Consider the following 57671-nt stretch of genomic DNA (forward strand, 5'->3'; position numbering starts at 1 on the left):
ACGACGACGGTGCAGAACAGGCTCGGTGTAGCCGTTCGGCTGTTTGGTGCCTTCGATCACCAGCTCGACGGCTGCCTGGAAGGCGATGTTGCTGTCGAAGTCCGGTGCCAGCGGGCGATACAGCGGGTCATTGGCGTTCTGACGGTCAACCACCGGCGCCATGCGCTTGAGGCTTTCCATCACCTGTTCTTCGGTGACGATGCCGTGGCGCAGCCAGTTGGCGATGTGCTGGCTGGAAATACGCAGCGTGGCACGGTCTTCCATCAGGCCGACGTCATTGATGTCCGGCACTTTTGAACAGCCGACGCCCTGGTCGATCCAGCGCACGACATAACCGAGGATGCCCTGGGCATTGTTGTCCAGTTCATTCTTGATCTGTTCGGCGGTCCACTGCGGATTGACTGCCAGCGGGATGGTCAGGATGTCGTCCACCGATGCTCGGGCACGTTTGGCCAGTTCGGCCTGACGGGCGAACACGTCGACCTTGTGGTAGTGCAGTGCGTGCAGCGCGGCGGCGGTCGGCGAAGGCACCCAGGCGGTGTTGGCACCGGCCAGGGGGTGAGCGATTTTCTGTTCCAGCATCGCCGCCATCAGGTCAGGCATGGCCCACATGCCCTTGCCGATCTGCGCACGACCTTGCAGGCCGGTACTCAAACCGATATCGACGTTGGAGTTCTCGTAGGCGCCGATCCATTTTTCCGCCTTCATGTCCGCCTTGCGCACCATCGGGCCGGCTTCCATGGAGGTATGGATTTCATCGCCGGTGCGGTCGAGGAAACCGGTGTTGATGAACACCACACGCTCACTCGCCGCCTTGATGCAGGCCTTGAGGTTGACCGTGGTACGGCGCTCCTCGTCCATGATCCCGACTTTGAGGGTGTTGCGCGGCAGACCCAGCACGTCTTCGATGCGCCCGAACAGCTCGTTGGTGAACGCGGCTTCTTCAGGGCCGTGCATTTTCGGTTTAACGATGTAGACCGAGCCGGTGCGGGTGTTTTTGCGTGAGGTGTTGCCGTTCAGGTTGTGCATCGCCGCCAGAACAGTCACCAGACCGTCGAGGATGCCTTCCGGCACTTCGTTGCCATCTTTGTCGAGGATCGCGTCGATGGTCATCAGGTGACCGACGTTGCGCACAAACAACAGCGAGCGACCGTGCAGGCTCAATTGGCTGCCGTCGACCGAGGTGTAGGTGCGGTCGGCGTTCATGGTACGGGTAAAGGTCTTGCCGCCCTTGGCGACTTCTTCCGACAGGTCGCCCTTCATCAGACCGAGCCAGTTGCGGTAGATCACCACCTTGTCATCGGCATCGACGGCGGCGACGGAGTCTTCGCAGTCCATGATGGTGGTCAGCGCGGCTTCCATCAGGACGTCTTTGACGCCGGCAGCGTCGGTCTGGCCGACCGGGGTGCTGGCATCGACCTGGATTTCGAAGTGCAGGCCGTTGTTCTTCAGCAGGATCGCGGTCGGTGCCGAAGCGTCGCCCTGGAAGCCGATCAATTGAGCGTCATTGCGCAGGCCGGTGTTGCTGCCGCCGGCAAGGGCGACAACCAGTTTGCCGTCAACGATGGTGTAACGGGTGGAGTCGACGTGGGAACCGGCGGCCAATGGCGCCGCTTCGTCGAGGAAGGCGCGGGCGAAGGCGATGACCTTGTCGCCGCGAACCTTGTTGTAGCCTTTGCCTTTTTCCGCGCCATCGGCTTCGCTGATGGCGTCGGTGCCGTACAGCGCGTCATACAGCGAACCCCAGCGGGCGTTCGAAGCATTGAGTGCGAAACGGGCGTTCATCACCGGCACCACGAGTTGTGGGCCGGCCATGCGGGCGATTTCTTCATCGACGTTTTGCGTCGTCGCCTGGAAATCGGCCGCTTCTGGCAGCAGATAACCGATGTCTTGCAGGAAGGCTTTGTAGGCCTTCGGGTCGTGCACCTGAGCTGTCCCAAGAGCTTTGCGTTCCTGGTGCCAGGAATCGATACGAGCCTGGAAATCATCGCGTTTGGCGAGTAGGGCTTTGTTCTTCGGCGCCAGGTCATGAATGACCTTGTCGGCACCGGCCCAGAACTGATCGGCGGTGAGGCCGGTTCCGGGAATGGCTTCGTTGTTCACGAAGTCGAACAGGACTTTGGCGACCTGCAGGCCACCGACTTGAACGTGTTCAGTCATTGCTTGCCTCACTCTGCTCAGCTATTTCGCTTTTCAGCTCTTCAATTTAACAATGAAGCCTCTGGCATTTAAACCACAAACCCTGCGACCAGTGCATGCCATTTCTGACGGCTGGGTTGGGACCAATCAACGGCGTTGAGGCCTTGCTGACGGGGCTTTCAGGGATGCGACTGCGCCTGTGGCAGACATCGATCCAACGTTATGTAGTGCGCGCTGCGGCATACTACATGATGAATTGCGCTTGTGAAAATTAGACTAATTACGTCGTTCTGCGACCCCGTGACGCATTGCAGTCACGTCGGGGATCGGGATGTTCTCAAAAAAGTATGAGATTGTTCCAGTTAAATATAAAAAGTTGTACACGATTTATGGTTGGCAGGTGCATCAGCGGGATCCATTCGCGAGCAGGCGTCAGACCTGCCAGCGCAGGTTTAACCCTTGCCTATACTTGGATTTCTAAAACAAAAATCATGACCAGAGGGCTGCGCCATGGACCACCTCGTACTCACAGTTTTCGCTCCGGACAAGCCTGGGCAGGTCGAGCGCATTGCCCAATGCATTGCCGAGCATGGCGGTAACTGGCTGGAAAGCCGCATGTCGCGCATGGCCGGGCAATTTGCCGGGATTCTTCGGGTGGGGGTACCGGCCGAAGGCTACGATGAGCTGGTGAATGCACTGCTAGCGTTGTCTGCCCAAGGCATTCGCGTGATGATTGCCGAAAGCGGTATCGAACAATCCTGCACCTGGAAACCCATCGCCATGGAGCTGGTGGGCAATGACCGGCCGGGGATCGTGCGCGATATCACGCGGTTGCTGAGTGAACAGGGCGTTAACCTGGAACGGCTGGTGACTGAAGTGCGCCCGGCACCGATGAGCAGCGAGCCGCTGTTTCACGCCGAAGCGATCCTTGCGGTGCCATTGACGCTGTCCCTCGATGTCCTGCAATCACGCCTGGAAACCCTGGCCGATGATCTGATGGTGGAGTTGGTGCTGCGCAGTGAACCCTGATGGGTTATCCAAGTTAAACGTGCACCTGCCTGTGGATAACCTGTAGAGACAGCCCGCCAGGCCACATCCGCCGTGGCTTGGCAGGGTTTGATCAAAAAATCGCCAGCATTCAGTAACTTGCGCACAAACGCCGGGGATCACGCTGTGGATAACCTTGGGAAGGAACCTTGCAGGCCACGTCAAACGTGGCCTGCAAAGGGTTGTACGTTTTTTGATCAGTTTCGGCGGCGCAGACTTATCCACGCATCAACGCTGTAAACCGCCAGACCGGCCCAGATAAAGATGAACGCCAGCAGCGTGCTCGACGACAAATGCTCGCCAAACAGCAACACGGCCTGCAGCAATACCAGGGTCGGCGCCAGGTATTGGAGAAAACCGAGGGTTGTGTAGGGCAAATGCCGGGCAGCGGCGTTGAAACATACTAGCGGCACCAGCGTCACCGGCCCGGCCGCCACCAGCCACCAGGCTTCGGATGTGGTCCAGAACTCTGCCTGGGCGCTGCTGGCGGCCGGGTTGAATAGCAACCAGGCGACGGCAATCGGTACCAGCATCCAGGTTTCGACCACCAGCCCTGGTAGCGCCTTGACCGGTGCCTGTTTGCGGATAAGTCCGTAGAAACCGAAAGTCAGGGCCAGCACCAACGACACCCATGGCAGGCTGCCGACCTGCCACACCTGTTGTGCCACACCGATCGTCGCCAGGCCCACGGCAATCCACTGCATGCGCCGCAACCGTTCGCCTAGGATCAGCATGCCCAGCAGCACGTTCACCAGCGGATTGATGTAGTAGCCGAGACTGGCCTCGAGCATGCGTCCGTTATTGACCGACCACACATAAGTCAACCAGTTGGCCGCGATCAGCGTGCCGCTCAACGCCAGGATCGCCAGCCGTCGCGGATTTTCCCGCAATTCGCGCCACCAGCCCGGGTGCTTCCAGACCAACAGCAACAAGGCGCCGAACAGTGCCGACCACAGCACCCGATGGATGATGATCTCCACGGCGGGAACGCTGGCGATGGCTTTGAAGTAGAGCGGGAAAAGTCCCCAGATGATGTAGGCACTCAGACCCAGAATGTACCCGCGACGCGGGTTGGCAGCTTGCATGCAGAATCCTTGCTTAGGCAGCTAACAAAGAAGGGATTGTAAGGAGGTTTGGTTGCTAATGTCCTGCTGGAATGGTGAGCACTGACAACCTGTGGGAGCGAGCCTGCTCGCGAAAGCGGTGTGCCAGCCACAGATGTGCTGGATGTGCCACCGTATTCGCGAGCAGGCTCGCTCCCACATTGAATCTGGGTGAATCAGAAAAGTTTGAGTGGTTCTTCGTTGAGTGCGGCCAATTGCTCACGCAACGCCAACACCTGATCACCCCAATACCGCTCGGTGCCGAACCACGGAAAGCTGCGCGGGAAGGCCGGGTCGTCCCAGCGCCGGGCGAGCCAAGCGCTGTAGTGCATCAGGCGCAGGGCGCGCAACGGTTCGATCAGCGCCAGTTCCCGCGGGTCGAAATCGTGGAATTCGTTGTAGCCGTCCATCAATTCCGACAACTGTCCCAGACATTCCTGACGGTTGCCGGCCAACATCATCCAGATGTCCTGTACCGCCGGACCCATGCGACAGTCGTCGAGGTCGACGATGTGGAACATCTCGTCGCGGCACATCATGTTGCCCGGGTGGCAATCGCCGTGCATGCGGATGTTCTGGTGCGGTGTGTTGCTGTAGGCATCTTCCACACGTTTGAGCAGGTCGCGGGCTACGGACTCGTAGGCCGGCAGCAAACTGCGCGGTATGAAATTGCCTTCGAGCAAGGTCGCCAGCGAGTCATGGCCGAAGTTTTTGACTGCCAGTGCTTCGCGGTGCTCGAACGGTTTGGTCGCACCGACCGCGTGCAGGCGACCGAGCAGTTGCCCCAGGCGATACAGCTGATCAAGGTTGCCAGGCTCCGGCGCGCGGCCGCCACGGCGGGGGAACAGGGTGAAACGGAAGCCGTTGTGTTCGTGCAGGGTTTCACCCTTGTGGATCAACGGCGCAACCACCGGCACCTCGACTTCGGTGAGTTCGAAGGTGAACTGGTGTTCTTCCAGAATCGCTTCGTTGGTCCAGCGCTGCGGGCGGTAAAACTTGGCGATCAGCGGCTCGGAGTCTTCGATGCCGACCTGATAGACACGGTTTTCGTAGCTGTTGAGCGCCAGAATGCGCGCATCGCTCAAAAAACCGATGCTTTCTACGGCATCGAGTACGAGGTCTGGGGTGAGGGTTTCAAACGGGTGGGCCATGCTGACTCCTGCGCGCAGCAGGCTGCTGCGTCCGGCCAGGCATGGTAGCGCAGACGAGCCGACTTTAGTGTTCAGGCTTGAGATGTGGGGCGTCTGGACTGACGTCATCGCGGGCGAGCCTCGCTCCTACAGGTCATACATCAATACTGTAGGAGCGAGGCTTGCCCGCGATGGGGGCTTATCAGGCGCCGATGATCCCGCCATCTTCACGGGTAATGGCAATGACCGAAGAGCGCGGCTTGCCGTTGGGCAAGTGCTCGGGGAAGGTCGAACCGCCGAATTCGCCCGGATGCTGAATCCCGACAAACAGCGTCTTCTGGTCCGGCGAGAAACTGATGCCCGTCACTTCGCAACCAATCGGTCCAACCATGAAACGGCGAATTTCGCCGGTCACAGGGTCGGCGCAGAGCATCTGGTTGTTGCCCATGCCGGCGAAATCACCGGTATTGCTGACATCGCCGTCGGTTTGAATCCACAACCGCCCGGCTTCATCGAACGCCAGACCATCCGGGCTGGTGAACATGTTCTGCGGCGTGATGTTCGAAGAGCCAGCCTTCGGCGTGCCGACATGCACTTGCGGGTTGCCGGCGACCACGAACAGGTCCCAGGAAAAGGTTTTCGAACCGTGATCGTCGCGGTCGGTGCGCCAGCGCAGGATTTGCCCGTAGACGTTTTTTTCCCGCGGATTAGGCCCGCCGACCGGTTGTCCGTCTTCACCGCGCTTGGTGTTGTTGGTCAGCGTGCAGTAGACCTGACCGTCCTTGGGACTCACCACGATCCATTCCGGGCGATCCATGCGCGTGGCCTTCACCACGCTAGCCGCCAGGCGCGCGTTAATCAGCACTTGCGCCTGATCGGCGAAACCGCTGTCGGCATCGATGCCGTTTTTGCCGTGGGTCAGTTCGATCCATTCACCCTGGCCTTTCGGGTGATCGGCATTGCTGTCGCCGGCGTCGAAACGCGCCACGTACAAGGTGCCGTGGTCGAGCAAGTCGCGGTTGGCCTTGGGGGTTTTGTGATTGATTTTGTCGCGGCTGACGAACTTGTAGATGAATTCGCCGCGCTCATCGTCGCCCATGTACACCACGGCATGGCCGTCATTGGTTTCGGCCAGGGCGGCGTTTTCATGTTTGAAGCGACCCAGTGCGGTGCGCTTGACCGGGGTCGATTGCGGATCGAACGGATCGATCTCCACAATCCAGCCGTGGCGGTTGAGTTCGTTGGGGTTCTTCGATAAATCGAAGCGCGGATCGTGTGGGTGCCAGTTGATCTCTTTGCTGGCCGCCAGCGCGCCATAGCGTTTCTGTGCGGCGTCGAACTTCTGCTCGGCCTGGGTGCTGCCGAAACAATCGGTGAAGTTCTCTTCGCACGTCAGATAAGTGCCCCAGGGTGTCTTGCCGTTGGCGCAATTCTGGAAGGTGCCGAGAACGGTCTTGCCGTGCGGATCGGCGCTGGTTTTCAGCAGCTCGTGGCCAGCGGCCGGACCGCTCAGGCTGATCGGGGAGTTGCCGTGGATGCGGCGGTTGTAGCGCGAATCCTGGACGAATTGCCAGTGACCGTTTTTGCGCTGCACTTCGATGACCGCCACGCCTTCGGCGGCCAATGCCTTGTGCACCTCTTCGGCCGATTGCGGCATGCCGCCGTGGGGGTAGAGGTAGCGGTAGTTGGTGTACTCGTTGTTGATCGCCATCAGCGCCCGGTTGGGGTCGTCGGGAAAGGCGAACAGGCTCATGCCGTCGTTGTGATCACCGAACTGCACTTCCTGCTGCTCGGCGCTGCCATGGCCGCTCGGGTCGAAGGCCGGGCCGTTCTTGTGCAAGGGTTGACCCCAACTGATCAGCACCGAGGATTTGTAGCCTGGCGGCAGGCTGATGCTGTCGGCGGTGGCCGCGGGAATGCTGTCGAAACCCAGCAATTGGCTGGTGCCGGCACTGACACTGGCGGCCAACACGCTGCGACTCAACAAGTTGCCGCCCAGAAACATCGCGGCGCCGCACAGGGCTCCTGCGCTGATGAATCCACGGCGGCTGAGGCCGACCATTTGTTCGAGGTCGGTGGTTTGGTGTTCTTCCAATAGGCTCACATCAGGCTCCCTGCGGTTTTTGCAGTCACCTTAATGATGGGTGATGAAGGTTTTGTTGCAGCGCGTTTACAACGGCGTACCCAGTAGCACGTTGGACGGCGAAAACTGCACGCTCACCGGTTTTCCCGTGGCCAAGCGCCGCGATTGCAGATGTTCGGGATCGGCCAGTGCGCAGAGTGTCTGGCCGTTGGGCAGGGCGATGCGAACTTCACTGGGGCCGTCTTCGGCGTCGAGAATTTCCATGATCGTGCCTTTGAGGCAATTGTGTCCGGGCGTTGCGACGTCTTCGGCGCCGAGCAATTCAAGCCAGCCGGCCTTGATCAGCGCCACCACTTCGGTGCCGGGTTGCAGCTCCAGGCGCAGGGTGCTGTCGTGGGTGATTTGTGCGTCGATGCTCAAGCCTTCGGCCAGTTCAAGGCGAACCCTGTCGTTGTGGCCTTGGGTTTCGATGGCGGCAACCTTGCCGTGCAATTGATTACGCGCGCTGGTGCGCAGCATCAAGCGGCCGAGCAGGTCGAGGTCGCTGGCTTCTTCGGCGGCTTCCAGCACCTGGGCCTGCAAGGCTTGCAGCTTTTGATACAGGCGCAAAACCCGCTCGCCTTCGCTGGACAGTTTGGCGCCGCCACCACCCTTGCCGCCGACGCTGCGCTCCACCAATGGCTTCTGCGCCAGGTTGTTGAGTTCATCGATGGCATCCCAGGCGGCCTTGTAGCTCAGGCCCGCGCTTTTCGCCGCGCGGGTGATCGAGCCCTGTTCGGCAATGTGTTGCAGCAGGGCGATGCGTTGCGGGCGACGGACAATGTGCTGGGACAACAATGTGGGCAGGGACATGGCAGAGCGCTTCGGACTGTGGTGGTGAGGACGTTGGCTTCTGCAAGCCCGGGAGTCAAGTCGAGCGCAGTCTATGTGGGAGCGAGCAGGCTCGCTCCCACAGGTTTTTTGTGTTTTCAGTGGTCAAATCGTGTCGCCGGGTTTCGGTGTACGGGCCAGGCAATACACATCAACCCGTGCGGCACCTGCGTCCATCAGCAGGCGGGCCAATGCCTGCGCCGTGGCACCGGTGGTCAGCACATCGTCCACCAACGCCAGGTGACGTCCTTTGAACGATGCGCCGGGTGCCAGCGCGAACGCATGGCGCAGGTTTTTTCGCCGCTCGTTGGCGTTCAGCACCTGTTGTGCGCTGGTGTCCTGGGGCCTCAGTAGCAGTCTTTCATCCCATGGCAAGTGCAATCGGATGCTCAGCCAGCGCGCCAGCATCGCGGCCTGATTGAACCCCCGTTGGCGCAGCCGTCGGGTGGCCAGCGGCACCGGCACCAGTAAATCGGGACGCGGCAAATCATCTTGGAAGCGATGTTGCAGGGCTTGTGCGAGCAGCTCGGCCAGCAGGTGGCCAAAGGGCCATTTCGCGCTGTGTTTGAAGCGGGTGATCAGGCTGTCTATCGGAAAACTGTAGGTCCAGGGTGCAATGACGTGTTCGAAGGCCGGCGGCTGCTTCAGGCACTGGCCACAGGTCAGGCCAGCCGCGGGCAACGGCAGGGCGCAGGTCTGACACTGATCGCCGAGCCAGGGAAGCTCCGTTTCGCAGGCCATGCAGAGGGGCGTATCGCCATCGGCGGCTTCGTTGCAAAGCAAACATGACTGTTTATTTTTTAACCAGATGTAAACCTGTCCATTGTGTCGTGGTTGACAGCGCATCGCTCTTCCTTAAATATGCCGAACATCCGTGTTGCGCCTGTGGGTATTCCATCCCGCAGTCGCTTGCCCAGCATAAAACCTTGTACTGCTTAAAATAAAGGTATCGCCCATGAGCGCCAGCACCTCTGCAACCCTGCGTCATGACTGGTCTTTGGCCGAAGTCAAAGCACTCTTCGTTCAACCATTCAATGACTTGCTGTTCCAGGCGCAGACCGTGCACCGCGCGCATTTCGACGCCAACCGTGTCCAGGTGTCGACCCTGTTGTCGATCAAAACCGGTGCCTGCCCGGAAGATTGCAAATATTGTCCGCAGTCCGGCCACTACAACACCGGCCTGGAAAAAGAAAAGCTGATGGAGGTGCAGAAGGTCCTCGAAGAGGCCGCTCGCGCCAAGGCCATCGGTTCAACCCGTTTCTGCATGGGCGCGGCGTGGAAGCACCCGTCGGCCAAGGACATGCCGTATGTGCTGAAGATGGTCGAAGGCGTGAAGGCTCTGGGTCTGGAAACCTGCATGACCCTCGGTCGCCTGGATCAGGAGCAGACCGAAGCGCTGGCCAAGGCTGGCCTCGACTACTACAACCACAACCTCGACACATCGCCGGAGTTCTACGGCAGCATCATCACCACCCGCACCTACAGCGAGCGCCTGCAAACTTTGGCCTACGTGCGTGATTCGGGGATGAAGATCTGTTCCGGCGGCATCCTCGGCATGGGCGAGTCCCTCGATGACCGCGCCAACCTGCTGATCCAGCTGGCCAACCTGCCGGAGCATCCGGAGTCGGTGCCGATCAACATGCTGGTGAAAGTGGCCGGCACGCCGTTGGAGAACGCCGACGACGTTGACCCGTTCGACTTCATCCGCATGCTCGCCGTCGCCCGGATCCTGATGCCCAAATCCCATGTGCGTCTGTCCGCCGGCCGCGAAGCCATGAACGAGCAGATGCAGGCCCTGGCGTTCTTCGCCGGCGCCAACTCGATTTTCTACGGCGAGAAACTGCTGACCACCGCCAACCCGCAGGCCGACAAGGACATGCAACTGTTCGGGCGCTTAGGGATCCTGCCGGAAGCCCGCGAAGAGCACGCCGATGAAGTGCATCAGGCGGCCATTGAACAGGCGCTGGTGGAGCAGAAGAGCAGCGAGCAGTTTTATAACGCGGCTGTTTGATTGCTCCCCCCTGATTCCGCTGATTGGAATACTGAACACTGTGGGAGCGGGCTTGCCCGCGATAGCGATTTATCAGTCGACATCTATGTTGAACCTGATGCCGTCATCGCGGGCAAGCCCGCTCCCACAAGGTACTCCGAGCGCTTCTGAACTCTGACCCGCGAGGCCTGCATGTCTTTCGATCTCGCCGCACGCCTGGCTGCCCGTCGTGCCGAAAACCTTTACCGACAACGCCCGCTGCTCGAAAGCCCGCAGGGCCCTGAAGTGGTGGTCGATGGCCAGCCATTGCTGGCGTTCTGCAATAACGACTACCTGGGCCTGGCCAATCACCCGCAAGTGATCGAAGCCTGGCGCGCGGGTGCTTCGAAATGGGGTGTTGGCGGCGGCGCTTCGCATCTGGTGATCGGCCACAGCGGTCCGCATCACGCCTTGGAGGAAGCCCTGGCCGACCTGACCGGTCGTCCGCGCGCCTTGCTGTTCACCACCGGCTATATGGCCAACCTTGGCGCGGTCACGGCGTTGGTGGGGCAGGGCGACACGGTGCTCGAAGACCGGCTCAATCACGCCTCCCTGCTGGATGCGGGACTGTTGTCCGGGGCGCGTTTCAATCGCTACCTGCACAACGATGCGGCGAGCCTGGCCGCACGTCTTGAGAAAGCCACCGGCAATACGCTGGTGGTCACCGATGGTGTGTTCAGCATGGACGGAGACATCGCTGATCTGCCGGCATTGGCCCGGGAAGCCAAGGCCAAGGGCGCATGGCTGATGGTCGACGATGCTCACGGTTTCGGCCCGCTGGGCGCTAATGGCGGCGGCATCGTCGAGCATTTCGGATTGAGCATGGAAGACGTGCCGGTGCTAGTCGGCACTCTCGGCAAGGCGTTCGGCACGGCGGGGGCGTTTGTCGCCGGCAGCGAAGAGCTGATCGAGAGCCTGATCCAGTTCGCCCGGCCTTACATCTACACCACCAGCCAACCGCCCGCCCTCGCCTGCGCCACGTTGAAAAGCCTGGAACTGCTGCGCAGCGAGCATTGGCGTCGTGAGCATCTACAGACGCTGATCCGTCAGTTCCGCCAGGGCGCCGAGCAGATCGGCCTGGAATTGATGGACAGCTTCACGCCGATCCAGCCGATCATGATTGGTGACGCCGGGCGCGCGGTGCGCTTATCGCAGATGTTGCGCGAACGCGGTTTGATGGTGACCGCGATCCGCCCGCCGACCGTGCCTGCCGCAAGTGCCCGTCTGCGCGTGACCCTGACCGCCGCTCACAGCGAAGCGCAGGTGCAGCTATTGTTAGAGGGACTGGCCGATTGTTTTAAACAACTTGGACCGGAGCCAAGCGATGCGTGACCGACTGATTCTGCTGCCCGGCTGGGGCCTCGGAATTTCGCCGCTGGAACCCTTGGCCGCGGCCCTGCAAGGCCTGGACGAACACCTGCGGGTGGAAATCGAGCCATTGCCGGAACTTGAATCGAGCGATCCTGAGGAATGGCTCGATGAACTCGACTCGACGATCCCTCAGGATACCTGGCTCGGCGGTTGGTCGCTGGGCGGCATGCTTGCATCGGCGTTGGCGGCGCGTCGCGGTGAACGATGCTGCGGCTTGTTTACGCTGGCCAGTAACCCTTCTTTTGTCGCCCATGAGCAGTGGCCAAGCGCGATGCCCGGGGAAACCTTCGATGCGTTTCTGGCGGGCTGCATCGCCGACCCGCGCATGACCTTGAAACGCTTTTCTTTGCTCTGCGCACAAGGCGCCGAAGACCCGCGCGGGTTGTCTCGGTTGCTGTTGGGGGGGGCGCCACATAGCGCCGCGCCCATGTTGATGAGTGGCCTGGAAGTCCTCGCGCAACTGGATACCCGGCAAGCCTTGCAGGCTTTTCGCGGTCCGCAGTTGCATCTGTTCGCCGGCCTCGACGGGCTGGTGCCTGCCGAAGCGGCGGGCGACTTGCTGGCGTTGCTGCCCGACGTCGAAATCGGCCTGATCGAACAGGCCAGCCACGCGTTTCTTCTGGAAGATCCCCACGGTGTGGCGGGGGCGATCCAGGCCTTTTTGCATGAGTGCGGCGATGACTGATTTATCCCTTCCCACCCCACCTGGGGGGTTGCCTGACAAACGCCAGGTAGCGGCGTCCTTCTCCCGTGCCGCGGAGAGTTATGACAGCGTGGCCGAATTGCAGCGTGATGTCGGCAGCCAGCTGCTGAGCCGTTTACCGGACGACTTCGTTCCGGGACGCTGGCTCGACCTGGGCTGCGGCACGGGGCATTTCAGTCGCGCACTGGGTGAGCGGTTTCCGACGGGGCACGGAGTGGCGCTGGACATCGCCGAAGGCATGCTCAATCACGCACGGCCATTGGGCGGTGCCACGCACTTCATCGCCGGCGACGCCGAGAATCTTCCGCTGCGCGATTCGACCTGCGACCTGATCTATTCCAGCCTGGCGGTGCAGTGGTGCGCGGACTTCGCTTCGGTACTCAGCGAGGCTCATCGGGTGCTGAAGCCTGGCGGAATTTTCGCGTTTGCTAGTCTGTGCGTGGGCACGTTGTTTGAACTGCGTGACAGTTGGCGGCAGGTGGATGGCATGGTGCACGTCAACCGCTTCCGGGAGTTCGCGGTTTATCAGCAGCTATGCGCGGCCAGCGGTTTGCAGCCGATCAGCCTGCAAACCCGTCCCCACGTGCTGTACTACCCGGATGTGCGCAGCCTGACCCATGAACTCAAGGCGCTGGGCGCGCATAACCTCAACCCTGGCCGACCGGGCGGATTGACCGGTCGGGCGCGGATTCTGGGTTTGATCGAGGCATATGAGCAATTTCGTCAGGCCCAGGGCCTGCCGGCGACTTATCAAGTGGTGTACGCCGTTATGGAGAAACCCTTATGAGCGCAGCCTATTTCATCACCGGCACCGACACCGATGTCGGCAAAACCACGGTGGCCGCCGGTTTGCTCTACGCCGCACGGTCTTCGGGCCTGAGTACGGCGGCGGGTAAACCGGTCGCCTCCGGTTGCGATGTCACGCCCAAGGGCTTGCGCAACGCCGATGCTTTGGCGCTGCTGGCGGAATGCTCGGTGCCACTGACTTATCAACAGGTCAATCCGTTTGCCTTCGAACCGCCCATCGCCCCGCATCTGGCGGCACGCGAGGCAGGAGTCGCGTTGACGGTGCAGGTGCTGCTGGAACCCATGCGGCAGATACTCGACATGCAGGCCGATTTCACCTTGATCGAAGGCGCCGGTGGCTGGCGTGTTCCCTTGGCTGATCAGGACAATCTGTCTGACCTGGCGATGGCGCTGGATCTGCCGGTGATTCTGGTGGTCGGCGTGCGTTTGGGCTGCATCAATCATGCGTTGCTAACGGCCGAGGCCATCGCCCAGGACGGTTTGCAACTGGCGGGGTGGGTGGCCAACATCATCGACGCCAAGACCTCACGGCTGGAAGAAAACCTGGCAACCCTGGCCGAAAGGATCCCGGCGCCGTGTCTTGGGCGGGTACCGAAACTCAAGATGGTCACGGCCGAAGCGGTGGCGGAGCATCTTCAGCTGGATTTGCTGGACTGAAGGTGTGGGCTTTGTCTATGACAAGGCACTGTGCCATTAGTGTTTTTGTCGGGTGTTTTGCTCACGCGTCTGCTTCAATGCCCGCTGTTGATCCTTTGCAAGGACGAGTTCTCCCATGGAAATCTCAGGAAGCACCGCTTTTTACGCCGGTCTGAGCACTATTCAGACAGGGCAGAACCGTGTCGATCAAGCCGCCGGGCAGATCGCCAATAATACGATCGAGCGATCGGTCACCAGCCAGTCATCCGAGGTTCAGATTGATCGCCTGCGTTCGGTCGATCGCAGCCAGCAATCGGACCTGACCAGCAGCATGGTGGAGATGGCCCAGGGCAAATTTCAGGTGGAACTGGGTGTCAAAGTCGCCAAGGCATCCGATGAAATGCTCGGTACGTTGATCGATACCTTCGCCTGACGCTTCTGAACCCGTAACGCCGACGCCGCGATCATTCGCGGCGTTTTTCTGCGTAAGTCCTTCTCTGCAAACTATTCTTTCCTACACTGCGTGTAGCTCATCGAGCGCTGGTGCGTTGCTGTGCGCGTTGGTGTGGCGATGGGGTGATGACGAATGGCAAAAGATCGGCGCTTGACAAGCTTTTGGCGTAAACGTATGTTTCAAACAACTGTTTGACCGCCACAACAAATCCACGCGGTCGTTCATTCCCGGTTACATCAGCAGAGGTTTATCGCTATGCCTGACTACAAGGCCCCCTTGCGTGATATTCGCTTCGTTCGTGACGAACTGCTCGGCTACGAAGCGCACTATCAGAGCCTTCCGGCTTGCGCGGACGCAACTCCGGACATGGTTGACGCCATTCTCGAAGAAGGCGCCAAGTTTTGTGAGCAGGTACTGGCTCCGCTGAACCGCGTGGGCGACCTTGAAGGCTGCACCTGGAGCGAGTCCGGCGTTAAAACCCCGACTGGCTTCAAGGAAGCGTACAAGCAGTTCGTCGAAGGCGGCTGGCCAAGCCTGGCCCACGACGTCGAACACGGCGGTCAAGGCCTGCCGGAATCCCTGGGTCTGGCCATCAGCGAAATGGTGGGCGAATCCAACTGGTCGTGGGGTATGTACCCGGGCCTGTCGCACGGCGCAATGAACACCATCTCCGAGCACGGCACGCCTGAGCAGCAAGAGGCTTACCTGACCAAGCTGGTGTCCGGCGAGTGGACCGGTACCATGTGCCTGACCGAACCTCACTGCGGTACCGACCTGGGCATGCTGCGTACCAAGGCCGAGCCTCAGGCCGATGGTTCCTACAAAGTTTCCGGCACCAAGATCTTCATCTCGGCCGGTGAACACGACATGGCCGACAACATCGTCCACATCGTGTTGGCCCGCCTGCCGGATGCACCGGCGGGTACCAAAGGCATTTCCCTGTTCATCGTGCCGAAGTTCCTGCCGAACGCAGACGGTTCGATCGGCGCACGTAACGCGGTGTCCTGTGGTTCCCTGGAACACAAGATGGGCATCCACGGCAACGCCACCTGCGTGATGAACTTCGACGCGGCCACCGGTTTCCTGATCGGCCCGGCGAACAAGGGCCTTAACTGCATGTTCACTTTCATGAACACCGCACGCCTGGGTACCGCGCTGCAAGGCTTGGCCCACGCTGAAGTCGGCTTTCAGGGCGGCCTGAAATACGCTCGCGATCGGCTGCAAATGCGCTCGCTGACTGGTCCGAAAGCGCCGGACAAAGCTGCTGACCCGATCATCGTGCACCCTGACGTACGCCGCATGCTGTTGACCATGAAGGCGTTCGCCGAAGGCAACCGCGCGATGGTTTACTTCACCGCCAAGCAAGTCGATATCGTCAAGTACGGCGTGGACGAAGAAGAAAAGAAGAAAGCCGACGCACTGCTGGCGTTCATGACCCCAATCGCCAAAGCCTTCATGACCGAAGTCGGTTTCGAATCGGCTAACCACGGCGTGCAGATCTATGGCGGCCACGGTTTCATCGCCGAGTGGGGCATGGAGCAGAACGTCCGCGACAGCCGCATTTCTATGCTGTACGAAGGCACCACCGGCATCCAGGCACTCGACTTGCTGGGTCGTAAAGTACTGATGACTCAAGGCGAAGCCCTCAAAGGTTTCACCAAGATCGTGCACAAGTTCTGCCAGACCAACGAAGGTAACGAAGCGGTCAAAGAGTTCGTTGCACCGTTGGCTGCACTGAACAAGGAATGGGGCGAGCTGACCATGAAGGTCGGTATGGCTGCCATGAAGGATCGCGAAGAAGTCGGCGCGGCCTCGGTGGACTACCTGATGTACTCCGGTTACGCCTGCCTGGCCTACTTCTGGGCCGACATGGCGCGCCTGGCGGCCGAGAAGCTGGCTGCCGGCACTTCCGAGGAGGCGTTCTACACCGCCAAGCTACAGACTGCGCGCTTCTACTTCCAGCGCATCCTGCCGCGTACCCGCACTCACGTTGCAACCATGCTGTCGGGTGCCAACAACCTGATGGACATGAAAGAAGAAGACTTCGCGCTGGGTTACTAAGCCTTAGCGCCGTTCTTCAAAAAACCGCTGGTCCTTCGGGATCAGCGGTTTTTTTTTGCTTGAAGAATGTTCAATGGCCACATGTCGGGCATGGTTTATTACTGAAGTGCAACTAGATGCTCCGGTTACGCATTGCCGAAAAAAACCTCGTCCAATTGTTCAGTAAGTCTGGGCCTCTGCCGTTAACAATGATGGCCATGTGACCTTGGTCAGAATGTGTGTGCTTATTGACCTGCATTACAGGCACAATGCCATCAAATTGCTATGACGGTCGGAGCTTTACCCTTGCCGCGTTCTTCCGCTGTACGTTTCAGTCATTTCCTGCCGTCGTTGCTGCTGTTGCTGGCGGGGCTTGCGGCTGCGTACGTCAAGGATCTGAACGTCTTCTTCACCTCGCTGTTCAACGTACTGCCGACCCTGGTGCTGCTGCTCGGCGGTGCTTATTGCGCGGTTTACCGACGTCAACGTGAACTGTTTCTGATGGTCACGGTGTACATCGCCTACTTCCTGCTCGACACCCAGACGGACTACTACCGCGACAACGGCAAAGTGCGCGAAGACGCCGCGGTGGTCTTTCATTTGTGCTGCCTGTTGTTGCCGTTGCTGTTTGGCGTATTCGCTGCGTGGCAGGAGCGAACGCACCTGTTCCAGGACATGGTGGCGCGTTTCGCTGTGTTGCTGGCGGTGGGCAGCGTGGCGTTGGGGCTGGAGCAGAGCTATCCACAGGCGTTGCTGATGTGGCTGTCGGAGATTCGCTGGCCGGCCTTGCACGGCGCCTGGATGAGCCTGATCCAGCTGTCGTACCCGGTGTTCATCGCGTCGTTCGTGCTGCTGGCCTGGCAATACTGGCGCAACCCGAGACCGCTCCACGCCGCACAACTGGTGGGCTTGCTCGGGCTGTTCTGGATGTTGCCGAAAACTTTTATTCTGCCGTTCACCTTGAACATCATGTGCAGCCAGGTGATGTTGATGATCGCCGCCGCCGTGGCCCATGAGGCTTATCAAATGGCCTTCCGCGACGAGCTGACCGGGCTGCCGGGCCGCCGCGCACTGAACGAACGCATGCAGCGTCTGGGACGCAACTACGTGCTGGCGATGAGCGATGTCGACCACTTCAAGAAATTCAACGACACCCACGGCCATGATGTCGGTGACCAGGTGTTGCGACTGGTGGCCAGCAAACTGTCGAAAATCGGTGGCGGCGGTAAGGCGTATCGCTACGGTGGTGAAGAATTCGCCCTGGTGTTTGCAGGCAAGACTCTCGAAGAATGCATGCCGCATCTGGAAGTGATCCGCGAATCCATCGCCACCTACAACATTCATCTACGCAATCAGGACAACCGTCCGCAGGATGATAATCAGGGGCGCCAGCGTCGCTCCGGTTCCGCCGCTTCGAGCGTGTCGGTCACCGTCAGCATCGGCGTTGCCGAACGGATTGAACAACGCTCCCCTGAGGAAGTGCTTAAGTCCGCCGACCAGGCGCTCTACAGTGCCAAGGGCGCCGGGCGTAACTGCGTGATGGCATTCGGGCAGAACCGCCGTGGCGCCGTGCGCATGGACGCCGCTACGGTTGAGTGATGATGGCGCATTCAGCGTCTGGACTGTGATTGTGAGGCATGGTTGCCAGCAGTAGGTTGAACAAATCTGCCGCCGGAGAAATGACCATGCCCGAGTACAAAGCTCCCCTGCGCGACATGCGCTTTCTGATCGACCACGTCTTCGACTTTCACAGCAACTACGTGGCGCTGGGCGCCAATGACGCCAGCCCGGACATGATCAATGCGATCCTTGAGGAAGGCGCGAAATTCTGTGAGAACGTGCTGTCGCCCCTCAATCGCAGCGGCGACGAAGAGGGCTGCCATTTCGACAATGGCGTGGTGACGACGCCCAAAGGCTTCAAGCAGGCTTTCGCGCAATACGTGGAAGGTGGCTGGCATGGCCTGGCGGCCGATCCGGCATACGGCGGCCAGGGTTTACCCAGCTCTCTGGGGCTGGTCATCAGCGAAATGGTGGCTTCCAGCAATACGTCGTGGGGCATGTACCCCGGCCTGACCCATGGCGCCATGTCGGCGATCCACGCGCACGGCACCGAAGAACAGAAACAGACCTATCTGAGCAAGCTCACCGCCGGCCAGTGGACCGGCACCATGTGCCTGACCGAAGCCCATTGCGGCACCGACCTGGGCATTATCAAGACCCGCGCCGTACCCCAGGCCGACGGCAGCTATGCCATCTCCGGCAGCAAGATTTTCATCTCTGCCGGTGAACATGACATGAGCGACAACATCATTCACCTGGTGCTGGCGAAACTGCCGGATGCACCGGCCGGGACCAAAGGCATTTCGCTGTTTATCGTGCCCAAGTTCCTGCCCGATGCCGCGGGTGAAGCAGGGGCGCGTAATGGTGTGTCTTGCGGCTCCATCGAACACAAAATGGGCATCAAGGCTTCGGCCACTTGCGTACTGAATTTCGACGAGGCCAAGGGCTTTTTGATTGGTGAAGCGAACAAGGGCCTGAACTGCATGTTCACCATGATGAACCACGCGCGGCTGGGCACCGGCATGCAGGGCTTGTGTCTGGGCGAGGCGAGCTTCCAGGGCGCGATCAGGTACGCCTATGAGCGTTTGCAGATGCGTGCGTTGACCGGCCCTAAAGCCCCGGAAAAAACGGCCGACCCGATCATCGTGCATCCCGACGTACGCCGGATGTTGCTGACCATGAAGGCCTTCAACGAAGGCAACCGCGCACTGACCTACTTCACTGCGCAGTTGCTGGACGCCGCGCACCTGGGTGCGGATGAAACGGCGCGTCAGGATGCCGAAGACCTGCTGGCGTTCCTGACGCCGATCTGCAAGGCCTTCATGACCGAAACCGGCCTGGAAGTGACCAACCACGGCATGCAGGTGTTTGGTGGTCATGGCTTTATCCGCGAGTGGGGGATGGAGCAACTGGTGCGCGATTGCCGCATCGCACCGATCTATGAAGGCACCAACGGCATCCAGGCGCTGGACTTGCTTGGGCGCAAAGTCATCGGCAGCCAGGGCAAACTGCTGCGTGGTTTCACCAAAATCGTTCACAAGTTTTGTGCGGCGAATGCCGGGCATCCGCAATTGGCCAGCTATGTGGCTCAACTCAATGAGCTGAATCAGCAATGGGGTGAGTTGACGACCCAGGTGGGCATGGCGGCGATGAAAAATCCCGATGAAGTCGGTGCTGCGTCGGTGGATTACCTGATGTACAGCGGCTACATCGTCCTCGGCTACCTGTGGTTGCGCATGGCGTTGGTGGCGCAGGCACAGCTTGAAACGGGTGAAGGCGATGCCGATTTCTGCCGGGCGAAACTGGCGACCAGCGAGTTTTACTTCAAGCGATTGTTGCCGCGTACCGCCGCTCATCGGGCGGCGATCGAGGCGGGGAGTGACTGCCTGATGCAGCTGCCGGCGGAGTTGTTTGCGCTCTGACGCCAGCCCTTTGTAGGAGCGAGCTCGCTCGCGATGGTCGCGAACGATAATGTGTGAAACCTGACACCCAGTGGCGCCCTCAGGTTTTTCGCGAGCGAGCTCGCTCCTACAGTTTCACCCCCTCACTCCTCGCACATGGCGATGACTAAAAATTACAAAACGGTCACGTGTTGACCCTATGTGTCACAAAAGTTGTTGGGTTACACTCGGACCCATTCAAAACACTATTCCTGTGAATCACCTGTATTAGATCTTGCGAGGTTTGCCATGGCTGACTACAAAGCGCCCCTGCGCGATATGCGCTTCGTCCTCAATGAAGTTTTCGAGGTCGCCAAACTCTGGGCCGAGTTGCCGGCGCTGGCCGATACCGTTGACGCTGAAACGGTCGAAGCCATTCTCGAAGAAGCCGGCAAGGTCACCAGCAAAAGCATCGCACCCCTGAGCCGCGCGGCTGACGAAGAAGGTTGCCACTGGGCGGACGGTGCTGTCACCACCCCGGCCGGTTTCCCACAGGCCTATCAGACTTACGCTGAAGGTGGTTGGGTAGGCGTGGGCGGTGATCCGGCCTACGGCGGCATGGGCATGCCCAAGGCGGTTTCGGCCCAGGTCGAGGAAATGGTCAACTCCGCCAGCCTGTCGTTCGGCCTGTACCCGATGTTGACCGCCGGGGCTTGCCTGTCGATCAATGCCCATGCCAGCGAAGAACTGAAAGCCGCCTATCTGCCGAACATGTACGCCGGGGTCTGGGCAGGCTCCATGTGCCTGACCGAACCGCATGCCGGCACCGACCTGGGGATTATCCGCACCAAGGCCGAACCTCAGGCCGACGGTTCCTACAAGGTCAGCGGCACCAAGATTTTCATCACCGGCGGCGAGCACGACCTCACCGAAAACATCATCCATCTGGTGCTGGCCAAGTTGCCGGACGCCCCGGCGGGGCCGAAAGGCATTTCGCTGTTCCTGGTGCCCAAGTTCCTGGTCAATGCCGACGGCAGCCTGGGCGCGCGCAACCCGGCCAACTGCGGTTCGATCGAACACAAGATGGGCATCCAGGCGTCCGCGACCTGCGTGATGAACTTCGACGAAGCCGTGGGTTATCTGGTCGGTGAGCCGAACAAAGGCCTGGCGGCGATGTTCACCATGATGAACTACGAGCGTCTGGGCGTTGGTATTCAAGGCCTGGCCAGCGGCGAGCGCTCCTACCAGAATGCCGTTGAATACGCCCGCGACCGCCTGCAAAGCCGTTCGCCGACCGGCGCGCAGAACAAGGACAAGGTGGCCGATCCGATCATCGTCCACCCGGACGTGCGTCGCATGTTGCTGACCATGAAAGCTTCGAACGAAGGTGGTCGTGCTTTCTCGACCTACGTGGCGATGCAATTGGACACCGCCAAGTTCAGCGAAGACGCCACCACGCGCAAACGTGCGGAAGATCTGGTGGCACTGCTGACCCCGGTGGCCAAGGCGTTCCTGACCGATCTCGGCCTGGAAACCACCGTGCACGGCCAGCAGGTGTTCGGCGGTCACGGCTACATCCGCGAATGGGGCCAGGAGCAACTGGTGCGCGACGTGCGTATCACCCAGATCTACGAAGGCACCAATGGCATTCAGGCGCTGGATTTGGTGGGACGCAAGATCGTCGGCAGCGGCGGAGCGTTCTACAACCTGTTCGCCGACGAGATTCGCCACTTCACGGCGACTGCCAGCCCTGACCTGGTGGAGTTCACCAAGCCGTTGAACGATGCCGTGACCACCCTCGACGAACTGACGGCCTGGTTGCTGGATCGTGCGAAAGCCAATCCGAACGAAATCGGCGCCGCTTCGGTGGAGTACCTGCAAACCTTCGGTTACGTGGCCTACGCCTACATGTGGGCACTGATGGCCAAGGCAGCTTTCGGCAAGGAAGCGCAGGACGAGTTCTACGCGAGCAAACTGGGTACGGCGCGGTTCTATTTCGCCCGCCTGCTGCCGCGGATTCACTCGTTGAGCGCCTCGGTGAAAGCCGGCAGCGAGTCGCTGTTTCTGCTGGATGCGGCACAGTTCTGACAATGTAACGTCATGTAAGCATTCTCTTACATGACGTGCTGCTTTTCTCCCATAGAAGCAGATTGGATCCACAGCTAATCTACTTCTCATGGACGTCGCGCAGGAAGCGCAAAGCAACAACACGGACACGTAGGATTCTGCCAGGACGGCGGAGTGAAATGGATGTCAGGGAAACAGTCTGCAAAGCCCCGCTTCGGCGGGGTTTTCTTATGCCTGCGAAAAAGTATTCAGCTCAGGCCATCCCGTTCATCCGGTCGACTCATCACCTCTTCAAGCAATGTCCGCAGCAACGCCAGCGAGGCCTGTTGCCGTTGCACATCGCGACACACCAATCCGACTTTCAGTGGCACCCGTGGTTCGCTCAGGGGTTTCCACAGCAAATCCTTATTGCCATGCGCCTTTTGTGAACGCCCCGGCAACACAGTCGCCAACCGCGTGTGCGGCAGGCTGTCGAGAATCCCGGCCATGTTGTTCAGTTCGGCTTGCACCTGTGGCCGACGTCCCAGGTTTGCCAATTGCGCCTGCCAGATTTGCCGCACCTGAAACTCCTCACCCAGGAGCAGCATGGGCAATTCAGCGGCCTGGCTAATGGACACTTTCTTGAATTCCCGCAACGGATGCTCGGCTGGGATCACAAGGGTCAGTTCATCTTCGTACAACATCACGCCATGCAGCCCCGGTTGGCGGGGCGGCAAGTAGCTGATGCCGATATCCAGCGAGCCATTGAGCAGTCGTCGCTCGATCTCCAGACCCGTCAGTTCATAGATCTGCACCACCAGATGCGGTTGCTCCCTGCGTACCCGTTCGAGCATCTGCGGCACCAGGCTGGTATGCACGGTCTGCAAGACACCGATGGCCAGCGTACGCAGCGCCTGCCCCTTGAAATTGCCTAGCGCTTCGCGCGCCCGTTGCAGACCATCGAGCAAGGGCAGGGCGTGGTTGTACAGCGTGTGGGCCGCGAGCGTCGGCAGCAGGCGTTTGCTGCTGCGCTCGAACAGACTCACATCGAGGATCTGTTCGAGGTGGCGGATCTGCTGGGACAGCGCCGGTTGGGAGATGGACAGTCGCTCGGCGGCGCGGCCCACATGGCCTTCTTCATAGACCGCGACGAAATAACGCAGTTGCTTGAAATCCATAAGTAATACTTATCGAAAATGCTCGTAAATCGAAATGGCTCAACGCCTTGGCTGAGCCTAGTCTAACGCTATTCACAAGGCTTACAGGGCCACAGAGCGCGATGAATACCGCTTCCGTCGATGGTGTTTACATAGGTAACTCAAAAAACCTCAAGCGAGGGCTGAACCCATGAATCTGTTCAGCCTGCGCCGTCATTCACCGAGTCTTGATGATCTGGTGACGAACGCTTCTTTTCCTTCCAGGGGCGACAACCTTTCCAGCGAGTGTCTGATGCCCAGTGTCGAGCGGCCGCAGCAGGTTTTTGTGCGTGGCCAGGGTTCATGGTTGTGGGACAGCGATGACCGTGCGTATCTGGATTTTTCCCAGGGCGGCGGGGCCAACAGCCTCGGCCACAGCCCCAAAGCGTTGGTCAATGCGATAACGGCGCAGGCTCAGTCACTGATCAATTCCGGCTTCGGCCTGCACAATCGCGGCATGCTCAACCTCGCCGAGCGCTTGTGTACCAGCACCGCCAGCGACCAAGCGTATTTGCTCAACACCGGCAGCGAAGCCTGTGAAGCGGCGATCAAACTGGCGCGCAAATGGGGCCAACAACATCGCGGCGGTGCCTCGCGAATCATCGTTGCCAGCAAGGGGTGTCATGGCCGTAGTCTGGGGACGATCCCGGCGTCGGGCAGTTCGCCGCTGATCAACCGATTCGAGCCGCAGCTTCCGGGCTTCAGCCATGTATCGTTCAATGATCTTCCGGCACTGCACGCGGCCGTGGATGAGCAGACGGTGGCGATCATGCTCGAGCCGATCCAGAGCGAGGCCGGGGTGATTCCGGCCACGGCGCATTATCTCAAAGGCGTCGAGCGCCTCTGCCGAGAACTCGGCATCCTGTTGATCTTCGACGAAGTGCAAACCGGCATCGGCCGCTGCGGTACCTTGCTCGCCGAACAATCCTATGGCGTCCGGGCCGATATCGTGGTGCTCGGCAAAGGGCTGGGTGGTGGCGTGCCCCTGGCGGCTTTGCTGGCGCGGGGCAGGGCCTGCTGTTTCGACACCGGCGAAATGAGCGGTACCCACCATGGCAATGCGCTGATGACCGCGGCGGGCCTGGCCGTACTCGACAGCGTGCAGGACAAAGGATTTCTCGAGCATGTCGGTGAAACCGCCAAGCACCTGCGTGAAGGTCTGCAGCGTTTGTCCCATCGTTATGGCCACGGCGAATTGCGTGGACAAGGGCTGCTCTGGGGCCTGACCCTTTCCGACGTTTGCGCCGACGCCGTGGTCAAGGCGACGTTGTGCGAAGGCTTGCTAGTCGATGCCCCACAACCGGACTGCCTGCGCTTTACCCCTGCGTTGACTGTCAGCAAAGCCAGCATCGACGAAATGCTGCTGCGCCTGGCCCGCGCCTTCTCCCGGGTACGCACCACACAAGTTCAGTGCCGTAAGGGGATTGCCGTCTGACGCAGACGCATCCCGCACGAATTCCCGAACCGTCTCGCGGTATAACGCGCGCCCCACGCCTGATTTTTTTGGTGTGGGGCGTTTTTTTTGTCTGCTGATTTACCGTGATGCGATGGTGCCCTGAAGTATTGATGTGAACCCTGACCAACGGCACAGGTCGATTGCATGTATGGTTCGCATGAGCCGACTTCAATCAGGAGCTGAACCCATGGATTTTATTCGCATCATCATCGCCATTCTGTTGCCGCCACTGGGTGTGTTTTTGCAAGTAGGATTCGGCGGGGCGTTCTGGCTGAATATTTTGTTGACCCTGTGTGGTTACATCCCGGGGATCGTGCATGCGGTGTATATCATCGCCAAGCGTTGAGTATTGTGTCGCCTGGTAGATAGCTTTCGCGGGCAAGCCCGCTCCCACAGGGTATGTGGTGTACACAAAATCTGTGGGAGCGGGCTTGCCCGCGAATGGGCGCGCCGCAATTTCTGTTCTGAGCACAGACTTCAGTCTTCCTGATCCATCACCCGCCGATAAAACAACCACTCCTGCTCCAGCGCATGGGCCTGGTTGCCGGCCTTGCGGAAGCCATGGCGTTCGTCCGCGTAGTAATGAGCCTCGACCAGAATGCCGTTGTTCTGCAACGCCTCGACCATGTCACGGGTTTGTTGTGGCACGACCACGGCATCCAGTTCCCCCTGAAAGAAGATCATCGGTACGCGGATGTTGCCCGCATGCAACAACGGCGTTCTTGCGGCGTAGCGCTCGGCGTCCTGTACGGGATCGCCGATCAGCCAATCCAGGTAGTCGCCCTCGAACTTGTGTGTTGCCCGACCCAAGGCGACGGGATCGCTGACCCCATAAAGACTGGCGCCGGCCCGGAACACGTCGTGGAAGGCCAGCGCGCAGAGTGTGGTGTAACCACCGGCGCTGCCGCCGCGAATGAACGCCTTGGCACCATCAATCAATCCGCGTTCGGCGAGATGGCTGACCACCGCGCAAGCGTCTTCGACATCGACATCCCCCCAACCCAAATGCAACGCCTGGCGGTAGGCCCGGCCATAGCCACTGCTGCCGCGGTAGTTGAGGTCGGCCACGGCGAAACCGCGCTGGGCCCAGTACTGAATGCGCGGATCGAGCATCGGGTAACACGCGGATGTCGGTCCGCCGTGGATGAACACCACCAGTGGCGGTTTTGCTTTGCCAGTCATCGCCGGGTAAAAAAAACCGTGGGCCTCGCCCGATCCGCTTGGATAGCGCAAGGTTTGCGGGCGGCTGATCTGCTCGGCGGGCAAGGGCGCGATGCCGCCGGCCAGCACTTTGACCTGACGGGTCTGGCGGTCGATGGCGATCACCGCAGAGGAGCTGACCGGCGAGGCCGCGATGCAATAAATGAATTGTTCATCCAGGGCGAGGCTGCGAAAGCGGCTGTAGTCGCCCGTGAACTCTTCACAGCTGACCCCGCAAACGCCCAATCGACCAAAACCGCCGTCGGTCCAACTCGCCAGATAGTGGTCCTCGCCCAGCGGTAGCCAGGTGCAGCCGCCGAGTTGCCAAGGGGCAGGGCCATGATCGGCCGCTACGCTCGGCAATGGGATCAGACCGTTTGCCGACTCGATCCAAGGCTGCCAGTAACCGCCACGATCCGTCAGGCACAGCAATCGGCCGCCGCTATCAAACCGTGGTTGTTGCAGGGATTCTTCAGCGCCATCACCGGCCACGCAGCGGGCCGGTCCAAAGTCACCACCGCCTTGGCGTTCGGCAACCATCAAACGGGTCGCGGTCCAGGGCTGGTCCGGGCGACTCCACTCGATCCACGCCAAACGCCGCGCATCAGGACTGAGGGTCGGGGCGGCGTAGAAGTCGGCGCCTTCGGCCAGCAAATGGCGCTTGCGGTCGGCCAGATCGATCGCCACCAGGCGGTGCCGATCGCGGTTTTCTTCAACCGCCAGCACCTGACCCTTGGCGTACTGCAAGTCGCCGTAGCGGCAGATGCCGGATGTCAGCACCTCGGGTGCCTCGCCCTTTAGCGATTGGTGATACAGCTGCTGGTCGGCCTCGTTGACGAAAACCACCCCATCGTCCGTCAGACAAAACGCGCCACCACCGTATTCGTACACCCGACTGCGCACGCTGAAACCCGGTGGCGTCAGGCAGTTCGCTGCGCCATTGCGCCAATGCCAGATGCGGCAGGCGGCGTCCTCCGGGCGGTATTCGTTCCAGAACAAGCCCTGTTGGCCGACCAGCAGTTCGGCAAAATCGATGCCGGCCGCAACGGCTTTGGCGGCGCTGAAGGGTTCAGCTTTTGGCGATGAGGCGTGAGTTTCGTTCATTGCGAAAGGCCAGTTGTTCGATGGTCTGGGTCGCGTGCTCAGCCTCTTCGCGGGCCTTGAGGATCACGCCGTGATGTTGCGATTTGCTGCACACCGGGTCGGCATTGCTCGCGTCACCCGTGAGCATGAACGCCTGGCAGCGACAACCACCGAAGTCTTTTTCCTTCTCATCGCAGGAGCGGCACGGCTCGGGCATCCATTCGTAACCGCGAAAACGGTTGAAGCCGAACGAGTCGTACCAGATGTGCTGCATGCTGTGGTCGCGCACGTTGGGAAATTGCACCGGCATCTGTCGGGCACCGTGACACGGCAGCGCCGTTCCGTCCGGCGTGACGGTCAGGAAAATACTGCCCCAGCCATTCATGCAGGCTTTGGGGCGTTCTTCATAATAGTCCGGCGTGACAAAAATCAGCTTGCACGGATGCCCTTCGGCTTCCAGTTTGGTGCGGTATTCATTGGTGATGCGTTCGGCACGGACCAGTTGTTCCCGGGTCGGCAACAGCCCCACGCGATTGAGCTGCGCCCAACCGTAGAATTGGCAGGTCGCAAGTTCGACGAAATCCGCCTCCAAGGCAATGCACAGCTCGATGATGCGGTCGATCTTGTCGATGTTGTGCCGATGGGTAACGAAATTCAGCACCATCGGATAGCCGTGGGCCTTCACCGCGCGGGCCATTTCCAGCTTCTGCGCGAAGGCTTTTTTCGAACCGGCGAGCAGGTTGTTCACTTGCTCGTCGCTGGCCTGGAAACTGATCTGGATGTGATCGAGGCCTGCCTTCTTGAAGTCGCTGATTTTCTGCTCGGTCAGGCCGATGCCGGAGGTGATCAGGTTGGTGTAGAAACCCAGCTTGCGCGCCTCGGCGATCAGCTCGGCGAGGTCCTGGCGCACCAGCGGTTCCCCCCCGGAAAAACCCAACTGCGCCGCACCCATCTCCCGCGCTTCGCGGAACACTTTGATCCACTGTTCAGTGGTCAGCTCTTTGCCTTGTTCGGCGAAATCCAGTGGGTTGGAACAGTATGGGCATTGCAGCGGGCAGCGGTAGGTCAGCTCGGCCAGCAGCCATAGCGGCAGGCCGATTTCCGGTTTGGGCGGTAACTTGTCTGACGCGTTATCAGGCAAGTTCGATCCAGTGCTGAGCACGGGCGACCTCCATGAATTGCTCGATATCGTCACCGAGCTCGGGCACGCCGGGGAACTGCTTGTCGAGTTCGGCGATGATCGCTGCAACGTCCCGCTCGCCATCAATCAGGCCGCCGATCAACGCGGCGCTTTCATTGAGTTTAATCATGCCTTCCGGGTACAGCAGCACATGGCCTTTTTGTGCCGGTTCGTACTGGAAGCGATAGCCGGGACGCCAGGTTGGAGTCTTGCTGCGATCGAAACTCATAAGGTGATTCCTTTGTGCCAGACCCGTTGCCCGGTCACGCTGTGATAGGGCGGGCGTTTGAGTTCGTAGGCCATGCTCATGGCATCGAGCATGCTCCAAAGAATGTCCAGTTTGAACTGGAGAATTTCCAGCATGCGCTCCTGGCCTTCCCGCGTTGTGTAGTGCTGCAAAGTGATCGCCAGGCCGTGTTCGACATCACGGCGCGCCTGGCCCAGGCGCGTGCGGAAATACTCGTAGCCGGCCGGGTCGATCCACGGGTAATGCTGCGGCCAGCTGTCCAGGCGCGACTGGTGGATCTGCGGTGCGAACAGTTCGGTCAGCGAGCTGCTAGCGGCTTCCTGCCAACTGGCGCGGCGGGCGAAGTTGACGTAGGCGTCAACAGCGAAACGCACGCCGGGTAGCACCAGTTCCTGGGAGCGCAGCTGATCGGGGTCGAGGCCGACTGCCTGGCCCAGACGCAGCCAGGCTTCGATGCCGCCGTCTTCGCCGGGGGCGCCGTCGTGGTCGAGCAGACGCTGAATCCATTCACGGCGGATCTCGCGGTCCGGGCAGTTGGCCAGGATCGCGGCATCTTTGAGCGGGATGTTCACCTGATAGTAAAAGCGGTTGGCGACCCAGCCCTGGATCTGCTCGCGGGTTGCCCGGCCTTCGTACATCGCCACGTGGTAGGGGTGGTGAATGTGGTAATAGGCGCCTTTGGCGCGCAGGGCGGCTTCGAATTCGGCGGGGGACAATGGGGTGTCGGTCATTGTGGGTCTCCGGGGCATAACCGTTGGATTTGCGGTGTCTGGTCTGGCGTTATCGCGGGCAAGCCACGCTCCCACAATGACCGCGTAAACCTGTGGGAGCGGGCTTGCCCGCAAAGGGGCCATCCGCTACAGCACAATACTCATGCCGTCATACGCCACTTCAACATTGCGTCGATCCAGCTCCGCGCGTTCCGGCGAATCCTCATCAAGAATCGGGTTGGTGTTGTTGATGTGGATGAGTACCTTGCGCTGATCGGGCAGTTGCTCCAGCACTTCGAGCATGCCACCCGGGCCGTTCTGCGCCAGGTGGCCCATCTCCCGGCCGGTGCGGGTGCCGACGCCACGGCGCTGCATTTCGTCGTCGTCCCACAGCGTACCGTCCACCAGTAGGCAATCGCTGCCGGCCATGATCTCCAGCAATGATGCATCGACTTTGCCCAAGCCTGGCGCGTAGAACAGTTTACCGCCGGTGTTCAGGTCTTCGACGATCAGGCCGATGTTGTCGCCCGGATGTGGGTCGAAGCGGTGCGGCGAGTAGGGCGGTGCGGCGCTACGCAGTGGCAGCGGAGTGAAAAGCAGGTTAGGGCAGGCCGGGATATTGAAGCTCTGGTCCAGTTCGATGCGGTTCCAGGTCAGGCCGCCGTTCCAGTGAGTCAGCATGTTGAACAGCGGGAAACCGGTACTCAGGTCTTCGTGGACCATGTCGGTGCACCAGACCTGATGCGGGCAACCTTCACGCAGCATGAGCAGGCCAGTGGTGTGGTCGATCTGGCTGTCCATCAGGATGATCGCCCCGATACCGGTATCGCGCAGCGCGCGGCCCGGTTGCATCGGGGCGAAGCTCTGGAGTTGGGCACGGATGTCCGGTGAGGTATTGCACAGCACCCAATTCACGCCGTCATCGGAGATCGCGATAGACGACTGGGTTCGCGCCTTGGCCCGCAGGCTGCCGTTGCGAAAACCGGCGCAGTTCACGCAGTTGCAGTTCCACTGGGGGAAACCGCCGCCGGCGGCGGAACCTAGAATCTGGACAAGCATGGATGCTCCATCATTGCAACGCGGAAATTAAAAGTAACGCTGAAAATAAAACGCCTCGGCATAACCGAGGCGTCGTACTGCATGTCTGCCAAGGCAGAGATTAGCGGCTGGCGAAGTACATGGTGACTTCAAAGCCGATACGCAGGTCGGTGTAAGCAGGTTTGGTCCAAGACATGGGGGCGTTCCTTCAAGTGATGGGACTGGTGGCATCTATACATATAGTCCACCTCCGGCAAGAGGTGTCAGATAGTTAGGCAGCTATGTTACTTAAAATTTCAAAGGAATTGGCTGCAAATGTTCGAGAAAGTTAATTGCAGCCTCGGTAATGATCATTTTGCCACTTGCCAAGGCGAGCCAGGACACGGCCCGCTGGACAGGCAACGCCAACCGCCTTCGGCTTGAATCAGGCGTCGTGTGGCGGCGATGAGCGCAGGCTGATCCAACAGAAGAATCGCTTCGGACAGTTGCACCAAATATTCCGACGAACGGTTGGCCAGCTTGCCTTGCCAGAGCAGTTCAGCGGCTTGGGTGTTGGGTAATGCTTCAGCGCAGAACTGATCGACCAAGGCTTGGCGCAGAGTGACGAAACTGGCGTCGTCTATGCCGTGGATCATTTCTGGCAACTCATTGAGGAACTGTTCGATGTGTTGCAACAGATCCGACGGTGCGACGTTGGGTGATTGCACGCCAAACAGCAGCCCGGTTTGCCCGTGCATCTGGCGCAGTGCGCTGAACACCGCGTAGCCGAGCTGCAACTCCACGCGCAGGCGCTGGTAGAACGGCGTCTGAGTGAGGTGAGCGAGCAAGCGCCACGCTGCGTCGTCGGCGATGTCCGTGGATGCGGTCGGGCAAAACAGCAATACCGCGTGTTCGCTGGAGCCGGTGTCGACCTGGCTCCAGCGGTGTTGCGAGCGAATCGTTGGCGGTGGTGTCAGCTGGTTGTCCGGTGTGCCGGGTATGCGGCTCAGTGACAGGCCCATTGCCGCTTGGGTCTGGGCGCAGAAGCCCATCGCCAGGCCGTCCCAGCGGGCACTCGACCAGAGTTGCTGCAAGTCATCCGATTCCGCGCTGGGCTCAAGGCAGTGAGCGGGCAATGCGTTGAGCAGTTGCCGAATCGGCATCAACGCAACGGTCGTCGGTTCGTCCTGTGGGAAAACGTCATCAGGGTGTGCCAGCGTTTTCAGCAAATGTTCCAGGACAGTGGGCATCGGCTCCTGGAGTCCGACCATCTTCAGCAGCCATTCATTGCCCGATGCGCTGAAGGAAATATCCACACCCGCCTGCCGGGCTTCCTCGCGCAATGGTTGCAGGTTATTTTCCAGGCGGGACTGGAGACTGCTGCAAGGTGCCGCGTCCAGGCGCCAACGCAGATACAGCGCACCTTCAGCACTGTTATCCGGCAACGCCTGGCTGAATTGCATCGGCGAACGCTCGCGGCGGCTGCGCGATCGATCCTGGGCAAACGTGCGCAGGCCACGGTGGGCGCTGGTCTGGCCGCGAATCAACCCGGCGTTGGGCGTTGGCGTTTCGGAGCGCAAAAACGGGTTGGGCGCCGGCAGTTGCCATTGGCCGGTGAAGTTATCCACAGCACCGATTTGTCGGAGGATTTCCTTGAGCGCTGTCACGCCTTTTTCGGATAGCCCGGCTTCACGCTGTTCGCTGTCCAGTCGCACCAGTTGCAAGGCGCCGCTGACTTGCTGCTGGCGCAGGAGCAGAACGGAGTATTCGTTGCGCAACTCACTCCAGTCTTGCCGAGCGAAAAAGCCCAGCCAATCCAATAGCTGTTCGCGGATCGCTGTTGGCTGCGCATTGCTGTTTAGCGTGAGTTCGATGTGCAGCAGGGCTTGCCCGGCGAATTGATACAGCGGAGCTGCTTTCAACTGTTGGGCCAGCCCGCGTAGTTGCAGTTCAGCCAGCGGCCCACCGGGTTTCGCTACGTTCAGCCAATGGCACAGGAACGCCAGGGCTTCAGGGGATGACTCGGGCAGCGCTTCGAACGTGAACAGCAGGTCCAGGCGCCGTTCGTTCATCTGTTGATAACTTCTGTTCGTAGCATTTATCAGCGGTGCAGGTGCTTGTTGCGGGGCTCTTTTGCCTTCGGGAATGGCATCGGCGAACACTTGGGCCAGCGCCTTCAATTCTTCGAGTGGTTGAGGGCCCGCCAGGCTCAAAGTCATCTGCCCGGTCTGATAAAACCGTTGATAGAAATCCTTCAGCGCTTGCTGAAACTCAGGTTGCGCAACCGGCAGGCTGTCGCGATTACCAGCGTGAAAACCCCGCAGAGGATGAATTTCAGAAAGTCCATCGAACAGCGAATACTGCTGTTGAGCCGTCGCATCCTGGGACCAGGCAACAAACTCCGCATGCAGAACTTCCCGTTCCCGCTGCTGATCATCCACATTCATACGCGGATGGGCGAGCATGTCTGACAGACGCTCCAGCCCGCCGCTGAAAGCCTGAGGCGGTAATTCGAAAAAGTAATCGGTAGTGCGCTCGCAGGTGCGTGCATTCACCTGACCGCCATGACCCTGGACATAGGCCATCAGCCCTTGGTCCGCAGGAAAACGTTCGGTCCCCAAAAACAGCAGATGCTCCAGAAAGTGCGCCAGGCCAGGCCACGCCAACGGAACATCATGACTGCCGACGGCGACCCGCAACGCAGCAGCGGCGCGTTTCAGATCGGGCGCATGACGCAGCGTTACCCGCAGACCGTTGGCCAGGGTTTCAGTGTGGGGGCGAGGGAGATTCAGCGCAGGCATGGGCACTTCCAGAACAGTGAAGTGCCAATGCTAGCGGATCAGCGCTTGTTAAGCGCGCCGTAAAGCTCGGGGCGGCGATCGATGAGGTAGCGATTGGCGGCGCGGGAATCGACCATCAATTGACGATCCAGCTCGCCGACAATCAAGGCTTCATCGAGTCCGGCCTGGGCGATGCGACTACCATCCGGCGCGGCGATGCTGCTCTGGCCGCAATAGTGGATATCGCCTTCGTGTCCGCAGTAATTGGCGTAGGCCACGTAGCACTGGTTTTCGAAGGCGCGGGAGCGGACGGTGACGTCAGCGACGAAGTCAAAGGGAATCATGTTCGCCGTCGGTGCCAGAATCAGCTCGGCGCCCTCGAGGGCCAGGCGTCGGGCATTCTCCGGAAACTCCAGGTCGTAGCAGATCAGGAAGCCGAGTTTCCAGCCGTTGAGTTCAACCACGGGGAATTCGTCGGTGCCGGGGCTGAACATCGAACGGTCAAGATCACCGAACAGGTGGGTCTTGCGGTAGTTGCAGACGCGCTCGCCCTGGGCGTCGATCAATTGCACGGCGTTGTAGATCTGGCCGTCCTCGGTGCGTTCGGGATAACCATACAAAATGGCGATCCCGGTGGATCGGGCGATGCGCGCAACCTGCTGTGCCGACTCACCATTGTGCACCTCCGCCAGCACACTGACGGCATCGACGCCGATGTTGTAACCGGTCAGGAACATCTCCGGCAGCACGAGCAAATCGGCGCCTTTGGCTTCCTGCGCCAGCTGCTGCAGACGTTGCAGGTTGCCGGCGACATCCAGAGGCAGCGGTGGACATTGGTAAAGGGCTACACGCATCGGGGATTCCTCTTACTCGGGAAGGGCGATAGGGCCTATGTCTTTGAACACATCACCCGGGCCCGGGTTCTCTTTATGTGTGGCTCCGCCGAAATGTTTCATGATGCCCCACACCGCGTTGAGCGACGTTTGCACCGCGCCTTCGACCCAGGCGGGCGTCCACGAAACGTCGTCGCCGGCAATGAAAATCCCGCGTTGTTCCGCTGGCATCTCGTCCTGCATGAAGTGCGCGTACATGCGCTGGTTGTAGCGATAGTGGCCGGGCAGGGCGCCTTTGAAGGCACCGAGGAAATGCGGGTCGGCTTCCCATGAAACGGTGATCGGATCGCCGATGATCCGCGCGGCGATGTCGACTTTCGGGTAGATCTTCTTCAACGCATCCAGCGCCAGTTTCACGCGTTTTTCCACCGGGTGCGGGAGCATTTTCAGCGCATCGCTCATCCACGAATACGACAGGCAAATCACCCCAGGCTTGTCGTCGCCGTTATCGAACAGGTAAGTGCCACGGGTCAGGCGATCGGTGAGGGTCATGCTCATCAGGTCGCGGCCGGTTTCCGGATCCTTGTCCTTCCAGAACGGGCGGTCGACCATCACGAAGGTTTTCGACGATTGCATGTAGCGGGTGCGGTCCAGGGCCATCCACATCTTTTGCGAGAACAGGGTTTCTTCGCATTCGATCTGGGTGGTCAGCAGCCAGCTCTGGCAAGTGGTCAGCACTGCAGCGTATTCGCGGGTATCGCCGTTGTTGTCGGTGACTGCAAAGCGGCCACCCGGCGCGTGGGCGATTTTTTTCACGCCGGAGCGTGGAGCGCCGCTGTGCAACGACTTGAGGCTGGTGCCTTGTGGCCAATGTACGCAACGTTCCGGTGCATGGCGCCAGATGCCTTGCGGGACTTGTTCCACGCCACCGACCACCAGGTGCTGGTGATCGTCGCAGTTGGTCATCACCACGCGGAAAATTTCCAGCATAGAATTGGGGAAGTCGGAGTCCCAGCCACCGGTGCCGAAACCGACCTGGCCGAAAACTTCGCGGTGATGGAACGACAATTTGGCGAAGGCTTTGGAGGTGGCGACGAAGTCGTAGAAGGTGCGGTCGTCCCACAGTGGCACGAGGGTGTTCCACAGTTCCTTGAGGCGCGGTACGTCGCGGTCGCGGATCGCTTGCTGGATATCTGAGAATTGCGAGCCGGCTTCCAGGGCGTCGGCCCAGGCGTCAGCCACTTCCTGGAACAATGCAGGAAGATCCGCCAGTTTCTGCGCGTAATGGGTTTTACCTTCCAGATCGATGACGGTGCTGCCGGAGGCAGGCGTCAGCGGGTTGGGGAAGGGTTTGGTCTCAAGACCCAGCTTGTCGACATAGTGATAGAACGCGGTGGACGACACCGGAAAACGCATGCCGCCCAACTCGGCGACGATGCCATCGGTGCCGTTGAACGCTTGGGAGCGAAGACGACCGCCCAGCTTCGAAGCTTCATAGACCACCGGCTTGAGGCCGAGCTTCATCAGTTCGTATGCTGCCACCAGCCCAGCGATACCGGCGCCGACAATCGCCACTTCGGCACCGTGATTGTGCTCGGGAATGCTGCCCAGGCCGGCCGGGTGCTCGATCCAGTCGTCGAAGGCGAAAGGAAAGTCCGGACCAAAAATGGTGACTGGTTTTTTACCGTCTGCAGGATGGCGATTGTTCTTGTTCATGGCTGACCTTGCTGGCGACCCGATGGGGAATGCGCGTCTGAGTATAGGAAAAGATGCCAGCCATTCTAGAGAGCGTAGAACACGTTAATAAGACGCAAAGTGTCGTCGTTTTGCTAAATAATCAATCGATATGACGAATGCATTGATCGAATTGACAATGCCGACCCTTGTGGGAGCGAGCCTGCTCGCAGAAGCGTCAGCCCAGACACCACCCATTCAAGACTGAAAGCTCAAACCGGCTGCCCCCGATCAATCTTGCTACTCAAAATGATCGAAGTCGTCGTCTTCTCCACCCCATCCACACTGCCAATCTGATCCAGCAACTGATCCAGTTGCTCCGGCGAGTCCGTGCGCAACCACGCCACATAATCAAATTCGCCACTCACGGCACATAGCTGTTGCACTTGGGCCATGGCACTGAGCCGGCGCAACACTTCCTTCCCGGAGCGCGGCTGCACCGTGATCCCCACGTACGCCTGCAATCCACCATCCACCACTCGCTGGCCAAGACGCACGCCGTAACCGGTGATCACTTTGGCCTTTTCCAGTCGCGCCAGACGTGAAGTCACCGTGGTGCGGGCGATGCCCAGATGCCGGGCGAGCATGGCCACGCTTTCGCGGGCATTGATCTGCAGGGCGGCAATCAACTGGCGGTCGATTTCGTCAAGAACGGGCGGGCGAGTGTCAGGCAATGGAGCATCTCCAGCGGTATGGATCGGTGGATGAGCATGTTACAGGCACATCCTGCACAACGGATGCGTGATCTGGTTTCACGACCGTTCGTGCCATTTTTGCCTGCGACAAATTGCCATAAGTAACTAGGTAGTACATTATTCGCCCCCTTGTCACAAATGGGGAAAATTTCCGAGATGAATACTTCTGGGGCTGCCGCCGGCAGCAAATGGTTGCTGGCGGGGCTGGGTGTCCTGATCGCACTGATCGGGCTCGGCCTGGTCGGTGGCGGTGGTTATCTGATCGTGTTGGGCGGTAGCTGGTATTTCCTGCTGATGGGCCTGGCGATGCTGGTTTCCGGGCTGATGATCGCCCGCCGCAAACCACAGGGCGCCTGGCTGTATGGCCTGGCACTGATTCTGACGGCGATCTGGGCGGTATGGGATGCCGGTTTCGAATACTGGCCGCTGGTTTCGCGTGTGCTGACGTTCGCCGTGATCGGTCTGGTCGTCGCATTGATCTACCCGACACTGGTCCGCGCTTCGGGCGCGACGGCGGGCCGTGGCGCCTACGGTCTTGCAGGCATTCTGGGCGTCGGTGTCGTCGCAACGATGGCCTACATGTTCGTGCCAACCCACGTGGTCAAGGCCACCACAGAGCCCACGGTAACGCCGGTCGCGCCGGGCAACGAGCAGAAAGACTGGGCGCACTGGGGCAACACCACGGCCGGCAATCGCTTTGCCGCGCTGGACCAGATCAACAAGGGCAATATCGACAAACTGCAGGTGGCCTGGACCTTCCGTACCGGCGACATCCCGCAAAGCACCGGCGCCGGTGCCGAAGACCAAAACACCCCGCTGCAAATCGGCGACACGGTCTACACCTGCACCGCCTACGGCAAAGTCTTCGCCCTCGACGCCGACACCGGCGCCCAGCGCTGGAAGTTCGACCCGCAAGGCACCGCGCCTAATTGGCAGCGTTGCCGCGGCCTGGGTTATTCCGAAACCCCGGCTTCTTCGGACAATCAGCCCGCAGCCTGTACGAAACGTCTGTTTCTGCCGACCGGCGATGCGCGCCTGATCGCCATCAATGCCGAAACCGGCAAACCGTGTGAAGAGTTCGGCAACAAAGGCACCGTCGATCTGACCACCGACATGGGCGAAGTGAAGCCCGGTTACTACCAGCAAACCTCGACTCCACTGGTCGCAGGGGATGTGGTGGTCGTCGGTGGCCGCGTGGCCGATAACTACTCCACCGGCGAACCGCCAGGTGTGGTGCGTGCCTACGACGTGCACAGCGGCGAGCTGGTGTGGGCGTGGGATCCGGGCAACCCGGACACCACCAAACGCCCTCCGGCGGGCGAGACGTATACCCGTGGTACGCCGAACGTATGGTCGGCCATGTCCTACGACGCCAAACTCGGTCTGGTCTACTTGCCGACCGGCAACGCCACACCGGATTTCTTCGGCGGTCAGCGCACCGAGTTCGATGACAAATGGAGTTCGTCCATCGTCGCCCTCGATGTGAAGACCGGTCAGGTGCGCTGGCACTTCCAGACCACTCACCACGACCTGTGGGACTTCGACCTGCCAGCCCAACCGCTGCTGTACGACGTGCCGGACGACAAGGGCGGCATGCAGCCGGCCCTGGCGCAAGTCACCAAGCAAGGCGAGATTTTCCTGCTCAACCGCGAAACCGGCGTGCCCATCGCCCGTGTCGAAGAGCGTCCGGTGCCGCAAGGCCATGTGCCCGGCGAACGCTACGCGCCAACCCAGCCGTTCTCGGTGGACATGCCGTCAATCGGCAATAAAACCCTGACCGAAGCCGACATGTGGGGCGCCACGCCATTCGACCAGTTAATGTGCCGCATCCAGTTCAAGGGCATGCGTCACGAAGGCGTCTACACCCCACCGGGCATGGATCGCGCCCTGCAATTCCCGGGCTCCCTGGGGGGCATGAACTGGGGCAGCGTCTCGGTTGATCCGAACACGAATTACATGTTCGTCAACGACATGCGCCTGGGCCTGGCCAACTACATGATCCCGCGCGACAAGATCGGTGCCGGTGCCAGCGGTATCGAAATGGGCGTGGTGCCGCAGGAAGGCACGCCGTTCGGCGCCATGCGCGAGCGCTTTCTCTCGGCGGTCGGCATTCCGTGCCAGAAACCACCGTTCGGCACCATGTCCGCCATCGACCTCAAGACCCACAAACTGATGTGGCAAGTCCCGGTCGGTACGGTACAGGACACCGGCCCGCTGGGCATCCGCATGCACCTGCCGATCCCGATCGGCATGCCGACCCTCGGCGCCTCCCTGGCCACCCAGTCCGGCCTGCTGTTCTTCGCCGGCACCCAGGACTTCTATCTGCGCGCCTTCGATACCGGCAACGGCAACGAAATCTGGAAGTCGCGCTTGCCGGTGGGCAGCCAGTCCGGGCCGATGACCTACGTATCGCCGAAAACCGGCAAGCAGTACATCCTGCTGACAGTGGGCGGTGCGCGTCAGTCGACGGATCGCGGGGACTATGTGATTGCCTACGCTTTGCCCAATTAAGGGCTGAGATGCAGGTATGAAAAAGCCGCGCGATTGCGCGGCTTTTTTCTGTGTGAAACTTCAGCGAAGCTACAGTCACGCGTAGTCGAACGGGAGAGCCGACGCGATGGCAATGAAAAAGATGCCTGCAGCAGTGCGCGAACATGCCTTGCAGATCGCCCATCACGAAATGGGCCATTACATTGTGGCGCGAGCCTTGGGATTTGAAACGGGCGGCGTGACCCTGAGCGTGACCATGGACCTGAGGCATAAAGGCGGCGCTTCCATCAGCCTGGTGCGTCCAATTTCGTCGATGGAAGCCATGAAGGAGTACCTGGAAGCCCGGATGATGATCCTCTTCGCGGGCGCCATGGCGCAGACGTTACCTTCCGCGCGTGCACGCGAGAAACGTGTCGATAAAACAAAAGCGATCACCATCCTCAATGGTGCATTTGGGGCGGAGCGGGATGACGCAAAGATCAGGGAGTTGCGACAACTGCTGCGCAACATCACCTATCCCTATACCGATCCGGCAGCGTGCGACAGCATCACGGCCGAGCTGAAGGCGATCAACGATCATCTGTGGTTGCGCACTCAAGAGATCGTCGAAGCGTTGGCAGGCACCATTACCGAACTCGGAGAGGCATTGGTAGAACGCATGGCCCTGGTCGAACAGTGGGGCAGGCCGGCAGACACCTATGAGGTCGTGTTTACGCGGGAAAAGCTTGAGCGGTTGGCCCCTCTGTAGGAGCGAGCTCGCTCGCGAAGGTCGTGAACGAAAACGCGTAAACCAGATTCTAGCGGTGCCCTTGGTTTTTTTTCGCGAGCAAGCTCGCTCCTACAAGTTCTTCACCTGATTGGCCGACGCGTCAGCACCTTCACCACATCATCAACCACCGCTTTGCTCATCGTCGTCAGATAGTGTGCTGCCCACGCGTGCCGGTCGGAGTCTTGGGCGTAGGCGGCATCCACGGTCAGGGATTTGGCGAGGAACAGCAGGTCAGAGGCTTGGGCCAGGGCATCGGCGATGGGGACGTCGCGGCAGACGTGGAACAAAGGTTGGTCAGAGAGATACAGGAAGGGTGTGAAACCGACGGTTTTTAACTCTGACGGTTCGGACGTATTTGCTTTAGTCATGGTGTAGCTCCTTAACTTGAGGAGCTGCCACGTTCGTTTCCAAGCGAATGGGTGGCAGCTGTGCGCAGGTTGGAAAACCGGAAGTCAAGGAAACCGGCACGTCCGAAGACGTCCCACGCACAGCTGCCATAACACAGGGCTGCAAAAAAATGTACGCAGTTGTGATGGGGCTGTTGCGTTTGACTTGACGGGTTTCCAAGCCCGTTCGCTGAATGGTCAGCGACGTCCGGAGACTATCCCGTCGAAGAAAAGCGCAACAAGGCGGCAAAGTGCCCAAAAGCAAGATTCGGAGTTTGCCTACAAGACCCTACGGCGTCATCCGATATTGCGACACCTGAAGTAAACAATGTTTAAGCGGAAAACACGCAAAAAGCTTGTGATTGACGCTTCCTGACAACATTTCAAACGCCTCAATGATCTCCCATGAACCATCAATCAAGTGGGGGCCAAGGCTCAACGATCAGGTGCTGGAAACGGTCATTAACAATTTTGGGAAGTACCAAGCGTGGTCGGGTAGCCGCTCAAGCTCATAAAGTTATTCCCTTGAGATCATATTCCTTGGGTGGCATATTGTATGGGCTGGGATATTGAGTACACCGACCAGTTTGGAGTCTGGTGGGAGGGGCTGGATGCGCAAGAACAGGCCTCGGTTTCGGCCAGCGTCAATTTGCTGGAGTTCTTCGGGCCAGGGCTACGTTTTCCCCACAGCAGTGACATCAAAGGCTCTCGATTTGGCAATCTCCGAGAGCTGAGGGTCCAGCATGCGGGGCGACCTTATCGTGTGCTGTATGCATTTGATCCACGTTGATGCGCTCTACTTTTGATCGGAGGGAACAAAACCGGTCAGGGCCGTTGGTATGACGAGCATGTCCCGCTGGCGGACAAGTTGTATGGCGAACATTTGGAAACACTGCGTAAAGAGGGCCACAACGATGGCTAAGAAATTTTCTGAACTTCAAGCTCGCATGACGCCGGAATCTCGAGCTAACGCAGAGCGGCTATTCCAACAGCACCTGAAAGAAATGCCCTTGCATGAGTTGCGTAAGGCGCAGGAACTGAGTCAGGCCACGCTGGCCAAGACACTGCATGTCAACCAGGCGGCAATCTCCAAGATGGAGCGGCGTACCGACATGTACATCAGCACGTTGCGCAATTACATCCGTGCCATGGGCGGTGAACTGGAAATCATCGCGACCTTTCCCGAGGGGCAGGTAAGGATCGAGAACTTTGCCAACTGAGCAGTCAGACACGAGAAAGCCGCGCATTGCGCGGCTTTCTTGTTTGGTGGGCCCACACGGACTTGAACCGTGGACCAAAGGATTATGAGTCCTCTGCTCTAACCAACTGAGCTATAGGCCCCAGTAGGTCGCGGATTATAGCGACGGTTTCGCGGCTGTGCTATCCGAAAAATCCAATACGGCTGTACGAAGAAACGTCGCGGCGAATTCGTCTGAGGGCAGGGGCAGGCTGACGATGTAGCCCTGGATCTGCTCGCAACCTTCAAAGGCCAGAAATTGCTGCTGGGCCTGGGTTTCGACGCCTTCGGCAATCACGGTGAATTGCATGCTGCGGCCGAGTGCGATGATGGCGCGCACGATGGCGGCGTCGTGGGGATCATCCGGCAATCCGCGAACGAACGACTGGTCGATCTTGAGAATATCCAGTGGCAGGCGTTTGAGGTAGCTCAAAGACGAATAGCCCGTGCCGAAGTCGTCGATCGCCAGCTGCACGCCCAGTTGCTTGAGTTGATGCAGAACCGCCAGCGCTTCTTCCGCCTGGCTCATGATGAAGTTTTCAGTAATTTCCAGTTGCAGGAGCCCGGGTTTGAGGCGGTAGTCCTTGAGCAATTGTTCGATGCGCCCGAGCAGGTTCGGTTGACGCAGCTGAGCGCCCGCGAGGTTGACTGACAGCGGGCCGAGGCCCGCGTAGGTTTTGTTCCACTCGTGCAATTGCCGGCAGGCGGTCTCCAGTACCCAGTCGCCGATCTGCAGGATCATGCCGTTTTCTTCGGCCAGGGAAATGAAGTGCTCCGGCGGTACGTCGCCAAAGGTCGGGTGGCGCCAGCGAATCAGTGCCTCGGCACCGACCAGGCGATAGTCGTCGAGGCTGATCTTCGGTTGGTAGCACAGGTACAGCTCATTGCGTTCGATGGCGCGCCGCAGTTCATGCTCCAGCGCTATGCGTTCACTGGCTTGCGCGGTGAGGTCGCAGGTATAGCTTTCGACCCGGTTACGGCCTTTGGCTTTGGAGCGATACATCGCCGCATCGGCGTTCTTGATCAGCGTGGCCACATCGCAACCATCCTGCGGATAAAGGCTGGTGCCGATGCTGGAACTGATAAAGAACTCATGCTCTCCAGCCTGGAACGGTGCGGTGAAGCAATTGAGCAGCTTGGTGGCGATGTTGTCGGCATCGCTGGGTTGCTGCAGGCCGGGCAGCAGGATGATGAACTCATCGCCGCCCAGGCGTGCCACGGTGTCGATGTCGCGCAACTGTTCCTTGAGGCGCACGGCAATGCCCTTGAGCAACAGGTCGCCGACCGGGTGGCCGAGGCTGTCGTTGATGTGTTTGAACCGATCCAGATCGAGGAACAGTACCGCGCCCTGGCCACCGACTTCTCTCTGGGTATTGAGTGCGGTCTGCAAGCGACTTTCGAACAACGTGCGGTTGGGCAGGCCGGTCAGTGGGTCGTGGTGAGCCTGGTAGTCGAGTTTGGCCTGGGCGTGTTTGAGGCTGGAAATGTCGGCGAACACCGCCACGAAGTGGGTGATGAACTTGTCCCGGTTGCGCACCGCGCTGATGGTTAGCCAGCTCGGGTAGAGTTCGCCATTTTTGCGCCGGTTGGAGATCTCTCCTTGCCAGTGCCCTTCGGCGGTCAATTGATGCCACATGGCGGCGTAGAACGCACTGTCATGCAGGCCCGAGGCAAGCAGGCGCGGGGTGTGGCCCAGCGCTTCGCTTTCGCTGTACCCGGTGATCTCGGTAAATGCGCGATTGACGGCGCTGATGTGCTGCTGGGTGTCGGTGATCAATACGCCTTCGGCGGTGCTTTCGAACACGGTGGCAGCCTGTTGCAGTTTTTCCTGCATCAGGTGCCGCTCAGTGATGTCCCTGGCGATGGTCAGCATGCAATCCTCGTCGCCGATCGGCAGTGGGCGACTGGATACCTCACAGAGGCGGATCTGCCCGTCGCTGCGGCGGATATGGCAACTGAAGTCGCGAACGAAGCCATCGCGGTGCAACAGGTCGAGCATCTGCTTGCGTTCGTTGAGGTTGACCCAGATCCCGAGATCCAGAGCCGAGCGATCCACCGACATCGCACTATTGAAACCAGTGATGCGGCTGAAGCCTTCGTTGACTTCCAGCAGCAAGCCATCACTCTGCCGTGACAGCAGCAAGCCGTCCGGGGAGGCGTGGAAGGCCTTGGCGAATTTCTCTTCGGAGGTTTGCAGTTGCTGCTGGGTTTCCTTGAGCTGGGTGATGTCGCGTACGACCACCACCAGCGCCGGCGTTGTATCGAGGTCAAAGGGTTCGGCCGAGATCAGGCCGGTAAACACTTGGCCATTGCTGCGGCGAAAGGGCATCTCGAGGTTGCGGATGCTTCCGGCCTGCAAGCGCTGCAACAAGCCGGGCCCCACGCCGGGAATGCCCCAGATATTGAGGTCGGTGGCGGTCTGGCCGATGACGTCCTCGGCCCTGAGGCCGATCTGCTCTTCGAATGCTTCGTTGACCTCCAGCAGGCAACCGTCGGAGAGACGCGCAATGACCAGAATGTCCGGGCATTGCTGGAACACCGAAGCAAATTTTTGTTCCGACAGACGAAGAGCTTCTTCGGTGCGCTTGGTTTCGCTGATGTCGATCATCAGCCCGCGCATCACCGGTTCGTGGCCGTGTTCGATCAGGCTGACGATATCGCGGACCCACAAACAGCGCCCATCAGCGGTGATGACCCGATAATCCAGGCTGTGATCACGCCCTGCCAACACTTCATGATCGCAAAAACTCTGCGCGCGGGTAAGGTCGGCGGGGTGAATGATGTTGCGCCAGAAGCCCGGAATCAGCCAGTGGGACAGGGGATATCCGAGTAGATCCTCGGCGTGGGGTGACACGTAGCTGTAAGTGAAGTCGCTTATCCGCGCTTCCCAGGCGATGGCCGAGAGACTTTCTACCAGCCCGCGGTAGTGATATTCGCTACTGCGCAGCTCCTGCTCCAGATCAACCCGGCGGGCAATTTCCGAACTCAGCCGGCGGTTGATGCGGATCACTGCTGCCAGCACGGTGATCAGCAGCAGCAATCCTGGAAGGCCATAGACCAGCAGATCGGACCAAAAAGTCCGGTGATCGAGGACGTTGCCGACCCATTGTTCCTGGATTGTGCTGATTTCGGCCGGGGTCATGTCCGCCAGGACTTTGTCCAGGATGCCGACCAGCATCTTATTGTCTCGCGGTACGCCCATGGCCAGTTGATAGCGATATGGCGTTTCGCCGCTGACATACAACCCATCCAGCTTGAGCTGGCGCAAACTCCAGACGCTGGAGGCGAGATCACCCACCACGGCATCCACTTCATCTGTTGCTAGCGCCTGCAAGGCCGAACTGACGTTGGGCATCGCCACCAGATTCAGGTCGGGATGGTGGGTGCGAAGCAGTTCGTGGGGCGCATAATTTTCCACAACCGCGATTTTCAGTCCGTAAAGGTCCTGTAGCTTGCGCGGTTGAGGGCCGCCGACATGGGCCAGGATGACAATCGGGAAGTCCAGATAGGGGCGGGTAAACGACAGATAAGCCTGTCGTTCAGGAGTCGACATGATGCCAGGCAGCAGGTCCAGCTTGCCTTGCTTGGCCTGCTTCAGCACAACCGACCAACTGACGGGTTCGATGGGCGTGAGTTTGACCGCCAATCGCTGGCGAATCAGGTCGATATAGTCTGCTGCAAGTCCCTGGTAACGGCCCTGATCGTCACGAAACTCAAAGGGTGGCCAGGACGCATCGACACCCAGACGCAAGTCCGGGTGAGCCGCAAGCCAGCTACGTTCTTCGTCGGTCAGAGTCAGCGCGCCAGCCGTTGCGGTCCAGGTCATCAGCGACAGCAAAAAAAGCACGGTCGGCAGTCTGGGCATAACGGTCTCGTTATGGCTCGGGGAATGATTCGAGTGTAGACGGGCAAATCGACGGGAGGGGTATGGCGGGGGATTTAATCTGCATAAAGCAAAACCCCCGGCCTGGGCCGGGGGTTTTGTGATCACTCGTCGAGGAAAGAGCGCAAATGCTCGCTTCTCGTCGGGTGGCGCAGCTTGCGCAGCGCCTTGGCTTCGATCTGACGAATCCGCTCACGGGTCACGTCGAACTGCTTACCAACTTCCTCAAGGGTGTGGTCGGTATTCATGTCGATACCGAAGCGCATGCGCAGTACCTTGGCTTCACGGGCAGTGAGGCCGGACAGCACTTCGCGAGTCGCTTCTTTAAGGCTCTCAACGGTAGCAACATCGATTGGCGACTGCATGGTCGAGTCTTCGATGAAATCACCCAGATGGGAATCTTCGTCATCACCGATCGGGGTTTCCATGGAAATCGGCTCTTTAGCGATCTTCAATACCTTGCGGATCTTGTCCTCAGGCATTTCCATGCGTTCGCCCAGTTCTTCCGGCGTCGGTTCGCGACCCATTTCTTGCAACATCTGACGGGAAATACGGTTGAGCTTGTTGATCGTCTCGATCATGTGCACCGGAATACGGATGGTGCGGGCCTGGTCGGCGATCGAGCGAGTGATCGCCTGACGGATCCACCAGGTGGCATAAGTCGAGAATTTGTAGCCGCGGCGGTATTCGAACTTGTCTACTGCCTTCATCAAGCCAATGTTGCCTTCCTGGATCAGATCGAGGAACTGCAGGCCACGGTTGGTGTACTTCTTGGCGATGGAGATCACCAGACGCAAGTTCGCTTCAACCATCTCTTTCTTCGCGCGGCGGGCCTTGGCCTCACCGATCGACATGCGACGGTTGATGTCCTTGATCTCGGCGATGGTCAAACCGGTTTCGGTTTCCAGCGCGGTCAGCTTTTGCTGGCATCGAATGATGTCCGGTTGCAGGCGACCAATGGCTTCAGCGTATTTGGTCTTTCCCTTGGCCAGTGCGTCGGTCCAGCTTTCGTCGATTTCATTGCCCGGGAACTGGCGCAGGAAGTCGGCACGCGGCATGCGCGCATCACGAACGCAGAGCTGCATGATTGCACGCTCTTGTTGACGCAGACGGTCCAAAGCACTGCGAACACGCTCGACCAGGCCTTCGAATTGCTTCGGCACCAGTTTGATCGGCATGAACAGCTCGGCCAGTGCCAACAACTCAGCAATCGCTGCCTTGTTGTGGCGACCGTGCTTTTTCAGGGCCTTGCGGGTGATTTCCATCTGATCGGCCACAGCGCCAAAACGCTGTGCGGCGATGATCGGATCCGGACCGCTTTCGGCTTCTTCTTCGTCATCCGAGGCTTCGGCGTCTTCGTCGTCGGAGTCGTCATCCGCTTTCGCGGCCTTCGCATCGATCGGCGGTGGCACTTCTGCCGCAGGCGGTGCAATGCCGTCGTCCGGGTCGATATAACCGCTCAGGACGTCGGACAGGCGACCACCTTCGGTGGTGACGCGAGTGTACTCGGAGAGAATATGGTCAACCGTGCCAGGGAAGTGCGCAATGGCGCTCATCACTTCACGGATGCCCTCTTCGATACGCTTGGCGATTTCGATTTCGCCTTCACGAGTCAGAAGCTCGACCGTCCCCATTTCGCGCATATACATGCGCACCGGGTCAGTGGTGCGACCGATATCGGTCTCCACCGCTGCCAACGCAGCGGCTGCTTCTTCCGCAGCGGCCTCGTCGGTATCGGCGTCGGCCAGCATAAGGGCGTCCGCATCCGGAGCACTCTCGTGTACGGGGATCCCCATGTCGTTAATCATGCGGATGATGTCTTCCACCTGCTCGGGATCTGAAATATCCTCGGGCAGGTGGTCGTTGACCTCGGCGTAAGTCAGATACTTCTGCTCACGGCCCAGTTTGATCAACTCAATAATACGAGACTGCTGTTGCGCTTTTCCGGACATAACACCCTATCCACTGAAGGTCTTGGCGGGCAAAAAACAAGCCGAGGATTATACCTGAGCTATGACCTCACGCGCCAGTTGAGGTCGGGTTTGATGCGGAAACATTCTGTTTTAAGAGGTCGCGCATCTGTTTTGCTATCTGAATTTGCTCTTCAGCCGACAATCCCGGCTGCCTTGCTTTCTTGATGAGTTCGTCGAGGGTCTGCGTGTGCTGACCCGCGGATAATCTAGTAATGGTGTCTAAAAACTGTTGTTCAAGGTTATCGCCGTCAATTAACCACTCCTTTTCTGCGAGTGCTCTCAATAGGCGACCTTGCTCTGTGCCGTGCCAACGGGCCATCAACTGAATAGAGTTTAGCTTAGGATTTTTCTGCACGGCCTCGATCAAGGCGATTAGTACCTGAGCGTACGTGTTGCTCTCGTTGGCAAAGTGATCGGCGCTCTCGACCTTGCCGGCCAGTTGTGGGTGGTGGATAAGCGTTCGCAACGCGATAAGCGTCGGGGCTTCTACCGCCACTGGCGTGCGTGGAGCATAGGATTCATCGCGATCACCGCGCTTGCCGTTTTTGCTCCACGGTTTCTTGTCCCATTTCTTGCCGCCAGCACCGGGCTTCTTCGGCGTCCATTCCTGCTGGGGCGCGTAGGCCTCCTGGGGTTGATGGAAGTCTGAATAGTCCGGCATGGCGTCGTAATCCATGCCCGGGTCATAGGCTGGCGGCGCGTCTTGAGGCGCGCTGTGAACCAATTGGCTGACCGCCTCGCCGCTCAAGCCGGTGATTTCCAGCAAGCGTTGGCGCATCAGGGTGCGCAGATTGGCGCCTGGGACCTTGTCGATCAGCGGTGCCGCAAGGGTGGCCATATGGGCCTTGCCTTCGAGGGAGCGCGGATCGGCTTCTTCGGTCAGTTGCTGGAAGAAGTAGTCCGCCAATGGCTGAGCGTGCTGGTTGATGCGTGCGCGGAAGGCATCGGTACCTTCGGAGCGGACCAGGGTGTCCGGGTCTTCGCCTTCGGGCAGGAACAGAAAGCGTGCCCGGCGGCCATCCTGCAGGCTCGACAGCGTTGCTTCCAAGGCTCTCCAGGCGGCATTGCGGCCAGCCTGGTCGCCATCGAAACAGAACAAGACGCTAGGCACCACGCGGAACAGGCGCTTCAAGTGTTCTTCACTGGTGGCGGTGCCGAGGGTGGCCACGGCGTTACGCAGGCCTTGTTGAGCAAGGGCGATCACGTCCATATAGCCTTCAACCACGATGATTTCATCGAGGTTGCGGTTGTTCTTGCGGGCTTCGAACAGGCCATAGAGTTCCTGGCCCTTATGGAATACCGGAGTTTCCGGAGAGTTCAGGTACTTGGGTTTGTCATCACCCAGTACCCGGCCCCCGAAGGCGATGATCCGGCCGCGGCTGTCGCGGATCGGGAACATCACGCGGTCACGGAAACGGTCATAGCGCTTGCCGGTCTCGGCATTTTCCACCAATAGGCCGGCGTCGATCATGGCTTTCTGTTGAAGGGTGTCGCTGCTCAGGTGCTTGTACAGGTTGTCCCAGCCTGGCGGTGCAAAGCCGAGGCCGAAATCACGGGCGATTTCGCCGGTGAGGCCGCGACCCTTGAGGTAATCGACGGCAGCCTTGCGCTGGGGATGGCTCTTGAGCGCCTGGCGGTAGAAATCGGCGGCGGCCGTGAGCAGCGGGTACAGCGGTGAGTCAGTCGGCTGTCGGGGTTTGTGCGATCGGCCGCTTTCTTCCCGGGGAATTTCCATGCCGGCGGCTTTGGCCAGTTCTTCAACAGCCTGGGGGAAGTCCAGATTGTCGTGGTCCATGATGAAGCCGAGAGCATTGCCGCCAGCGCCGCAGCCGAAGCAGTAGTAGAACTGTTTGTCGGGGCTGACGCTGAAGGACGGGGTTTTCTCTTTGTGAAACGGGCAGCAGGCGGTGTGGTTCTTGCCGGCTTTTTTCAGTTGCAGGCGAGAGCTGACCACATCGACGATGTCGGTGCGGTTCAGAAGGTCGTCAATGAAGCTCTGGGGAATTAGCCCGGCCATGGCGTTCTCGTCATCTGCGCTGAAAGGGACCCGAAACGAGGTGCTGCCGAACGCGGGTCGTTGTGTGAGGCGCGCAAGGTGTGCGGCTCGACCGGTGTCGTCTGCGTAATCGCTGTCGGGAAGTGTATCTGCCGAAAATCCACTGACGTTAATAACATTCAGTATTCGACTATTTGAAAGTGTTGCGCTGAGTCCGTCTGCGACCAGTCATTGGTCTCGGATAGCTCATAGTTTGGCACGCAAACGGTGCCTCGGGCTGATCGTCGTGAGAGGAATCAGTGGGTGTGCTCGTCAGTAGCCTTGAAAGGCTCGTCAGAAAAGACGTGCACCGCTGGCAGAAAAGCCAGGTCTGACGCGGTGAAGCAGATTCGTCTCGGTCGCGTCTGCGGCTTCGACGGTGAAGCATCAAGCGTTTTACGCAAATGCCATAAGCCCGGCTGAGGGCCGGGCTTGGCAGAAGCTTGCTACGATCGTCTGTGTATTAGTACAGACGAACGGCGCGGCGCTGTTCGCGCTGAACTTTCTTGGCGTGACGCTTAACAGCGGCTGCTGCTTTGCGCTTACGCTCAGAAGTTGGCTTCTCGTAAAATTCGCGGCTACGAACTTCAGCCAGTACACCGGCTTTTTCGCAGGAGCGCTTGAAACGACGCAGAGCTACGTCGAAGGGTTCGTTCTCTTTTACTTTGACGGCTGGCATCCAGAGCTACCTTCATTCATTACCGGGGTCAACATCCTCGCGGCAAAAGAGCACTTGAAGACGTCGGTTTTTAAGGGTTGCGGATGTTAACCCCTCAACGCTCGGAATGCAAAGCCTCTGATCGAAAACCGCTGGTCGGGGCATCACGCGGCGACTATTATGCGCGCCTTCGAATTCAGCCTAAACAAGGCGCAAACCCATGCTAGTACTGGGATTAGAAACCTCCTGCGACGAAACCGGTGTCGCACTATACGACAGTGAACGTGGCCTGCTGGCCGACGCGCTGTTCAGTCAGATCGACTTGCACCGCGCCTATGGCGGAGTGGTGCCGGAGCTGGCCTCGCGCGACCACGTCAAGCGCATGCTGCCCTTGATTCGTCAGGTGTTGGCCGAAGCCGACTGCGTGCCAACCGAGATCGACGCCATCGCTTACACCGCCGGTCCCGGTCTGGTAGGGGCATTGCTGGTGGGTGCTTCCTGCGCGCAGGCGCTGGCCTTTGCCTGGGGCATTCCGGCGCTGGGTGTGCATCATATGGAAGGTCACTTGCTGGCACCCATGCTGGAGTCGCAACCACCGGAATTTCCGTTCGTCGCTTTGTTGGTGTCCGGTGGCCATACGCAGTTGGTGCAGGTCGACGGAATCGGTCAATACACGCTTCTGGGCGAGACCCTGGACGACGCCGCGGGCGAGGCCTTCGACAAGACCGCGAAGATGATGGGGCTCAATTATCCGGGGGGGCCGGAAATCGCTCGTCTGGCGGAGCAAGGGGTTGCAGGACGTTTCGTCTTCCCGCGTCCGATGTGTGACCGTCCTGGCCTGGATTTCAGCTTCAGCGGCTTGAAAACCTTCGCCTTGAATACCTGGCAGCAGTGCGTGAGCGCCGGGGACGACAGCGAACAAGCCCGTTGCGACATCTCGCTGGCGTTCCAGCAGGCCGTGGTGGAGACTTTGACCATCAAGTGCAAGCGTGCCCTTAAGGCGGCAGGTATGAAGCGTCTGGTGATCGCGGGCGGCGTGAGCGCCAACAAGGCCTTGCGCGCTTCTTTGGAAAAAATGCTCGGCGACATGAAAGGCGATGTTTTTTATGCCCGTCCGCAATTCTGTACTGATAACGGTGCAATGATTGCCTTTGCCGGTTGCCAGCGCTTGAGGGCCGGTCAGCAGGAAAGCCTGGCGATCAGTGTGCAGGCACGCTGGCCAATGGAGCAGCTGTCGGCGTTGTGATGAGTGGCGCTCATGTCCGGCATCTAAAAATGCCGTTCGCGCCCGGCAAACAGGTCGCGTAGATTGCCGCGATGGCGCCAGACGATCAATGCCGTGAGCGTACTCATGGGTAGCAGCGCCGCCGGTTCTTGCCAAGCCAGCAGCGGCAGGGTCAATGGCGTGGCGATGAGCGCGGCCAGCGAGCTGGTTCGGGTCAGGTAGAACGTCAGCAACCAGGCGCAGACCGCCAGCAGCGCTGCAGGCGGATACAGGCCCAGTAACATTCCGGCAGCGGTGGCGACACCCTTGCCCCCGCGAAAGCGGAAGTACAGCGGGAACAGGTGGCCGATGACGGCGCAGACGCCGATCCAGGCCTGATCTTGTAGCGAAAGGCCCGCAACGCCGGCGATCAGCACAGGTAACAGGCCTTTGCAGAAATCGCCGAGCAAGGTCAGGATGGCAAGCTTCTTGCCCGCCAGACGCAACATGTTGGTGGCACCGGCATTGCCCGAGCCACTCATTCGCGGATCGGGGTTACCGGTCAGGCGGCTGAGCAAAATGGCAAAGGACAGAGAGCCGAGCAGGTAGGCGAGGATCGCCAATAACCAAAACATGCTAACTATTCCGGGGCGAGGACGCCCTGATTCTAACGGCGCAATGCGCCCTTGTCGTGTAGCGGAGAAAAGTGCTTGGACAGAGTGTTTATCGAGGGCCTGGAAGTCGACACCGTGATCGGTGCCTACGACTGGGAGCGAGGCATCCGACAATGCTTGCGTCTTGATCTGAGTTTCGCTTGGGATAATCGTCCGGCGGCAGCCGGCGACGACCTGACCCTGGCACTCGATTACGCGAGCGTTTCGTCGCGCATCCAGGCCTTTGCCGAACAGGCACAGTTCCAGCTGGTCGAGACCTTCGCCGAGCGTCTGGTTGAAGTGCTGATGAGTGAATTCAAGATCACCTGGATGCGCCTCAAGCTGACCAAGCCAGGTGCTGTTCCTGCCGCTACCGGCGGCGTGGGCGTGGAGATCGAGCGCGGATGTCGCTGACTCAGGTGTACCTCGGACTCGGTAGCAATATCGAGCGCGAATCCCATTTGCGGGCCGGTCTGGACGCCTTGGCGGGTTTTCTCGTGGATATCCATTGTTCGCCGGTCTTCGAAAGCCAGGCGGTAGGGATCAAGAGCGGACCGTTTTTCAATTTCGTGGTGTCGGCCTTTACCGATTTGCCATTGATGGAGCTTGATCGCCGGCTGAAATTCATCGAAGCCGACAATGGCCGCTATGCGCCAGACCGCAAGGGTTTGCCGCTGGACATCGATGTGTTGTTGTTCGGTGATCTGGTGGGCAGCTTTGATGGCTTGATTCTGCCGCGAGCCGAAATTCTGAAAAATGCCTTCGTGTTGTGGCCGCTGTCGCTGATCGCGCCGGATCGGGTGCATCCAGGTGTGGGCAAAAGCTTTGCGACACTGTGGGGTGAAGCGCAGATTGATCAGGTGTTGGCGCCGGTGGCGTTTGAGTGGCATGGGGAGCAGCTGACGCCTTCGAATTTGTTGTGAGCGGACTGACGTCTTCGCGAGCAGGCTCGCACCCACAGATTTACACTAACCCTGTGTGGGAGCCTGCTCGCGAAGTCTTTCAAATCGACGCGGCTTGCTTGTAAGCCTTCAACGCCCTGAGTCTTTCACGCTTGATCGCCTCGCCCAGCTCCGGACCTTTGAATCCCTTCTCCAGCAACGGCTGAACCGCAACGCTACGAGCCGCCGTCGCCGCTCCGCGCAAGTAGTCCGCCTGTGGGTAACTTCTCTGTTCCAGGCCTTTGCGTCCACGGGCGTCCATCTCGCACGCCGCAATGAACTCCTCGAACCGTTGGGGGCGACGGTAAACGTCGAAGCTTTGCAGCAATTCCAGCAGAGTCGATGGTTTCAGTTCCAGGGCGCGGTGGCCGTGGGTGTGATATTCGCCCACCAGCAGCGCCAGCTCCTGGCAATCCCTGGGTGCCTTGAAGCGCTCATTGACCGCTTTGATCAGCTTGAGACCCTTGAACTCGTGGGCAATGTGCCGTGGCCACTCTTCCTGCGGCGTCAGTCCTTTGCCCAGGTCATGCAGCAGGCAAGCCCAGCGCACGGTCAGTGGCTGATTGTGCTTTGCAGCCTGCTCCAGGACGCTGAGAGTGTGTGCGCCGGTGTCGATTTCCGGATGGTGAGTCTCGGGTTGCGGAACCCCAAACAGCGCGTCGATTTCCGGCATCAACACCTTGAGTGCCCCGCACGCGCGCAACACTTCGATGAATACCTGTGGCTGGCTTTCCATCAGTGCGCGGGAAATTTCTTTCCAGCTGCGTTCCGCCGTCAGGGCTTCAAGCTCGCCTGATTCGCTGAGTTGGCGCATCAGGTCCAGTGTTTCCGGGGCGACGGTGAAACCCAGTTCGGCATAACGCGCCGAAAAGCGGGCAACGCGCAGAACCCTGAGCGGATCTTCAGCGAATGCAGGGGAAACGTGACGAAGTATGCGCGCTTCAAGGTCGCGCTGGCCGTGATAAGGGTCCGTCAGGTTCTGATGATCGTCCTCGGCCATGGCGTTGATCGTCAGGTCGCGGCGGATCAGGTCTTCTTCAAGCGTCACTTCGGGGCTGGCGTGAAAAGTGAAGCCGCCATACCCGCGTCCGCTTTTGCGTTCGGTCCTGGCAAGGGCGTATTCCTCGCCGGTCTTTGGGTGAAGAAACACCGGGAAATCCGCGCCAACCGGGCGAAAGCCCCGGGCGAGCATTTCTTCGGTGGTGGCGCCAACCACGACCCGGTCAATGTCAGTGACAGGTATGCCCAGCAGGCGATCCCGTACTGCACCGCCAACTTTATAGATCCGCATAAAAAACCTCCGTTAGCTCGACAGGATAACCGTTGCGTCGGGCTTTCGGAGGCACAAACAGGCTCAAAGATGGATGACGGCCAAGTCCAGCCGCCCGTAATCCCCCTCGCTGTGTTCGCTTCTTGGGGGAACATGGTGGGTTTTCATCACCTGATCCCCTTGCAGGGTCTCCAGATGAATGTCGAAGCCCCACAGGCGGTGCAGGTGCTTGAGTACTTCCTCGGTGGAATCCCCCAATGGTTTGCGGTCGTGTTGCTGATGGCGCAGTGTCAGTGAGCGGTCGCCGCGGCGGTCAATGCTGTAGATCTGTATGTTGGGCTCGCGATTGCCCAGGTTGTACTGGGCTGCCAGGGTTTCACGAATGATCCGGTAGCCGCCCTCGTCATGAATCGCCGGGACCAGCAGATCGTCCTTCTGGTCGTCGTCGAGAATGCTGAACAACTTCAGGTCGCGGATCACTTTGGGTGACAGGTACTGCAGGATGAAGCTCTCATCCTTGAAGCTACTCATGGCGAACTTGATGGTCGATAACCAGTCGGTACCGGCAATTTCCGGGAACCAGCGGCGATCTTCTTCCGTAGGCTCTTCGCACATGCGACGGATGTCGCGGTACATGGCGAACCCCAAAGTGTAAGGGTTGATTCCACTGTAATAGGGGCTGTCGAACCCAGGCTGAAAGACAACGCTGGTATGGGAGGTCAGAAACTCCATCATGAAGCCATCGGTGACGAGACCTTCGTCATACAGGTCGTTCATCAGCGTGTAATGCCAGAACGTTGCCCAGCCTTCGTTCATGACCTGGGTCTGGCGCTGTGGATAAAAATACTGGGCGATCTTGCGCACGATCCGCACGATTTCCCTCTGCCACGGCTCCAGTAACGGCGCGTGTTTTTCGATGAAATAGAGGATGTTTTCCTGCGGTTCGGCGGGGAAGCGCGCATTGTCCTTGTCGCTGTACTTGTCCGCGCCTTTTGGAATGGTCCGCCACAAATCATTGATCTGTTTCTGCAGATGTTCTTCCCGGTCCTTCTGCCGGCGACGTTCCTCTTCGGCGGAAATCGGATAAGGCCGTTTGTAACGGTCGACCCCGTAGTTCATCAGGGCGTGGCAGGAATCGAGAAGATCCTCGACCGCGTCGATGCCATGGCGCTCTTCACATTGCATGATGTACTGCTTGGCGAACACCAGGTAATCGATGATCGAGCTGGCATCGGTCCAGGTTCGAAACAGGTAATTGCCCTTGAAAAAGCTGTTGTGCCCATAGCAGGCATGCGCCACGACCAGCGCCTGCATGCAGATGGTGTTTTCTTCCATCAGATAGGCGATGCACGGGTCTGAGTTGATGACGATCTCGTAGGCCAGCCCCATCTGGCCGCGGGTGTAGGACTTCTCTGTGCTGAGGAAGTGTTTGCCATAGGACCAATGGTGATAACCCAGCGGCATGCCGACGGAGGCGTAAGCGTCCATCATCTGTTCAGCTGTGATCACTTCAATCTGGTTGGGGTAAGTGTCGAGCGCATAGCGGGCCGCGAGACGACTGATTTCGCGGTCGTAGGCCTGGATCAGCTCGAAAGTCCATTCGGAGCCGGTGGAAATGGGTTGGCGCTTCTGCTCTTTGGCGGTCATGTCACTAACCTGCGCTGGAAGAGTTCACGGAAGACCGGGTAGATATCTCCGGCCGAGACAAGTTGTTGCTGGGCAAAAGTGTCAGAAAAGGCTTCGGCGATGCGCTCGTATTCGAACCACAGGGCCTGATGTTCGCGTGGGGTTATCTCAACGTAAGTGTAGTACTGCACAAACGGCATGATCTGGTTGATCAGAATGTCGCGGCAAATCGGCGAGTCATCGTTCCAGTTATCGCCGTCGGAGGCCTGAGCGGCGTAGATGTTCCACTCGTTGGCTGGATAGCGCTCGGCCATGATCTCCTGCATCAGTTTCAAGGCGCTGGATACGATGGTCCCGCCGGTTTCGCGTGAATAGAAGAATTCTTCCTCGTCTACTTCGCGGGCGCTGGTGTGGTGGCGGATGAACACGACGTCAATTTTGTCGTAGTTACGCTTGAGAAATAGATACAACAGGATGAAAAAGCGCTTGGCGATATCCTTGGTTGCCTGGGTCATGGAGCCGGATACGTCCATCAGGCAGAACATCACCGCCTTCGAACTGGGGTTGGGTTGTTTGATGAGCAGGTTGTATTTGAGATCGAAGGTGTCAAGAAACGGTATACGATGGATTCGCGCGCTGAGTTTTTCGATTTCCGCTTCGAGTTCTTGAATATCGCCGAAATTGTCTGGTTCTTCCTGCTTCAATCGCAGAAGTTCTTCCTTGGCGTCCCGCAGTTTCGCCCGGCTGCTGCCTGACAGGGCGATCCGCCGTGCATGGGCTGAACGCAGGGTGCGGATGATATTGATCCGCGATGGGTTGCCCTCATTGCTGATCCCCGCGCGTACAGTCTTGAAGGTATCGGTGCCGGTCAGGTTGCGCTTGACCAGATTTGGCAGCTCAAGATCTTCGAACATGAATTCGAGGAATTCTTCCTGGGTGATCTGGAAGACAAACTCGTCCATCCCTTCGCCCGAATTACCGGCCTTGCCAGGCCCTCTGCCGCCGCCACCTCCCGGTGGGCGGGCAATGTGTTCGCCGCTGGTGAATTCTTTGTTGCCAGGGTGCACCACGGTTTGCTTGCCTCCGCGGCCGTGGTGAAGCACCGGCTCGTCGATGTCGCGGCCGGGAATGCTGATTTGCTCGCCGTGCTCCATATCGGTTATGGAGCGCCGGCTGACCGCCTCTTCGACAGCCTTTTTGATGTGATCACGGTAACGCCGCAGAAACCGCTGACGGTTTACCGTGCTCTTGTTCTTGCCATTGAGACGTCGGTCGATCACATAGCTCATGACTGCTCCTTAGAAGCTGTCCTGAAAGGGGCAAGCCATCAAGCAGCACGCCGAGTGCCAAGGGATGTACACGCTCCCCCAAGCGCCGTGGTTACTGCCTGAACCTCGCTACCGACTTTCGAACACCTTCCTGAGGCCTGTGTAGCAGAAAAAGTGCAAACAGGCCTCGGGCTGACGACAACCGGTCTTGCCGGTGGCGGGTTACTGCGATTTTCTGACCCGCAGATACCACTCGGACAGCAGTCGTACCTGTTTGTCGGTATAGCCCCGCTCGACCATCCGTGTGACGAAGTCGTTGTGTTTCTGCTGGTCTTCTTTGCTGGCCTTGGCATTGAAGCTGATGACCGGCAGCAGGTCCTCGGTGTTGGAGAACATTTTCTTCTCGATGACCACCCGCAGTTTTTCGTAGCTGAGCCAGGTCGGGTTCTTGCCGTTGTTGTTGGCGCGGGCGCGCAATACGAAGTTGACGATTTCGTTGCGGAAGTCCTTCGGATTGCTGATGCCGGCCGGTTTTTCGATTTTTTCCAGTTCCTCGTTCAATGCCACGCGATTGAGGATTTCGCCGGTTTCCGGGTCGCGATATTCCTGGTCCTGGATCCAGAAGTCCGCATACAGCACATAACGGTCGAAGATGTTCTGGCCATACTCGCTGTAAGACTCCAGGTAGGCGGTCTGGATTTCCTTGCCGATGAATTCGATATAACGCGGCGCCAGGTACTCCTTGAGGAAGCGCAAGTAGCGTTCGCGGGTTTCAGCCTGGAATTGTTCCTGTTCGATCTGCTGTTCCAGCACGTAGAGCAAGTGCACCGGGTTGGCGGCGATTTCGTGCGGATCGAAGTTGAAGACCTTCGACAGGATCTTGAACGCGAAGCGGGTCGACAGGCCGTTCATGCCCTCGTCGACACCGGCATTGTCGCGGTATTCCTGGATCGACTTGGCCTTCGGATCGGTGTCCTTGAGATTTTCGCCGTCGTACACGCGCATCTTGGAGTAGATGTTGGAGTTTTCCGGTTCCTTCAGGCGAGAAAGCACGGTGAACTGAGCGAGCATTTTCAAGGTATCGGGCGCGCAATGGGCTTTTGCCAGCGAACTGTTGAACAGCAGTTTGTCGTAGATCTTCACTTCGTCGCTGACCCGCAGGCAGTACGGCACCTTGACGATATAGATCCGGTCGATGAACGCTTCGTTGTTCTTGTTGTTACGGAAGGTATGCCATTCCGATTCGTTG

General features: G+C 59.4%; 46 protein-coding genes, 1 tRNA gene and 1 pseudogene (2 of these 48 running past the window's edge). 20 read left to right on the top strand and 28 right to left on the bottom strand.

The annotated features are described in order from the left end of the window. Positions 1-2160, bottom strand: the 5' portion of a protein-coding gene (locus FFS64_RS08625; RefSeq protein ID WP_137805017.1) for a malate synthase G. The gene continues 30 nt to the left of window position 1, outside the view; 2160 of the gene's 2190 nt are visible here — the first part of the coding sequence; the start codon lies at positions 2158-2160; the stop codon falls past the left edge of the window. Positions 2161-2649: 489 nt separating this feature from the next. Between FFS64_RS08625 and FFS64_RS08630 the strand changes: the two genes are divergently transcribed. After that, a complete protein-coding gene (locus tag FFS64_RS08630; protein WP_128604920.1) occupies positions 2650-3168 on the top strand; it encodes a glycine cleavage system protein R in 519 nt (172 codons plus the stop codon). 215 nt (positions 3169-3383) lie between these two features. On the opposite strand, the gene rarD is transcribed toward FFS64_RS08630, so the two are convergent. The 5 genes from rarD to FFS64_RS08655 form a co-directional block, all read right to left on the bottom strand. Beyond that, positions 3384-4271, bottom strand: a complete 888-nt coding sequence (gene rarD, locus FFS64_RS08635) for an EamA family transporter RarD (RefSeq protein ID WP_137805018.1) — start codon at positions 4269-4271, stop codon at positions 3384-3386. Positions 4272-4465: 194 nt separating this feature from the next. After that, entirely contained in the window at positions 4466-5440 is a 975-nt protein-coding gene (locus FFS64_RS08640; RefSeq protein WP_095195908.1) for a serine/threonine protein kinase, read from the bottom strand. A 181-nt stretch (positions 5441-5621) separates the two neighbouring features. Beyond that, positions 5622-7523, bottom strand: a complete 1902-nt coding sequence (locus FFS64_RS08645; protein ID WP_137805019.1) for a PhoX family phosphatase — start codon at positions 7521-7523, stop codon at positions 5622-5624. A 66-nt stretch (positions 7524-7589) separates the two neighbouring features. After that, complete coding sequence (locus FFS64_RS08650; RefSeq protein ID WP_137805020.1) at positions 7590-8354, bottom strand: TOBE domain-containing protein; 765 nt, start codon at positions 8352-8354, stop codon at positions 7590-7592. 123 nt (positions 8355-8477) lie between these two features. After that, the gene (locus FFS64_RS08655) at positions 8478-9218 is read right to left on the bottom strand and encodes a ComF family protein (protein ID WP_137805021.1); all 741 of its coding nucleotides are present in this window, start codon (positions 9216-9218) and stop codon (positions 8478-8480) included. Positions 9219-9327: 109 nt separating this feature from the next. On the opposite strand from FFS64_RS08655, the gene bioB reads away from it, so the two are divergent. The 10 genes from bioB to FFS64_RS08710 all read left to right on the top strand — a co-directional run bounded on the left by bioB (position 9328) and on the right by FFS64_RS08710 (position 21940). Then, the gene (gene bioB / locus FFS64_RS08660) at positions 9328-10383 is read left to right on the top strand and encodes a biotin synthase BioB (protein WP_137805022.1); all 1056 of its coding nucleotides are present in this window, start codon (positions 9328-9330) and stop codon (positions 10381-10383) included. A gap of 171 nt (positions 10384-10554) precedes the next feature. Further along, complete coding sequence (bioF, locus tag FFS64_RS08670; RefSeq protein ID WP_137805023.1) at positions 10555-11733, top strand: 8-amino-7-oxononanoate synthase; 1179 nt, start codon at positions 10555-10557, stop codon at positions 11731-11733. Beyond that, the gene (locus FFS64_RS08675) at positions 11726-12457 is read left to right on the top strand and encodes an alpha/beta fold hydrolase (protein WP_137805024.1); all 732 of its coding nucleotides are present in this window, start codon (positions 11726-11728) and stop codon (positions 12455-12457) included. Before bioF ends, FFS64_RS08675 begins: the two co-directional genes overlap by 8 nt. Next, positions 12450-13262 carry a malonyl-ACP O-methyltransferase BioC gene (gene bioC / locus FFS64_RS08680; protein WP_137805025.1) on the top strand — a complete coding sequence of 271 codons (813 nt, stop codon included), beginning with the start codon at positions 12450-12452 and terminating at the stop codon, positions 13260-13262. Before FFS64_RS08675 ends, bioC begins: the two co-directional genes overlap by 8 nt. After that, positions 13259-13939 (top strand): dethiobiotin synthase, encoded by a 681-nt coding sequence (gene bioD, locus FFS64_RS08685; RefSeq protein WP_137805026.1) that lies wholly within the window; start codon positions 13259-13261, stop codon positions 13937-13939. Before bioC ends, bioD begins: the two co-directional genes overlap by 4 nt. A gap of 115 nt (positions 13940-14054) precedes the next feature. Further along, positions 14055-14351 carry a pyrroloquinoline quinone biosynthesis protein PqqE gene (locus FFS64_RS08690; RefSeq protein ID WP_137805027.1) on the top strand — a complete coding sequence of 99 codons (297 nt, stop codon included), beginning with the start codon at positions 14055-14057 and terminating at the stop codon, positions 14349-14351. Between the two features lie 276 nt (positions 14352-14627). Next, on the top strand, positions 14628-16433 hold the full coding sequence (locus FFS64_RS08695; RefSeq protein WP_137805028.1) for a phenylacyl-CoA dehydrogenase: 1806 nt from the start codon (positions 14628-14630) through the stop codon (positions 16431-16433). A 285-nt stretch (positions 16434-16718) separates the two neighbouring features. Then, a complete protein-coding gene (locus tag FFS64_RS08700; protein WP_137805029.1) occupies positions 16719-18011 on the top strand; it encodes a GGDEF domain-containing protein in 1293 nt (430 codons plus the stop codon). An 86-nt stretch (positions 18012-18097) separates the two neighbouring features. Continuing rightward, complete coding sequence (locus tag FFS64_RS08705; RefSeq protein WP_137805030.1) at positions 18098-19894, top strand: acyl-CoA dehydrogenase C-terminal domain-containing protein; 1797 nt, start codon at positions 18098-18100, stop codon at positions 19892-19894. 267 nt (positions 19895-20161) lie between these two features. Then, positions 20162-21940: an acyl-CoA dehydrogenase C-terminal domain-containing protein gene (locus FFS64_RS08710; RefSeq protein ID WP_137805031.1), complete on the top strand. Its 1779-nt coding sequence runs from the start codon at positions 20162-20164 to the stop codon at positions 21938-21940. Between the two features lie 227 nt (positions 21941-22167). On the opposite strand, the gene FFS64_RS08715 is transcribed toward FFS64_RS08710, so the two are convergent. Next, positions 22168-23076: a LysR family transcriptional regulator gene (locus FFS64_RS08715; RefSeq protein WP_137805032.1), complete on the bottom strand. Its 909-nt coding sequence runs from the start codon at positions 23074-23076 to the stop codon at positions 22168-22170. 169 nt (positions 23077-23245) lie between these two features. On the opposite strand from FFS64_RS08715, the gene FFS64_RS08720 reads away from it, so the two are divergent. After that, positions 23246-24529, top strand: coding sequence for an aspartate aminotransferase family protein (locus FFS64_RS08720; protein WP_137805033.1), 1284 nt, complete (start codon positions 23246-23248; stop codon positions 24527-24529). Positions 24530-24737: 208 nt separating this feature from the next. After that, entirely contained in the window at positions 24738-24896 is a 159-nt protein-coding gene (locus FFS64_RS08725) for a YqaE/Pmp3 family membrane protein (RefSeq protein ID WP_003228885.1), read from the top strand. 131 nt (positions 24897-25027) lie between these two features. On the opposite strand, the gene FFS64_RS08730 is transcribed toward FFS64_RS08725, so the two are convergent. The 10 genes from FFS64_RS08730 to FFS64_RS08775 all read right to left on the bottom strand — a co-directional run bounded on the left by FFS64_RS08730 (position 25028) and on the right by FFS64_RS08775 (position 36008). Further along, on the bottom strand, positions 25028-26854 hold the full coding sequence (locus FFS64_RS08730) for a S9 family peptidase (RefSeq protein WP_137805034.1): 1827 nt from the start codon (positions 26852-26854) through the stop codon (positions 25028-25030). Continuing rightward, positions 26820-27974 carry a pyrroloquinoline quinone biosynthesis protein PqqE gene (pqqE, locus tag FFS64_RS08735; RefSeq protein ID WP_171017070.1) on the bottom strand — a complete coding sequence of 385 codons (1155 nt, stop codon included), beginning with the start codon at positions 27972-27974 and terminating at the stop codon, positions 26820-26822. Before pqqE ends, FFS64_RS08730 begins: the two co-directional genes overlap by 35 nt. Beyond that, the gene (gene pqqD, locus FFS64_RS08740) at positions 27967-28242 is read right to left on the bottom strand and encodes a pyrroloquinoline quinone biosynthesis peptide chaperone PqqD (RefSeq protein ID WP_095195887.1); all 276 of its coding nucleotides are present in this window, start codon (positions 28240-28242) and stop codon (positions 27967-27969) included. Before pqqD ends, pqqE begins: the two co-directional genes overlap by 8 nt. Further along, positions 28239-28991, bottom strand: a complete 753-nt coding sequence (pqqC, locus tag FFS64_RS08745) for a pyrroloquinoline-quinone synthase PqqC (RefSeq protein WP_095195886.1) — start codon at positions 28989-28991, stop codon at positions 28239-28241. Before pqqC ends, pqqD begins: the two co-directional genes overlap by 4 nt. 126 nt (positions 28992-29117) lie before the next feature. Further along, positions 29118-30029 (bottom strand): pyrroloquinoline quinone biosynthesis protein PqqB, encoded by a 912-nt coding sequence (pqqB, locus tag FFS64_RS08750; protein WP_137805036.1) that lies wholly within the window; start codon positions 30027-30029, stop codon positions 29118-29120. A 100-nt stretch (positions 30030-30129) separates the two neighbouring features. After that, positions 30130-30204, bottom strand: a complete 75-nt coding sequence (gene pqqA, locus FFS64_RS08755; RefSeq protein ID WP_003422658.1) for a pyrroloquinoline quinone precursor peptide PqqA — start codon at positions 30202-30204, stop codon at positions 30130-30132. 154 nt (positions 30205-30358) lie between these two features. Beyond that, positions 30359-32788: a pyrroloquinoline quinone biosynthesis protein PqqF gene (gene pqqF, locus FFS64_RS08760; RefSeq protein ID WP_137805037.1), complete on the bottom strand. Its 2430-nt coding sequence runs from the start codon at positions 32786-32788 to the stop codon at positions 30359-30361. 38 nt (positions 32789-32826) lie between these two features. Continuing rightward, the gene (locus FFS64_RS08765) at positions 32827-33621 is read right to left on the bottom strand and encodes a carbon-nitrogen hydrolase family protein (RefSeq protein WP_137805038.1); all 795 of its coding nucleotides are present in this window, start codon (positions 33619-33621) and stop codon (positions 32827-32829) included. A gap of 12 nt (positions 33622-33633) precedes the next feature. Beyond that, positions 33634-35316 carry an NAD(P)/FAD-dependent oxidoreductase gene (locus tag FFS64_RS08770; RefSeq protein WP_095195882.1) on the bottom strand — a complete coding sequence of 561 codons (1683 nt, stop codon included), beginning with the start codon at positions 35314-35316 and terminating at the stop codon, positions 33634-33636. A gap of 230 nt (positions 35317-35546) precedes the next feature. After that, positions 35547-36008, bottom strand: a complete 462-nt coding sequence (locus FFS64_RS08775) for an Lrp/AsnC family transcriptional regulator (RefSeq protein ID WP_137805039.1) — start codon at positions 36006-36008, stop codon at positions 35547-35549. Positions 36009-36185: 177 nt separating this feature from the next. On the opposite strand from FFS64_RS08775, the gene FFS64_RS08780 reads away from it, so the two are divergent. Next, complete coding sequence (locus tag FFS64_RS08780) at positions 36186-38540, top strand: glucose/quinate/shikimate family membrane-bound PQQ-dependent dehydrogenase (protein ID WP_137805040.1); 2355 nt, start codon at positions 36186-36188, stop codon at positions 38538-38540. 112 nt (positions 38541-38652) lie between these two features. Next, on the top strand, positions 38653-39267 hold the full coding sequence (locus tag FFS64_RS08785; protein ID WP_137805081.1) for a peptidase M41: 615 nt from the start codon (positions 38653-38655) through the stop codon (positions 39265-39267). A gap of 101 nt (positions 39268-39368) precedes the next feature. Here the strand turns inward: FFS64_RS08785 and FFS64_RS08790 are convergent, their stop codons facing one another. Further along, the gene (locus tag FFS64_RS08790) at positions 39369-39656 is read right to left on the bottom strand and encodes a DUF3077 domain-containing protein (RefSeq protein WP_137805041.1); all 288 of its coding nucleotides are present in this window, start codon (positions 39654-39656) and stop codon (positions 39369-39371) included. A gap of 574 nt (positions 39657-40230) precedes the next feature. On the opposite strand from FFS64_RS08790, the pseudogene FFS64_RS08795 reads away from it, so the two are divergent. Both FFS64_RS08795 and FFS64_RS08800 read left to right on the top strand, forming a co-directional pair. Further along, positions 40231-40596 (top strand): annotated as a pseudogene (locus FFS64_RS08795) (type II toxin-antitoxin system RelE/ParE family toxin). Beyond that, complete coding sequence (locus FFS64_RS08800; protein ID WP_137805042.1) at positions 40589-40894, top strand: XRE family transcriptional regulator; 306 nt, start codon at positions 40589-40591, stop codon at positions 40892-40894. Before FFS64_RS08795 ends, FFS64_RS08800 begins: the two are co-directional and overlap by 8 nt. 44 nt (positions 40895-40938) lie before the next feature. On the opposite strand, the gene FFS64_RS08805 is transcribed toward FFS64_RS08800, so the two are convergent. The 5 genes from FFS64_RS08805 to rpsU all read right to left on the bottom strand — a co-directional run bounded on the left by FFS64_RS08805 (position 40939) and on the right by rpsU (position 49481). Then, a tRNA-Ile gene (locus FFS64_RS08805) sits at positions 40939-41015 on the bottom strand. A 14-nt stretch (positions 41016-41029) separates the two neighbouring features. Beyond that, entirely contained in the window at positions 41030-44776 is a 3747-nt protein-coding gene (locus FFS64_RS08810; RefSeq protein ID WP_137805043.1) for a bifunctional diguanylate cyclase/phosphodiesterase, read from the bottom strand. A gap of 122 nt (positions 44777-44898) precedes the next feature. Continuing rightward, entirely contained in the window at positions 44899-46746 is a 1848-nt protein-coding gene (rpoD, locus tag FFS64_RS08815; RefSeq protein WP_137805044.1) for an RNA polymerase sigma factor RpoD, read from the bottom strand. Positions 46747-46813: 67 nt separating this feature from the next. Beyond that, entirely contained in the window at positions 46814-48784 is a 1971-nt protein-coding gene (gene dnaG / locus FFS64_RS08820) for a DNA primase (protein WP_137805045.1), read from the bottom strand. 481 nt (positions 48785-49265) lie between these two features. Beyond that, positions 49266-49481 carry a 30S ribosomal protein S21 gene (rpsU, locus tag FFS64_RS08825; RefSeq protein WP_002551877.1) on the bottom strand — a complete coding sequence of 72 codons (216 nt, stop codon included), beginning with the start codon at positions 49479-49481 and terminating at the stop codon, positions 49266-49268. A gap of 199 nt (positions 49482-49680) precedes the next feature. Between rpsU and tsaD the strand changes: the two genes are divergently transcribed. After that, on the top strand, positions 49681-50706 hold the full coding sequence (tsaD, locus tag FFS64_RS08830) for a tRNA (adenosine(37)-N6)-threonylcarbamoyltransferase complex transferase subunit TsaD (protein ID WP_137805046.1): 1026 nt from the start codon (positions 49681-49683) through the stop codon (positions 50704-50706). Positions 50707-50729: 23 nt separating this feature from the next. Here tsaD and plsY read toward each other — a convergent pair whose 3' ends face one another. Further along, positions 50730-51299, bottom strand: coding sequence for a glycerol-3-phosphate 1-O-acyltransferase PlsY (plsY, locus tag FFS64_RS08835; protein WP_137805047.1), 570 nt, complete (start codon positions 51297-51299; stop codon positions 50730-50732). Positions 51300-51374: 75 nt separating this feature from the next. Between plsY and folB the strand changes: the two genes are divergently transcribed. Further along, complete coding sequence (gene folB, locus FFS64_RS08840; RefSeq protein ID WP_008051601.1) at positions 51375-51731, top strand: dihydroneopterin aldolase; 357 nt, start codon at positions 51375-51377, stop codon at positions 51729-51731. Continuing rightward, positions 51722-52240, top strand: a complete 519-nt coding sequence (gene folK, locus FFS64_RS08845; RefSeq protein WP_137805048.1) for a 2-amino-4-hydroxy-6-hydroxymethyldihydropteridine diphosphokinase — start codon at positions 51722-51724, stop codon at positions 52238-52240. Before folB ends, folK begins: the two co-directional genes overlap by 10 nt. Positions 52241-52319: 79 nt before the next feature. On the opposite strand, the gene FFS64_RS08850 is transcribed toward folK, so the two are convergent. From FFS64_RS08850 to FFS64_RS08865, 4 genes are all read right to left on the bottom strand, one after another. Beyond that, entirely contained in the window at positions 52320-53549 is a 1230-nt protein-coding gene (locus FFS64_RS08850; RefSeq protein ID WP_137805049.1) for a multifunctional CCA addition/repair protein, read from the bottom strand. A 63-nt stretch (positions 53550-53612) separates the two neighbouring features. Beyond that, a complete protein-coding gene (locus tag FFS64_RS08855; protein WP_095195854.1) occupies positions 53613-55175 on the bottom strand; it encodes a SpoVR family protein in 1563 nt (520 codons plus the stop codon). Further along, the gene (locus tag FFS64_RS08860; protein WP_137805050.1) at positions 55172-56443 is read right to left on the bottom strand and encodes a YeaH/YhbH family protein; all 1272 of its coding nucleotides are present in this window, start codon (positions 56441-56443) and stop codon (positions 55172-55174) included. The genes FFS64_RS08855 and FFS64_RS08860 overlap by 4 nt, the downstream gene beginning before the upstream one ends. 201 nt (positions 56444-56644) lie before the next feature. Then, a protein-coding gene (locus FFS64_RS08865; protein ID WP_095195852.1) for a PrkA family serine protein kinase crosses the window boundary here: on the bottom strand, positions 56645-57671 show its 3' portion. It continues 896 nt past the right edge of the window; only the last 1027 of its 1923 coding nucleotides appear in the window; the start codon falls outside the window, past its right edge; the stop codon is at positions 56645-56647.

It is taken from the genome of Pseudomonas sp. G(2018) (assembly GCF_005502415.1).
Lineage (GTDB): Bacteria > Pseudomonadota > Gammaproteobacteria > Pseudomonadales > Pseudomonadaceae > Aquipseudomonas.

Coding starts and splice junctions, on each gene's coding strand:
- FFS64_RS08630 (WP_128604920.1), top strand. CDS start 2,650: ATGGACCACCTCGTACTCACAGTTTTCGCTCCGGACAAGCCTGGGCAG.
- rarD (WP_137805018.1), bottom strand. CDS start 4,271: ATGCAAGCTGCCAACCCGCGTCGCGGGTACATTCTGGGTCTGAGTGCC.
- FFS64_RS08640 (WP_095195908.1), bottom strand. CDS start 5,440: ATGGCCCACCCGTTTGAAACCCTCACCCCAGACCTCGTACTCGATGCC.
- FFS64_RS08650 (WP_137805020.1), bottom strand. CDS start 8,354: ATGTCCCTGCCCACATTGTTGTCCCAGCACATTGTCCGTCGCCCGCAA.
- FFS64_RS08655 (WP_137805021.1), bottom strand. CDS start 9,218: ATGCGCTGTCAACCACGACACAATGGACAGGTTTACATCTGGTTAAAA.
- bioB (WP_137805022.1), top strand. CDS start 9,328: ATGAGCGCCAGCACCTCTGCAACCCTGCGTCATGACTGGTCTTTGGCC.
- bioF (WP_137805023.1), top strand. CDS start 10,555: ATGTCTTTCGATCTCGCCGCACGCCTGGCTGCCCGTCGTGCCGAAAAC.
- FFS64_RS08675 (WP_137805024.1), top strand. CDS start 11,726: ATGCGTGACCGACTGATTCTGCTGCCCGGCTGGGGCCTCGGAATTTCG.
- bioC (WP_137805025.1), top strand. CDS start 12,450: ATGACTGATTTATCCCTTCCCACCCCACCTGGGGGGTTGCCTGACAAA.
- bioD (WP_137805026.1), top strand. CDS start 13,259: ATGAGCGCAGCCTATTTCATCACCGGCACCGACACCGATGTCGGCAAA.
- FFS64_RS08690 (WP_137805027.1), top strand. CDS start 14,055: ATGGAAATCTCAGGAAGCACCGCTTTTTACGCCGGTCTGAGCACTATT.
- FFS64_RS08695 (WP_137805028.1), top strand. CDS start 14,628: ATGCCTGACTACAAGGCCCCCTTGCGTGATATTCGCTTCGTTCGTGAC.
- FFS64_RS08705 (WP_137805030.1), top strand. CDS start 18,098: ATGCCCGAGTACAAAGCTCCCCTGCGCGACATGCGCTTTCTGATCGAC.
- FFS64_RS08710 (WP_137805031.1), top strand. CDS start 20,162: ATGGCTGACTACAAAGCGCCCCTGCGCGATATGCGCTTCGTCCTCAAT.
- FFS64_RS08715 (WP_137805032.1), bottom strand. CDS start 23,076: ATGGATTTCAAGCAACTGCGTTATTTCGTCGCGGTCTATGAAGAAGGC.
- FFS64_RS08720 (WP_137805033.1), top strand. CDS start 23,246: ATGAATCTGTTCAGCCTGCGCCGTCATTCACCGAGTCTTGATGATCTG.
- FFS64_RS08725 (WP_003228885.1), top strand. CDS start 24,738: ATGGATTTTATTCGCATCATCATCGCCATTCTGTTGCCGCCACTGGGT.
- FFS64_RS08730 (WP_137805034.1), bottom strand. CDS start 26,854: ATGAACGAAACTCACGCCTCATCGCCAAAAGCTGAACCCTTCAGCGCC.
- pqqD (WP_095195887.1), bottom strand. CDS start 28,242: ATGAGTTTCGATCGCAGCAAGACTCCAACCTGGCGTCCCGGCTATCGC.
- pqqC (WP_095195886.1), bottom strand. CDS start 28,991: ATGACCGACACCCCATTGTCCCCCGCCGAATTCGAAGCCGCCCTGCGC.
- pqqB (WP_137805036.1), bottom strand. CDS start 30,029: ATGCTTGTCCAGATTCTAGGTTCCGCCGCCGGCGGCGGTTTCCCCCAG.
- pqqF (WP_137805037.1), bottom strand. CDS start 32,788: ATGCCTGCGCTGAATCTCCCTCGCCCCCACACTGAAACCCTGGCCAAC.
- FFS64_RS08765 (WP_137805038.1), bottom strand. CDS start 33,621: ATGCGTGTAGCCCTTTACCAATGTCCACCGCTGCCTCTGGATGTCGCC.
- FFS64_RS08770 (WP_095195882.1), bottom strand. CDS start 35,316: ATGAACAAGAACAATCGCCATCCTGCAGACGGTAAAAAACCAGTCACC.
- FFS64_RS08780 (WP_137805040.1), top strand. CDS start 36,186: ATGAATACTTCTGGGGCTGCCGCCGGCAGCAAATGGTTGCTGGCGGGG.
- FFS64_RS08785 (WP_137805081.1), top strand. CDS start 38,653: ATGAAAAAGATGCCTGCAGCAGTGCGCGAACATGCCTTGCAGATCGCC.
- FFS64_RS08790 (WP_137805041.1), bottom strand. CDS start 39,656: ATGACTAAAGCAAATACGTCCGAACCGTCAGAGTTAAAAACCGTCGGT.
- FFS64_RS08800 (WP_137805042.1), top strand. CDS start 40,589: ATGGCTAAGAAATTTTCTGAACTTCAAGCTCGCATGACGCCGGAATCT.
- FFS64_RS08810 (WP_137805043.1), bottom strand. CDS start 44,776: ATGCCCAGACTGCCGACCGTGCTTTTTTTGCTGTCGCTGATGACCTGG.
- rpoD (WP_137805044.1), bottom strand. CDS start 46,746: ATGTCCGGAAAAGCGCAACAGCAGTCTCGTATTATTGAGTTGATCAAA.
- dnaG (WP_137805045.1), bottom strand. CDS start 48,784: ATGGCCGGGCTAATTCCCCAGAGCTTCATTGACGACCTTCTGAACCGC.
- rpsU (WP_002551877.1), bottom strand. CDS start 49,481: ATGCCAGCCGTCAAAGTAAAAGAGAACGAACCCTTCGACGTAGCTCTG.
- tsaD (WP_137805046.1), top strand. CDS start 49,681: ATGCTAGTACTGGGATTAGAAACCTCCTGCGACGAAACCGGTGTCGCA.
- plsY (WP_137805047.1), bottom strand. CDS start 51,299: ATGTTTTGGTTATTGGCGATCCTCGCCTACCTGCTCGGCTCTCTGTCC.
- folK (WP_137805048.1), top strand. CDS start 51,722: ATGTCGCTGACTCAGGTGTACCTCGGACTCGGTAGCAATATCGAGCGC.
- FFS64_RS08850 (WP_137805049.1), bottom strand. CDS start 53,549: ATGCGGATCTATAAAGTTGGCGGTGCAGTACGGGATCGCCTGCTGGGC.
- FFS64_RS08855 (WP_095195854.1), bottom strand. CDS start 55,175: ATGACCGCCAAAGAGCAGAAGCGCCAACCCATTTCCACCGGCTCCGAA.
- FFS64_RS08860 (WP_137805050.1), bottom strand. CDS start 56,443: ATGAGCTATGTGATCGACCGACGTCTCAATGGCAAGAACAAGAGCACG.